This window comes from Spirosoma litoris (assembly GCF_054776755.1).
In genome coordinates, this window is record NZ_BAAHBI010000035.1 from 169470 (window position 1) to 227140 (window position 57671).

The window sequence follows — 57671 nt, forward strand, 5'->3', positions numbered from 1 at the left end:
TATCATAAGCTAGAGAACGAAAGCCTCGATAAATTTACTGGAGCGGGCGTTTACTACGGGGCGGCTACGACCGAAGCTTATGCGTTCAAAGGAAAACCCGTTTATGTTGTCGGGGGTGGCAATTCGGCAGGGCAGGGGGCTATGTATTTATCCCGAACGGCATCGGAAGTATTCATTTGTGTTCGTCGCCCTGATTTGTCCGAAACGATGTCGCAATACCTGATCGACCAGATTGGACGAACTCCCAATATTACCGTGCTGGGTTGTACAGAGGTTGTAGAAGGGCTAGGTAATGATTTGTTGGAATGTCTGGTGTTGGAAAACATGGACACCCACGAACGGCGGACCGTAAAAGCAGCCGGTCTGTTTATCTTCATCGGCACTAAACCCCTGACCGACTGGATCGAAATGAATATCATCAAAGATCCCAAAGGATTCATCGCGACTGGGCGAGATCTGGCTCGTTACGCCGACTTCAAGCAAGTCTGGAAACACGACCGGGAGCCGTACCTGCTCGAAACATGCAGCGCGGGCATTTTTGCCGCTGGCGATGTGCGAGCCGGGGCCATGAACCGGGTTGCCTCGGCCGTTGGCGAAGGTGCCATGGCCGTGAGTTTTGTACATAAATACCTGGCCGAAAACTGATTACTTGATGTATGATATAGGGAGTATGATGTATTGCTTTCGCGTCAGTTATAGCATATATCCTACACCCTATATCCTACACCTTACTCAAACTCAATACTATGATCAGATCAACTATTTGCGAACACCTGTCTGCTTTAACAGAAATCCGTACAGCTCGTGAGTACGTATGTGAAGAGTGCATTAAAACTGGCGACTCATGGGTGCATTTACGTACCTGCCAAACCTGCGGTACAACACTCTGCTGCGATTCTTCGCCCAATAAACATGCTACAAAGCATTTTCTGGCCAGTGAGCACCCTGTTGTGGTCTCATCCGAACCGGGCGAACGATGGTTGTGGTGTTTTGTAGATGAACAAATGGCAAATTATTAAACAAGGAGCTCACGATTCAGGTTAAGACTTTCACGATTAATATAGGCTTACTAATCCTATGCCGATCGCACACCCAAAACCGTACCTGAATGATTGCCGAACAAACATTTACTGACCAATATTTTCGGGTAAGAGCCCACTCCGAAACAATTTGTCAGGGGCTTGAAACCGAAGATTATGTAGTGCAACCCATTGTCGATGTTAGTCCGCCTAAATGGCATTTGGGGCACACAACCTGGTTCTGGGAAACCTTCGTTTTAATCCCTAACGCACCGAATTATCGACCCTTCCACGACGATTTTAGTTACGTATTTAATAGTTACTACGAGACAGTTGGCAAGCGTGTGTTGCGAACAGATCGTGGGAATCTGAGTCGCCCAACTGTGGAAGGCGTATACATGTACCGTGATTATGTGGATGAGCACATGAGCCGGTTCTTAAATAAGGCAGAGTTATCGCCTGAACTTCACGCGCTTATTGAATTGGGCCTGAATCATGAGCAGCAACACCAGGAATTGCTTATTACCGATATTAAGTACATTCTGGGTCACAATCCACTATTGCCGATTATTAAGATGCCTATCGTTGAGCACCAGCGACAGGAAAAAAAAGCGCCCGTTTCAATAAAGGAAGGCATCTATTTAGTTGGACATCCGTCTACCTCCCAATCGTTTCATTTCGACAACGAACTAGGCCAGCATAAGGTCTATCTGAACGATACAACACTCTATGGAAATCTGGTTACCAATGGCGAATACCTGGAGTTTATAGAAGCTGGTGGTTATACGAATTTCCGCCATTGGCTGTCGGATGGCTGGGCGTGGGTAAAAGCTAATGCTATAAAGGCTCCTTTGTATTGGCACCAGATTGATGGCGAGTGGTGGAATTATACATTCGACGGCCTAACGCCGATTGATTTGGCTGTTCCGGTTTGCCACGTGAGTCAATATGAAGCCGATGCCTATGCCCGCTGGAAAGGAACTCGTTTGCCTACTGAGTTTGAATGGGAAGTGGCCGCCGTGGACTCGGCCCCAGTACAGTCGACTAGTCGTCAACTTAACTGGGGGACTCGTTGGGAGTGGACCAATTCGGCCTATTTGCCTTACCCCGGTTTTATAACGGCAGAGGGGGCCGTAGGTGAATACAATGGTAAATTTATGAGTGGCCAAATCGTTCTGCGTGGGGCTTCGGTAGCTACTCCCGAAGGTCATTCGCGGCCGACTTATCGCAATTTTTTTCAACCAGACAAACGATGGCAGTACACGGGAATACGCTTGGTGGAATAAGCGAAGAGCATGGCGCAGGGGGCGCGGTGCTTGGAGTAGGGAGTACTGAGTTAGTTATAGATGATGTTAATGTCTTACTCCCTGCTCCTGTCTCCTTGCCACTTGCCGATGAAGTGCGGACGGGTTTGCAGAAAACCCCCAAGCGATTGTCGTCTCGGTTTTTCTATGATGCCGAGGGGAGCCGGCTGTTTCAGGAAATTATGCATGCGCCAGAGTATTACCTGACCCGTTCAGAGTATGAAATTCTGGATACGTATAAAGCTGATTTACTTCGCCAATTTGCAACTGATAACCGTCCATTTGAACTGGTTGAACTGGGTGCAGGCGACGGCCTGAAAACGAAAATTCTACTCGGATTCTTTGCCGATAAAAACGCCGACTTTACCTATGCTCCGGTCGATATTTCGGTTGATGCACTGGATGAGTTAGTGATTGATCTTCGCCAGAAATGGCCCGATCTTCGGCTTAACCCCCGCCATGATGACTATTTCAATGCCCTCGAGCAACTGTCGGAAGAATCAGACGCTCGTCGGGTTGTTTTATTTCTAGGCTCGAACATCGGCAACTTTGCACCACAAGATGCTATCGATTTTTACCAGCAGCTGCACGACCATCTCCAACCCGGTGATTTGGTGCTGACGGGCTTTGATCTACAGAAACATCCGGCTGTTATTCATGCTGCTTACAATGATAAGCAGGGGATAACACGAGCTTTCAATCTGAATCTGCTCCGACGAATCAATCGTGAACTAGATGCTAATTTCGACTTGAGCGCTTTTGATCATTACGAAGTATACAATCCCGAAACAGGCGAAGCGCGCTCGTATCTGGTGAGCCAGAAAGCGCAAACCGTTCAAATTGGCGCATTAGACATGACCGTGCCGTTCGACTACGGTGAAATCATTCATACCGAGATTTCCCGGAAATTTACACGGGCACAGATCGAAAACCTGGCTCACCAAACGGGCTTTTCGGTGACGGGCTGGTTTACCGATTGCAAAGGATATTTTGCCGATGTGGTGTTTGAGCGATAACAAACAAGCCCGACCAGTTACGGTCGGGCTTGCAGCACATAGTTTAGGTTAAGAAAAAGTAAGATTGGGTTATTGCTTGTCCCACCACACGTGGGTATCCAGATTATCAGGGCCTTGCCGAGTAACCGCTTCCTGGCGGTTAGCTGTATTGACAGATTGCTCAGAATCTGGATAAGATAAGCGGTAGATGAAATTCCCTTTTATTTCTTTACCCGGATAAGGGTTCGGTGTTAGCGCGGGAAATCCACTACGTCGGAAGTTAGCGAACAATTCAGGACCATTCAGGAACGAAACAATCCAATACTGGGTGTTAATCACTTCAAGCCCTTTTGCGGGATCATAGGGATTCTTTTGCAAATAAGCTGCGATGTTTGCATCCGAAACCAGCGATGTAGCGTCATAATCGCCCAACTGTTTCATGTGCGCTGTAACGCCGGCATTATAAAAGTCGGCAGCGTTTCCTGTTGTCCAGGTTCGCTGGGCCGCTTCAGCCAGCAGTAATTGTGTTTGCGCATACGTAACTAAGTAGCATGGGGCAAACTGACTCCCCATCCGGGTTCGATCCAACTGCGAATAATCGTAAAAACTGGCTAGTCCGTCGGCCGCGGCTTTGGCAGCAATCGTACCATTATCATAGCCCATTGGCATACCAATTTGTACCGACGGGTCACGATTGGCCTTCGCAGCGGTTTGTTCTGGGCCACTTTTAGCCCCTACGTAACGCACGGCAATAGACACCAGGCGAGGATCGGAAGTTGCTTTGAGGTAATTCACAAAGGCACCCGTGAGGTAATAGTTGGCCGCTTCGGTCGAATTGACAGTAGCGCCCACACCATTCGTATAGTTAGCATTATTGCGAATAACTGCATTATCGGCGTTTGAGGTCATCAGACCACCGGCAATAGCTTTCTGTACCGTCGATTGTGCCAGTGTAGGATTCACTTTCGAGAGCCGCATACCAACCCGCAACAACAGCGAATTGCCGAACTTTTTCCATTTTGCGATGTCGCCCCCGTAGGTAATCTCGCCCGCTTCTGTGGGTTTGGCTGCATCTAAAGCGGCCGTTGCTTCGGTTAGTTCTTTAATGAGGTCATTGTAAATGCTCTCCTGCGTATCATATTTCGGTATAACGTTTCCCGAAATATACCCGAGTCCAGCCTGGCTATAGGGAATATCGCCGTAGGTATCTGTTAGTACAGAAAAGACATAGGCTTTCCAGATACGGATCATATTATAGAGGTTAGTCCGATTGGCATCCGTTTTGGTTTGATTGGCTGCATCGACCAGATAGCGAACTACGTTCTGATAATATTGACGCCAGATACCGCCATTGTTGCCGGTGGGCCCTCTGTTGTCGATATTGAAATTACCCCCTGCATTGATACCAGAGTTCGGGGTGAATATCTGCTGAACGATAGGTTCCTCAAAAACCAGAATTGACCCCGGAAACGAGGTGCCAACCATGGCATTGTTAAACGTAAATACGGGATTAAGCGTTGTTGCCGCTGTCGGGTTGATGTTCAGTTCATCGAACCCTTTGTCACAACTGCTAGTGACCAGAAGTAGGGCAAGCAGTGGTAGTATAAAAAATATCTTTTTCATGAAATTCGTTTAAAATTTAACGTTCAGGTTGAAACCAACACTACGAGTGGTGGGTAAACCAGTCGATTCCAGACCAATCAGGTTATCGGAACTGAAGCCGAATTGTTCAGGATCAATGTTGGGCACCCATTTCTTCAGAATTGCTACATTGTTGGCTACTGCGCTCAGGCGTACTCCTTTGATGAACAAGGTTTTGGGTAATAGTTTAGTGAAATCATAGCCAAGACTAATCTGACGTAGTTTCCACAAACCTGCATCATAAACCACCTGCTCACCCAGGCTTTTCGAGCGCCCTACGGAATAGTAATCCTGCACAAATGCCCGAACGGCATTGACTTCGCCTTTCTCGTTTACGCCAGGGCCAACCATCTTGTTGTCTGGGTCACCTCGTCCTACTAAGGTTTCCTTTTGCAGTCCGTGCCGGAAGGCATTCAGGTTAGTGCCCGAAATCATTTTGCCACCCAGTTTAAAGTCGATCAGTACCGACAGGCTCACTCCTTTATAATTGAACCCGTTGGTAATACCACCTACGAAACGGGGTAGTGCAGACCCAAACGAAATCGGTGCATCGGTTCGTACAGGCAGACCGTCGGTTCCATTGATAAGCTGCCCATCTGCGGTGCGCTTATACCCATAGGTATACAACTGGCCCAATTGCTGGCCCACTAACTGCCGTAATTCACCGACGTAGATACCCGTGCCTACAACAATTTGCTCACCTGGTGTGTCGGTTATGAGCCGGAGTAACTTGGTTTGGTTATAAGACCCGTTGAAGGTTACATCCCAGAAGAAATTTTTCGTCCGTATCGGCGACAGGTTCAACAATACCTCGATGCCCTGATTGCGGCTTTGACCGCTGTTGATAAGCGAACTGGTATAACCCGACGCATCAGACGATTGCTTGGCAACGATCTGGTCGCTGGTGATTTTGCTGTAAACAGCCACATCTAAACCCACCCGGTTGTTGAATAACTTCAATTCCAAGCCTAACTCCGTTTCGGCTACGCGACTTGGTTTGAGCGTGGTGCTTGGAACCGTGTTAGAGGTAATGTACCCCAGCGGTTGACCATTGCCAGCTGGATTTGGGAAGAGGTTGGCATTGACGCCATAGAAGAGATTATTCGAGTAGGGGCCTACGTCGCCATCGCTACCCACTTCGGCATAAGCCGCTCGTAACTTACCGAAGTTCAACCAGGAAGGTAAGTTGTTGAAGGCTTGAGAAAAGACAAAGCTACCCGTTACCGACGGATACAGGATGCTGCGGTTGGCCGGAGACAGCGTTGAGAACCAGTCGTTCCGAACCGTTCCGTTCAGGTAAAGGAAGTCTTTGTACGAAAACTCGGCGGCTCCATATAACGAATTTACTTTCCGCTCACTCAAGCTGTACTGTGGGTCTTTTACCCGGCCATTCTGAGGTGTATAAAGCCCCCGAACAACAAAGTCAGTGGCTAGAACACTGTTCAGATCACTCCGGCGATACAGTTGGTTACCCCCTGCCGTAAGGTCAATACCAAAGACCCCGAATTTATGATTGGCACCAATCAGGAAGTCCGTATTCAACTCACGGAACCGACGAGCCTCCTGTACATACGCACCATTGACGAACCCGGCTGGAGCAGCGGCCAACGAGGCCTGACCCGTTGGGAAGTTATAATCCTGATCTCGCGACCAGTAATCCTGCCCAACCCGGCCCTGCACATATAACCAGTCCGTGACGTTATAGCGGGCAGAAACATTGCCAAACAAGCGGTCCCGTCGGATGTTCTCGAATTTATAATTCATGACGAAATAGGGGTTCGTCCGGTTCATAAACCGTGAATAGATAAACTCATTACCCGTTGCTGGATTGATTTGGTTCGCTTCCAGTAAATCAAGTGGCATGGAGTTGGCCAGCGTATAAATTACCGTAGGCGTGCTGTTATCCTGTTGAGCAATCTGAGGTGGGTTTTTGTTGTACTCATTGGAGTAGTTGAGCGTGCCCGTAACTGTGAGTCGGGGTGACAGATTATAGCTGAAACCCAGGTTGATCGTTTTACGGCTAAAGGTGTTATTTCGGGCAATACCTTTGTTATCCAGATTTGACAACGACAGGTTAAGACCACCTTTCTCATTACCTGTCGAAACGGCAATGGAGTTCGTCATTGTGGAGCCGTCGCGATAGAACGTATTGATCCGATTCCGAACCGGAGCATAAGGAACGGTTACGCCCCCAAACAAAACCTGCGTCTGACCGGCAAACTTTTCGCCAAAACTCCATACACCTGAGGTTGGGTTAGGAGCCGTAGGCCGAACACCATATTCCCCCTGGCCATACTCATACTGATAATCGGTGTAGTCTAATGGGTGATCGGATGTGAAGTTCATGTTGTAGGTAACCCCAATTCCCTGACCCGTTCCTTTGGTTTTGGTGGTAATCAGGATGGCACCGTCTTTGGCCCGTGAGCCGTAGAGAGCAGCAGCCGTGCCGCCTTTCAAAACGGTCATTCCTTCAATATCGTCGGGGTTGATTGAAGATAATCCGTCACCACCATCGGAGTAATTCCGATCGCGGTTACTAATGGAGTTGTCACTACCTGTATTCCCGTTGTTCTGGCCAAAATTGGTGTTATCGACGGGAACACCATTGATAACAATCAGGGGTGAGTTCTGCCCCGAAAATGACGATTGGCCCCGTATGCGAATTTTACTGGTACCAGCTGCGCCTGTACCGAGGCTGCTGATGTTTACGCCCGCAATTTTACCTTGAAGTGCATTGATAAAGTTAACCGAGCGGTTAGTAGTAACCTGTTCCGGGTTAACGATGGCTGTAGCATAGCCTAATCGTTTTGCTTCTTTTTTGATACCCAGCGCCGTTACAACTACTTCGCCCAAGCTCTGCTCGGCTTCTTTCAGAGTAATAGTTAATTGGGTCTGATTGCCAATAGCCACGGTCTGACCCTCAAAACCAATAGAGCTGAAAACGAGGGAAACGTTGGGCGCAACGTTCAGAGTAAAATTACCATTCCCATCGGTGGTCGTTCCGAGTTGTGTATCCTTGACCAGGATATTGACACCAGGAACGGGTTGTTGATCCTTGCTGGATATAACGCGGCCCGTGACTCGGCGATCCTGCGCCTGAGCCAGATTTGTGAGTAAGAAGGCGGCCCAAAGAAAAAAGCAACAGGCGCTCATCCTCATTCGTACATTGTGTTTCATTATAGGACAGATTGGTTGTTTTTTTTACTTATGTATCTAAATAAGACAAATTAATCTTATTTAGTTATTATGTAATAAAGTGTGAATTTGACACTATTTATATTCTGTTCCAAGATCAGATTAAAAAAAATTTGGAATACTGAAAAGTGATATCCACCTTTGTCCATAAACCTAGAAGGAAGGTGTTTTCAAGGGTTCGAAAACGAGTGTTCTTTTCGGGAAGAGGCTTAGTAACAGTGTGTTGCGCCGTTTTTCTCTTTGTTGAGTAAAACTGAAAACACCTTTGAGCATGACTTAATGCTGGACAAAACCACTTTTGTCGTTCATTAATCGGCCTTTAGAAGTGATTTTTTTAGTTTAATGACCTGATTTTTTCAGCAAACGACAGTTTGCTTTTCATTGACAGAATTACTATAGTAATTCTGTATACTAAATAGATTTATAGTAATTTTAACTTAATTGAACATCAATGGTACTCACTAAACACCCAGTTGCCATCCAGCCATTGGCAACTTTAACTGATGCCCAAGTAGCCTTTTTCAACAAAAACGGATTTCTACATATTAAAAACTTTGTTAATCGCGATACAGTACAGCTTTTTCTGGAGGAACTACAGCGCATAGAAGCGAACTGGCTTGCCGAGAAAGTGGATAAGATCAATGGAACGCCCCTGAAATTCGGTCGTGACGAAAACGGGCGGCCTATTGTACAGCGATTTGCGTTTGCCTCCCTGTTTAGCCCTGTATTGCGCGAGTTCCTGCACGATGAGCGTTTACAAGGGCTCACATCCTTACTACAACCCTACGACGGTCGTATTAGTGAGGAGGAGAAAGACGGTTTAGTGGTCAACCACTACGTTCGCACGCCTGAAAGCAATTTCTCGCGCATGGGCTGGCATACCGACAGTCCGCGTGATCTATTCCTGGGTCATCGTATTCGCCCAATGCTGAACGTGGGTTTGCATTTAGATGACTGCCCTAAGAGTAACGGTGGCCTCCGTGTGTTGCCTGGTACGCATAAGCAAAATACCCTGATGACCTTGTTCCGGAAGCGGCAGTTCATCGACCACCGTCCCGATCGGCGTGAGGTTGGGTTCGATATCGAAGCAGGCGATCTAACTATTCATAATGGCAGCTTATGGCATCGCGTCGAGCAGTCGCCTAAACTGGGCGCCGAAAGTCGCCGTCGGGTGATGTACATTCCCATTATTACAGGCGATTACCAGCCAAAAAGCGCTTCCAGTAAAACGCCGTTTTATCACCGTTTCGCGGCCAGAATCCAGAATTAAGCGTGGGAGTAAACTGGCGCGGGTATTTACCCGTGCCTTTTAGTGTAGCCAGTATTTACTGGGGCTCTCGCTCTGTCTATACTTTCGTCAGCGAATGCTGACTGAATTAAAAGGCACGGGTAAATACCCGCGCTAGCCTATATCAATACGATTTTACTCATGCATGTTAATTGGCTTGCGTTTGCTATTCCGCTCTTCCTATTTTTTATAGGGGTGGAATATCTTGTCGCGAAACGGCAGAAGAAGACCTATTTCCAGTTCAATAACTCAATCGCCAACCTGAACGTTGGTATTGCCGAACGATTGCTGGACAGTTTCACCGTTGGGGTATTTTATTTCTGGTATGATTACCTGCATCGGCACTACGCGTTTCTCGATATTCGGGCGAGTGCCTGGGGCTGGATCGGGGTGTTCATCGCAACAGACTTTGTCTGGTATTGGTACCACCGGTTGGCGCACGAAATCAACGTGTTTTGGGCTGTTCACATCGTGCATCATCAGAGCGATGATTTCAACTATACGGTTTCGGCCCGAATTACTGTTTTTCAGGCAATTCTTCGCACAGGATTCTGGTCTATTTTGCCTATTATTGGTTTTCCGCCAGCCATGATTACGACCATTCTGCTGCTTCATGGGCTGTACCCATTTTTTATCCACACGCGTACGATTGGCAAATTAGGTTGGCTCGAATATATTCTGGTGACGCCTTCGCATCATCGGGTTCATCATGCCAGTAACCCAGAATACCTGGACAAAAACTACGGTGATGTACTTATTATATGGGACAAGCTATTTGGCACATTTGTGGAAGAAAATGAAGAACCCGTTTATGGCTTAACCAAACCGCTCGACAGTCATAGTTTTTTATGGCAGCATTTTCATGGGTTGCTGGAAGTGTTAGTTGCCACCCGGCGGGCAAGCGGCTGGTCGGCGAAGTGGAAGGTTTTATTTGGGCGCCCCAACTCGGTCGACCCGCATATTCGGGAGGAACTGGAGGAGCGATTTTTATCGGGCGATGCTGCCAGTCGGACAGCTATTCATACAAAAAGTCGCCGGTTTAAAGGGTATGTTATTGGGCAGATGGCTGGTATACTGTTGATTCTGTTTACCTTCCTGCTGATGGAATCGTATGTACCGGGCTATCTCCAGTTTCTGACCGCCCTGTTTATACTTTTAACGTTGATTAACTGTGGTGCCCTACTCGAACAGCGACAGTGGGTACTATATCTTGAAATTGGGCGGGTCGCAGTGCTTTGGCTGGCCTTATATAGTGTGTTAGGTTACCCCATGATTATTGTGCTGGGCTACATTGGTGCCTTGTCGCTTTGGGCGTATTTCTCTGGTATTCAAAAACGATATTTTCAGTTGTTATACGGTTCCTCACTATGAAATACACGGATTCATCTATCAAGCCCCTGAACATCTATTCGGGTAGTTTTTTCGGTTTATGGTTGCTGGCTATGTTCGCGTCGGTTGGCTGGCGAACTACCGACGAACCGTCCTATAAAGCACAGATTGACGAATGGCATCAAAACCGCCTGAAGTCACTTAAAAGTGAATCCGGCTGGTTGAACATCGCGGGTTTATTCTGGCTGAAGGAGGGCGAAAATAAAGTGGGTGGCGATCCTGGTAATGATATCGCGTTTCCATCTGGCAAAGCACCCGCTCAATTAGGAACCTTTCAACTCACCAAAGGAGCGGTCTTATTTACTCCGGCGCCTGAAGCGACTGTCCTCGTTGACCGGTCGGCTATAGGTACGGAAAAGCCACAACCTGTGCTGACAACCGAAACGATTTTTTCGCCGGAAAGCAAAAAGGCCGTTGTGTTGCAACACGGATCACTCCGCTGGTTCATCATCAAACGGGGTGAAAAATACGGGGTTCGGTTGCGCGATCTGGAAAGCCCACTGTTGAGTGAGTTTCGTGGAATTAACCGCTATCCAGTGGATGAAAGCTGGAAGGTAAAAGCTCGTCTGGAAGTCCCATCAGAACCCAAAACCATTCCGATTATGGATGTACTTGGGCAGATTTCTCAGTATCCGTTGGCTGGTACACTCGTTTTTGAGCGAGGGGGCAAAACCTATCGCCTGGATGCGGCAGGCGAAGGGGAAAAATTGTTTATCCTATTCGGCGACCCAACCAACACCCAAGATACCTACGGCACTGGCCGATTCTTATACGCACCCAAAGCAGGCCCCGATGGCACAACCACGCTTGACTTCAATCAGGCGATCAATCCACCCTGTGCCTTCACAACCTTTGCCACCTGCCCCTTGCCGCCGAAGCAAAACAAGTTGGCACTGGCCATTACAGCGGGCGAAAAACGGTACAGTGAGCACTAGTTTTTATGATGGTAGATTCTATTGATTTTGTTGATTCTTTAGATTCCTAGAAAATGGGATAGTTAGCAATTAACACATGTCCATTGGTCATTCGGGTCTGGGTGCGTAGTTCTTTGCTAAGGATCAAGAGAATCTAAAGAATCAATAGGAGCAATAGAATCTAAATTCGTCCTTCCCTACATGAAGAGTAATCTCAACGCTAACGGAGCCGAGCACTTCCATAATCTGGCCTATCAGGATCAGTTGAACCTGATCTGGCAGCAGGGAATTCTGCTCGAAGCACGACGGATTCCCGGTTTCTGGCTGCATTTGTATGCCGTCAATACTTTTTTTGTGGAGATGTGGATTTGCCAGCGAAAGTATAGTGCTAATTTGGTGCGCGTTCTGACCGACACCAGCGAACTGGAACCCTATATCGACAAATTATCGCTGGGTGAATTATTTTCCGATGGCCATAATACGGCTTTGTAAGTACTAATGACGAATCATACATCGACACTGGCGAATCTGAAATCCAAATTACCTACCGTTGGCACAACGATTTTTACGGTTATGTCGAAACTGGCGACCGAAACCGGGGCTATCAATCTATCACAAGGTTTTCCGGGTTTCGATTGTTCGCCCGAATTGGTTTCGCTGGTTGAGAAATACTTGCGGGACGGGTTTAACCAGTATGCGCCCATGACGGGCGTTCCGACTTTACGAGAAGCGATTGCTCAGAAAACGGCCGATCAGTACGGCGTAAATTATAATCCCGAAGCTGAAATCACGGTTACCTCTGGTGCAACCGAAGCCATCTTTGCGGCCGTCTCAGCCGTCATTCGTCCGGGTGATGAAGTTGTAGTATTGGAACCCGCCTACGACAGTTACGTACCTGCCATCGATCTGAACGGTGGTGTACCGGTCTACGTAACACTGACGCCCCCCGATTATAGCATTAACTGGCAGGCAGTGCACGACAAAATCACGGATAAAACCCGGCTGATTATGGTCAACACCCCGCACAACCCCACAGGGCATGTCTGGACGGCGGATGACTTGGCGCAGTTGGCGAATCTGGTCCGTGATCGTAATATCTGGATTGTGAGCGACGAAGTGTACGAACATATTCTATTCGATGGACGCGTTCATCATTCACTCATGACGCACCCTGAACTGCGGGAGCGCACGTTTATTATCGGATCGTTTGGCAAGACGTTTCACATTACAGGCTGGAAAATTGGCTATTGTCTGGCGCCTGCTGCCTTAAGTATCGAGTTTCGAAAGATTCACCAATACCTGACATTCAGTACCGTTACGCCCATTCAATACGCCCTGGCCGATTACCTGAAAGAGCCTGAACATTACCAGGCATTACCGGATTTCTACCAGCGTAAGCGCGACCTGTTTCTGGCTGGCTTAGAAGGTTCCCGGTTCACCTGGAAACCAGCGGAGGGGAGTTTCTTCCAAACGGTTTCGTACACTGCCATTACCGATGAGCCGGACTATGATCTGGCCATTCGGCTAACGAAAGAAATTGGCGTGGCGTCGATTCCGGTTTCGGTCTTTTATCATCAGAAAAACGATTACAAAATCCTGCGATTCTGCTTTGCTAAAGATGACGCCGTTCTGGCCGAAGCCGCCGAGCGATTGCGTAACTTATAGGCCCAAACAGGCTTCGGCTGTTTGACGTTGATCATACGAATAAACAAACAGCCGGAGCCTGTTTGAGCCTTAGCTATGTCTCGCATCAAACCTCTTCCCTACGACGAAGCGACGCCCGATGTTCAGGCCGCTTTTGATGCACACGTTGCCGATTATGCCGGTAGCCGCATCACCAACATGAAAGCTACGTTGGGTCGCTCGTTGCTGTCGTTTCAGATCTACATGCAATGGTACCCATTGTATGAGCAGGTCAAAGGAATTTTAGGCGATCGACTGGCGTACCTGTATGCGCACGCGATTTCGGAGGGGTCGGATTGTCCGGTATGCACCACGTTTTTTCGGCGGATCATTATCGATCATGGTGAACGACCTGAAGATATAGAACTGACGGATCATGAACAGGAGATCGTTAATTTCGGCAGCGCTATTGCCCAGAATAAGGGGGAGGTTTCGGATGAACGTTATGCGCCCATTGCCGAACGCTATTCCGATGCCCAGATCGTTGTGCTGGTTGCGTTTGCCGGTCAGATGATTGCTACGAACGTATTTAATAATGTGCTGGAGGTAGACGTCGATGAATACCTCTATCCGTACCTTCCGTTGACTCAACCACAAACCAGTTCTGACAAATGAGTGATTTGCAAGGCAAGGTAGCGTTCATTACGGGCGCTGCTCACGGACAGGGGAGGGCGGTAGCACTGGCCTTAGCGAAAGCTGGAGCGCACATTGTCGCCTTCGATCTGGCAAAACCACTGACGTATCCGGGTTACACTCTCGGCTCTGAAAGTGAGCTGGAATCGCTACAACGGGAAGTCGAAGCCCTGGGCGTAACCTGCCTGACTGTACAGGGCGACGTTCGGCGGGATAGCGATATAAAACCGGCGGTTGATACGGCTGTTGCTGAATTGGGACGGATCGATATTCTGTTCAACAATGCGGGCATTTGCGCCTACGGACTGGCTCATGAATTACCCGAAGAGGAATGGGACGCTATGCTCGACATTAACCTGAAAGGCGCCTGGCTGGTGGCCAAACGGGTAATTCCGGTGATGATGGAGCAGAAATCGGGCGTTATTATCAATAACTCGTCTATTGCCGGACTTCGGGGCATGAATCGCCTGAGTCATTACGCTGCCTCGAAATGGGGCCTGGTTGGCCTGACCAAATCGTGGGCGATTGAACTGGCTCCGTATAACATTCGCGTCAACTCCATTCACCCAACTGGCGTCAATACGCCTATGAACGACGGTCTGGCCGAGCTGGAAGGCACTACAACACAGGAAATCGCCGAACGTTCGGCAGGAAATCTGCTCCCTGTTCCCTGGGTTGAACCCGAAGATGTTTCGGCTATGGTCTTATATCTGGTTTCGGATGGCGCTCGCTATATAACCGGATCGCAGTTTGTGCTGGACGCGGGTTTATTAACCCGGTGATTGGTAGCGAAGGCAGGATGTCCGCGCTATTTATCCATCTTCCCTTCATCGAAAAACCCCTGCAAAGGGGCTTTTTTTTGCTCAAAACTTCACGAATATGGCTTTAAAGGGGGCTTTTCTCTCTGAATCAAACTAGTAAGCATCCGTCATTTATCTTGCTTTTATTCGATTTTCAATAGTAAATTTGAGATTGGTTATGTTAAGAATATGTTAAATAATTATTAACAAATTGTTAAAAATATGAGAAAAATTCTCCATGAATTGCCACTCAAAAGGCTATCTCTCACCGTGATAGCCTTTTTGATTTCTGGATTCGTATGGGCGCAGACCACCATTCAGGGAACGGTTCTGGATGCCAAAAAGGAGCCACTGGTGGGTATCAACGTTTTGGTGAAAGGTACTACGCGCGGAACGGTTACCGATGTTTCTGGCAAATTTTCGGTCAATGCCGATCCTGCTTCTACTCTTATTTTTTCCGGCGTTGGCTTTGTTAAACAGGAAGTTACCATCGGAAATCAAACCGATATTTTAGTGACGCTTTCGGAAGATAATGCCGTTCTGAGCGAGGTTGTCGTAACGGCGTTGGGTATCAAACGTGATAAGCGATCGCTGGGCTATTCGATTCAGGAATTGAATGGGCAGGATATTGCCGCTGCCAAAGAAGCCAACGTAGCAACTACGCTGGCTGGGAAAATGGCAGGTGTTCAGGTTACGCGTTCGGCTAATGGCGCAGGTGGTTCGTCGCGGGTGATTATTCGCGGAGCTAACTCGCTGGTTGGGAATAGCCAGCCGCTGTACGTGATCGATGGGATTCCGATGGATAACCAGAATCCCAAAGCACCTGGTAGCTCAGGGGGTATTGACTATGGTGATGGTATCTCGAACATCAACCCAGAAGATATTGAAACGATTTCTGTGCTGAAAGGTCCTAATGCAGCGGCCTTGTATGGGCAACGGGGTAGTAATGGCGTTGTCCTGATTACAACCAAGTCGGGTAAAAATCGTAAGGGGATTGGGGTTAAATACGGCATTGACTATTCGATGGGTAATGCACTGGTTTTGCCTGATTTTCAGGACGAATACGGGCAAGGACTGGATGGTACATTCACCAATTTTCGGGGTAACGATGGCAAAGTTTATACCTGGGCTGCTGCGCAGGCTGCTGGTATTCAGGGCGTACCCAAAATGAGTGGCGGTCGTGATCGATTCACCCGCGCTAGCTGGGGTCCTCGGATGGAAGGGCAACAATACGAAGACCAATGGGGGAATTTGCTGAGCCTGACTCCACAGCCCAATACCTTCCAGACGTTTTTCAACACCGAAAAGCAGGCAGTCAATAACCTGAGTCTGGAAGGTGGCAATGAGGCCGTAAACTATCGGATTGCCTATTCCAATACGAACATCAACGGCTACGTGCCTACCAATACGCTCACTCGAAATAATATCAGCTTACGGACGGTGGCCAAAGTAACCTCAAAGTTAGAGGCCGATGTGAAAGTGAACTATATCGCGCAGGCGGGGGTGAACCGTCCGACAGTTTCGGATGCGGCCGATAACCCGGCTTATATCTTTATCAGCCAGCCCCGAAGCATGCCAATGGACATTCTGGCCAATTCCTCCTGGACGGCTGCTGATATAGCCAAGCAACTGGGGTATGGTACAACGCCCTTCGTTGGTCTGGAAAAAACATATGCCACCAACTCATCGACGGCTAACCCGTACTGGACTATGACGCGCACTCGTAACTCCGACGATCGTCGCCGGATTATCGGCTTGGTTAAATTGAGCTATCAGTTCAACGACTGGATTCGCCTGACAGCCCGGACGGGTACCGACTTTTACACCGATCAGCGGTTCCGCTACCGCGATAAGGGGACGTACGTAACGACCAACAAAAACGGCGATATTAACGAAGAGGTCACCCGCACGCGGGAAGATAACAGCGATGTACTGTTGTCCCTTACGCCCAAAATCTCGGAAGATTTTTCCCTTGCCCTGAATGTTGGAGCCAATCACCAGCGGTATTATTCCCGAACAACGGGTAATACGGGTAATGAATTTATTGCACCTAATCTGTTCATTATCAATAATACACTTACCAATTCGTACGTGTTTGGTCTGACCGAATCGTCGATCAATTCGGTGTATGGTTCGGGATCGGTTGGTTATAAGGAAATGGCGTTCATTGATTTCTCAGCCCGGAATGACTGGTCGTCGACGTTATCGCCCAAGAACAATTCATTCTTTTACCCAGCCATCAGCGGAAGTCTGATCCTGACCGATGCATTGCGTTTACAGAGTTCGACACTGAGCTTTTTGAAGGTGAGAGCTTCCTGGGCGCAAGCGGGTAGTTCGGGTAGCCCGTATCAGTTGAACGGGAATTACTCGCTGGATCAATACACTCAGGGTGGCATTCCGTTGGCGTCGTTTGCCTCTACCATCCCCGATCCGAACCTGAAAAACGAGTTGACGACCTCAAATGAATTTGGTCTGGAAGCACGTTTGTTCAAAAATCGGGTGGGGGTGACGTTTGCCTATTACAATGCAAGCACCAAAAACCAGATTCTGAACGTGCCACTGCCACCGTCGAGTACGTTTACATCGCGACTGATCAATGCGGGAGAAATTCAGAATCACGGTATCGAACTGTCTGTGAATGCAACGCCTGTGAAACTGGCGTCCGGTTTCTCCTGGGATGCAACGCTGAACTACTCGCACAACCGAAACGAAGTGGTATCGCTGGCTGAAGGCGTTTCAACCTACATTTTGGGCAGCGACCGAGGTGTACAGGTTATTGCCACACCGGGTAAACCATTCGGTACTATTCTCGGCAACGGATTCCAGTGGCTTCGGGATGGGAATGGGAACCGCATCATCGATCCATCAACGGGCCTGCCAGTGAAAACGAATGCCAAAATCCTCTACGAAATGGGTAATGCGCTACCGAAATGGATTGGTGGTTTCAACAACGTGTTCCGCTATAAAGGGCTGATGCTGTCAGGCCTGATCGACGTCAGCCAGGGTGGTAAAGTTTACTCGCAAAGCTTGCGGGAAGAGCTGATTTATGGCACCATTAAGAAGACCTTGCCCGGTCGGGATGGCAGTTATGTGGCTGAGGGTGTCGTTGGTTCGAAATCGGCCGATGGAACCTGGACCGGAACCGGACAGGTCAATACCAAAACCGTTCGCGCCCAGGATTACTGGAACGTAATTGCGCCTGATAAAGACAACGTCGTATCGGAAGAGATGCTGAATGACGCGAGCTACGTAATGCTTCGGGAGATGACGCTTAATTACAGTATTCCAAGCAAATGGGTGAGCAAAACGCCATTCCGCAACATTCGGGCGGGTGTTTATGGTCGGAACCTCTTCTATTTACAGCGGAAAACAGACGGATTTGCGCCCGAAGCGTCGTCGTTCAACGTCAATAACTCCTCGTTGGGTCTGGAATCGACCGCCTTGCCCTTGCTCCGGTATTTTGGATTTAGCCTTAACTGCGAACTGTAAATCATGCGTTGAATCAATGGGATTCAATCCGCCAAACTTGATTGATTAATGAAAAAGATACTAACACCCATTTGCATTGCCCTGGCTTTATTGATGTCGCAGGCTTGTACAGATGATTTTGAAAAAATAAATACACCGCCCACCTCCGTTACGGTTATCGATCCCGGTCTGGTGCTCTCGAAAGTGCAACGCGATGCGGCCTTTGCCGAAGGATTCGAATATCCTAATAACCAGTTTGGTTCGTGGGTACAGCACTGGGCGGGTGGTGTACTGATTTCGAGTTCGCGCTATATTCAGCAGGCCGACACCGATCTCTGGGCAAACCATTATGTTTATTTGCGGAACATTAGTCAGATCAGAAACCAACTCCTAAAAGGGTTGGAAAACGATCCTAAAGGCCGAACCAAACTAGCTATTGCCCGGATTGTCGAGATTTCGATCTGGCAGCGGTTAACGGATTTATTTGGCGATGTACCCTATTCGCAAAGTGCGCTGGGCGTCGAGAATGTGAGTAATCAGCCTGTGTTCGATACGCAGGAGTCGGTTTATAAATCGCTGATTACGAGTCTCGATGCAGCCATATCCCAGCTGAATGCGACAGACGAAAGCTACGGCAGCGCCGATTTTTATTACAAAGGCGATGTGGCGAAATGGAAAAAGTATGGTAACTCCCTGAAGCTTCGGCTAGGTATGCGAATTCGCTATGCCGATCCAGCGCTGGCGCAGAAAACCGTTACCGAAGCCATGGGTCAGCCGTTGCTGGAGTCGAATGCTGATAATGCCGTCATCCCAACCTACAACGATGCCACCAACGCCAACGTCCACCCCGTGTTGAATCACTGGCTGGCCGGAAGTCCTGACTTGAAATACCTGGCCGATACGTTTGTGAATCAACTGGTTAACACAAGCGATCCTCGTTTGCCACGGCTGGTTGAACCGACCGTTAATTCGGTGAAAGCCGGAAAGCCTGCTTATAAAGGTATTGGTGTAGCCCTGACGGACGCCCTGCTGAAAACCATCATTAAGGACGACTATTCGACCGCTTCGCAGACCACGTTTTTTAATAAAGCGTACTCGCCTGCCATTCCCTGCGCCCAGTTTACGTTTGCGGATGTAAGTTTCTATAAAGCGGAGGCCGCTCTGGAAGGATGGGGCTCAACAGCCGATCAGGCAGAGAAATTCTACCAGGATGGTGTTAAAGCGGCTATGTCGATGGCACCTTACAACGTAACGACGATTCCGGCTACGTACACGGAACTGTCGTTCACGGGTTTGACCAAAGAACAAAAACTCGAAAAAATTGGGACGCAGAAATGGATTCAGTTGTTTGGCCGTTCGTATGAAGCCTTCATCGAATGGCGGAGAATGGGCTATCCTAAGCTGACACCCGGACCAAATCTGGGCTCGACAAACGGGCAAATTCCCCGTCGGTCGGTGTATTCTACGCAGGAAGCCTTGCTCAATAAAACCAATTACGATGCCGCCGTCGCTCGATTCGCCAGTGGCGATTCGTACTTAAGCAAAGTGTGGTGGGATAAGCGGTAATTTAGTAGCGTGGACAGGATTGATGTTTACAAAATAACCGATCGATACATCCCGTAGGGATTAAACAGCGTAGCGTCGGTAGTAAATATAATCCCTACCTAGAACCATCGTGCCGTAGGTACGCAACAAATCAGTTCGTTGCGTACCTACGGCACGCTTAGTTAGTCTTGCAAATCGCTTCTTCTACCAACGCTGCGCTGTTAGGCCCCTAAGGGGGCAGAAATATGCCAGATTTACTATGAACAATGATTTCCGTGTTATATTACACCATCGGCAACAACGGAAACTGGCCCATCAATACCGTCTGAATATCATTGGATGGCAGATTGAGCCACTGTTGTAAAACCGTTGCGTAAACCGACCGGAAGTCGTGTTGCATCGCTACGTTGTCGTTGACGGTGACATTGGTTGGCAATTGCGGATTTGTTCCGATTACGCCCCCTTTAACCGTATTGCCAAAATAGAAAACCGGCGCAGCCGCGCCGTGATCGGTGCCACCGCTGGCATTTGATTTGATGCGTCGGCCAAATTCAGAAAACGTCATGCCCATTACCCGATCGGTGGCATTCAACCCTTTTAAATCATCCATAAACGCACCAACAGCTTCGGATACCCGGCGCAGTAACTGAGCCTGCGCACCCGTCGTTGTGTCGTCGGCTTCGACCTGTTTTGCGTGCGTATCGAAACCGCTTAGACTCACCAGATACACTTTGGTTCGTAACCCTCCACCAATGAGCCGGGCTACGATTTTTAGCTGATCGGCAAGGGGGTTTTTACCCGGTGCGGGGTACTTATCCGACTGTTTGGTAATGCTCTGAGCCGCCTTCTTGATCACGCCCGCATATTGATCTGTCTTCTGCGAAACTTTCTCCAGATAGGCCAACTGATTACCCCAACGGGTATTCGGCGTTGTTTCGGTTTTGTCTTCAACCAGATCATAAAACGAAGATGGATTGCTGATTGCGAGGCCCATCGGGAACGCTGGTCCCTGAAACGCCGACGCAACAACCGACCCTATTTGAATCGCCAATGGATCAGGCATGGATTCGGTCGGATATTTTTCGGGAAACCCCGGAAAGGTGTCGTTCAGATATCGGCCCGCCCAACCGGTGTTCAGGATTTTGTCGGAGTCGGAACCTGTCATCCAGATATCGGTTGCCCGAAAATGGGAGAAGTTTGGTTTGGGGTAACTAACAGCCTGAACGATTCCTGCTTTTCCTTCATTAAAAAGCTGCTGAATTTCGGTCAGTGCAGGGTGTAGTGCTACCGTATCGGCTCCGTTCAGTTTCAGGATTTTGTTTTGTGGGAGTGCAATATTCGGGCGGGCGGCTTGATACGCGCCGTACTGATCGACTGGAATCACTGTATTCAGCCCATCGTTGCCGCCAACCAGTTGAATCAATACCAGCACCCGGTCATTCGGCAAATCTTGCCCAATAGCAGGCATCAGCGACGTTTGCGCCATTGCCCGAACTGAATAGCCGCTCAGGAACTGGGGCAACACAACCCCAGCGAGCGCAGTCTGTTTTATGAAGTCTCGACGTTGCATAGATAAAGAGTGAAAGAGCGAATAAGCGAAAGAGCGAATAAGGCTTGTCAGCAATTTTCGCTCTTTCACTCATTCATTCTTTCGCCATTAAGTGAGTTGATACTGAGGCAAATTCATCAGGTACTTGTACAGGCTTTTTAGCTTTTTTGTTACGTTGGTTTTGTTGGCTACATCGTCGGGCGTGGCGGTTAGGTTTTGCCAGGCTTGTGTCCAGTAATGATCCGACATACCGCCCTGTAAACCCGACAGCAAGATGCTCGTCTTGATGTACTGTTTGTCTTTGTCGGGCAGTTCGATGGCATATAAACGCCGAACGGCGTCGTCAATCAGCGCAACAGGATCGCCGGGATTGGGTAGCGATTGGGTGAAGGCTACAACATCGATCATCAGTTTTTTGCCATTTCGGCTAATGTTGCCGTTAGTCATGCCATCCGAAAATACATTGCGTTTGGGCAGCGTATCGGAATTTACCCAAAGACGATCAAACATCGGCTCCTGATAATAGGCAGGCCAACCCGCTACATTCGGCGGATCGCCGATATTCTGCTGCATGTTTGCCGTCTGATTCTGAATAGCAAACCAAAGACCGTATTGATCGACGTAGGCAGTGGCATCAGGAAACGCAATATCATATTCCCGACAAAGCCCTACGGTATAATCGAGGGGGCTTTTGATAAGCGCTCCCCGATTATTCGCGTCAAAAAAGTGCTGGCTCCCAAACAGTTCACGCAATACCGGTTTGATCTCGTATTTATTCGCCCGAAATACAGCCGCCAGGGGCGTGATCACATTGGCTTCGGTATTGGCATCGATCTCATGATAAACGAAATACCGATAGAGCTTTCGGCAGATAAAGCGAGCTACCTCGTCCTGGGCGAAAATCATCGTCAGCAGATCATCCAGTTCCTGTTCACCTTCTGGCCCCCGTCGACCTTTGATGATCGTATTCTGGTAAAAGTCCGAAAACGTTTTGTCGTTGCTGTCGTGCCGACCAGGATCAAAAATGCTGACGAACGTGGTGGTGTCGTTTCGAAAGCCGGTCAGCACTTTCGCAGCGGCTTTGACATCAGCTTCGGTGTAGTGTGAGCCGGGGCCTTTCCCTACGGTGAACAGTTCCTGCAATTCACGACCGTAATTTTCATCCGGCGCTTTTTTGTTGTTCGAATTACCATTAAGGTATTTCAACATGGCCGGATCTTTCGTCACGGCTTTTACCAACTCTTTAAAATTTCCTAATGCGTGGGTCCGCATCAATGCATTGTTCCGATAACACATCAGCGCATTGTCGACCATGTTGCTTTCCGTAACGAAATGGTTGTGCCAGAAGACCACCATTTTCTCGCGTAACGTCCGGTTTTGATTGAGCATCAGGCCCAGCCACCACGCTTTGAGTGAATTTTTCCGGCGGTAGTTATTCATGCCATCATAGTTGATGGACGTTATCCAGGTTTCGCCGGGGTTGATTTCGTCGTCGGTGAATTTATCGTCGTTGTAGTTATTGATGGGTGGGAGTGGGGCGGGCTCATCGGCCAGCAGTTCATTCAGCGCTTTTTTGAGCGAGAGCGTTTGCAGATGCGCCACGTCGGCGGGTTTCGCGCCAAACATCGTGCGTCGGAGCAAATGCTGCACATCGGTAGCCGTCCATTTAGCGCGGAATGGCTCAAGTTGAGCCTGGGTTTCTGTGTTTGCCATGCGTTGATTCGTGTGGTTGACTATCCCTCAGGTAAGCTATTAACACGAAATAGAACGCATTGGCCCACTTTTAACAGAAGTTTAACTGAAATAAAGCGCTCCCGTTTGCTCAACCGTCCTTGGTTTCCTGCCACTCATCAAGTCCGGCAACCGTTCCGGTAGTTTGTAATGCATAGTACCATCTTAAGCCTATATCTTTGACTCAACAATCGGGAACAACCCCGCTAAACAGTAGACAACAACAAAAAACATAACGAACATGAAAACGCTCATCAAATCACTCGCATTAGCTCTTACTTTAGGTGTTGCTACCTCTGCCGCTACCTTTGCCGAAGTTAATCCTGGAACAACGGCAGTCTCTTATCAGTCAGCTGTTTACACAACCGTTGCTGGTAAACTGAGCATTGCCCTTGACAAGCAAAAAGGAGGTACCGTGGATGTTAGCCTGAAAGATGCCGAAGGCAAAATCGTTTACTCGCGTCATCTTGGCAAAAATGAAAGCCAATACCGCACTCGCCTGAATCTGAGTGATTTGCCCGATGGCGTTTATCAGGTCGAGATTACCAACGGTGTCGAAACCACTTCGCACAAAATAACGATTGCCACCCAACAACCTGTAACCCCAAGCCGCGTTATCGCGCTGAATTAGTAATCACATCTAGTAATATAACAAAGCCGCTCCTGATTATCGGGAGCGGCTTTTTACATGGCGCGAGTATTTACTCGTGCCTTCTTACTTAGTCAGCATTCGCTGACGGGACAACATAGCCAGTGCGCCAGTAAATACTGGCAATATTAATAGGCACGAGTAAACACTCGCGCCAGTTTAATCCCTAAAATACCCCCGGTCTGCCTACAAGTAACCGGCTAATAGGCCGGTAGTCGGTGAATTCAATGTCGGGGGCTACGTACCCTGGCTTGATGGGTTCTTCCTTGACTAAATCGGTGCTGAGGTATTTTTTGTTGCTGTCGCAAAGGATCGTTACAACGCGGGCTTCGGGGCCTAATTCGCGCACGAGATTGATGGCTCCAATCAGGTTCGCCCCCGACGAAATCCCGACGGCAACGCCTAATTGAAGCGCCAGTTTCTGCGCGACCAGAATAGAGTCACCATCGTTGGCTTGAACTACTTTGTCCAGTTCGTTTAGTTTCAGAATATCCGGGATGAACTCATCGAAAAAGCCCTGAATGCGGTGCGTACCTGTTTTGTAGCCCACTGATAACGTTGGCGACTCGGCAGGTTCGAGTGGGTGAATGTGAATATCAGGCTTCCGCGATTTGAGGTAGCGTCCTACGCCCATTACGGTGCCGCCCGTACCCACTCCGGCCACAAAAGCATCGGGCGTAATATCTACTCCCTGGAGTTGCAGCCAGATTTCCTTGCCCGTTGTCAGGCGATGGGCTTCGGCATTATATTGATTGGCAAACTGACGCGGTAAAAACACATTTGGATCGCTGGCTGCCAGTTCTTCCGACCGACGAATAGCCCCCATAAAGCCACCTTCTTCTTTAGTAAACAGCACGATATCGGCTCCCAAACTACGGATAATATCGATCCGTTCCTGACTGATGCCAGCGGGCATAATAATCGTAACGGGGTGCCCTAATGCCCTGCCCACTGCCGAAAACGCAATGCCCGAACTGCCGCTGGTGGCTTCCACAATACGATCGCCAGGTTTGATATGTCCTTGCCGATACGCCTGATGCAATACATGAAGCGCCATTCGGTCTTTCATGCTGCCCGTCAGATTATAGTGTTCGCATTTAACATAGAGCGAACGCGGTCGCCCCTGATCGGTATAAAAAAGCTCGAGCATGGGCGTATTGCCCACCAGATGCCACAGGTGTTCAAATTTCTCCTGAATGGCCGGTTTGATGCTGGTTTCGGTAGATGAAGTCATAGGTATTGATAAAAAATGACCCGCAAAGGTGGACACACTTTGCGGGTAAAAAAAGATAATCAGCTTGACGATGGGCAAGAACGAAATCAGGGCTTGGCTACCAGAAACTCGTTTAATTTCTTGCCTAACTCTTCACCCCGAACATTTTTGGCCACAATCTTGCCATCAGGACCAATCAGAAAGTTCTGGGGAATCGACCGAATGCCGTATTGTTTGGCTACTTCGTTATCCCAGAATTTCAGATCCGATACCTGTGTCCAGTCTAAACCGTCTTTATGAATGGCTTTCAACCAGGCTTCTTTGGCATTGGGTCGATCCAGCGAAACGCCCAATACGGTGAAGTTTTTGTCTTTATACTGGTGGAAGTTTTTCACCACGTTCGGGTTTTCGGCCCGGCAAGGACCGCACCAACTCGCCCAGAAATCGACCAGTACATATTTTCCCCGGAATGAACTCAGCGCGACGGCTTTACCAGCCGTGTCAGCCTGAGTAAATTCGGGAGCCATCGCACCAATCGAAGTTGCTTTGACGCTGGCCAATTGTTTGGCGTATTCTTTTCCGTCTTTACTGTTTTTTAAAGCATCAGATAAGCCGTCGAACATTGGCCCTACCTCAGCATATTCGGGCGTATAATCGTAGCGTTGCAGCGTATTCAAACTAACCAGACTCTTCGGGTTTTCTTTGATATACTGAGCCTTAACTTTCTTCTGATCCGCTTCAATGGCTTCGTATCGTTTGTCCAGGCTCTCTTCAATTTCCTTGTTTTTACGCTGCTCAGGGGTTAAAGCCCGGTACTCTTTCATCAACTGGCTCATCTTGTCAGACGTAGGCTTGAGCATGATGGTCAGTTTTTGATAATCGGCATTTAATGGAGTTCCACTAACAACGGCATTCTCCAGCGAGTCGGGGCTAATTACGCTAATTGTGCCCGGTTCCAGATAGACGATAGTAGTTGCTATGGGTCGATTTCGGCTGAAACCCGTCCCCAGTTTATCAACAAATAAGGTCGCCTGCGTCGGATTTTCAACGGTTCCTTTGAATGAAAATACCCCGTTTTGAAGTTGTGCAGAGTCCATTTTTGCGGTGCTACCTTCCATGTAGCGGAGGTACGCTTTAGCAGGAACTTTGGCACCGGCCAGTTTTGCCTTGAGGGTATATGAGCCGGTTTGCGCCCAGAGTATCGACGGGCTAGCGAGTAGGACGGCCACAAAAAAACGTGTCATAGTTCGGTTCGTTTGCTGATTGTGAGGTTAAAAATAAAGAATAGATTTCAATATTAAGGCTTTAAAACCTTCAGATTCCCCTGTAAGACGAATTCAGGCAGTGTTGGCAATTAAGTGAGAGTGATAACTAAAGAACCTGTTTAAACTTTTTCTAATCCAGCCATAATTAGTGCGTTTTGTCATCCCGACCGGTCCGCCGGTGCGGCAGGAGGGATCTTCGGGTGAATCCATTGGCTAATCTGTCCCCGAAGGTCTCTCCTGCCGCACCGGCGGACCGGTCGGGATGACAAAAAAGCCATTGAAAGAAAAGTTTAAACAGCCTCATAGAGAAAACAAAGCCCCCAACTATAATTTGCAATAGCTAGGGGCTTTGTTTACTGATAATCACAATAACTTACGGCTTCGGCTCACCTTTCGAATCACTACCACTAGCTGGTGCCATCGAGTTGATCCAGGCTGCAATCTTCAGCGCGTCGGCTTTGGGGACTTGCGGCATGGGGGGCATTTCGGTAGCGTAGTCGGGCCAGTTGTGTGGTTTAGGGCTATAAATCAACTCCACAATCTGGTCGTTGGTGTATTTGCGTTTGGCTACATCTGCAAACGCTGGGCCAACCTGACGTTTATTGGCCTGATGACAGGCGGCACAAGTGTGGCGGGTTAGCAAACCTTTTACTTCTTCGTAGGTTGGCGCTTTCGCCATCGTTACCGCCTGACCTTCCACCAATTTTGGTTTGCCACCGGTGGTTGTTTTCGCGCCAGCTTTGGCTGGAGTCGCTTTTTTGCCCGGCATGGATGTGCCAGTTTCGGTAGCTGCTGGTGCGGCAGCAGGAGTTGCTGGAGCAGCCGCCGAATTCTTCGTGCTTACTTCGCTCATAGCTAATTTTGCGCCATCGGGAATGTTGTTGAGCGTGTAATACGCAATGGGGTGAACCAGTGAATACGAACCCGTAGCTCCCCGAACGCCATCCAGCGTTAGCTGGTGGATGTAGTATTTACGTAGGTCGCCTACAATCAGTCGGGCTTTCAGACCATCCGACGAAACTTTTACACCTTTAATTGGCAGAGCTTCCTTGTTGATCGTCGGGCTACCGTACACCGAATGGTATTTGTACAGAAAGCTCTCAACCCGGTACGACGCCAGGTCTTCGGCCGATTTGCGATCAACAGGGCTGGTAAATTCAACTTCGAAACCGTCGGGCATCGCTTTTACGGTGCGCATTTCAAAAGGCACCGCATTGTTCCAGACCAGACGTTGTAAACCTTCATTGGCATCCCCCGCCGAGCCCCAACCGCGGTTGGTTTCACCTACGAACAGCGAACCGTCTTTGGCAAAGGCCATCCGCAACACGCCCGATTTGAAGCCGTTACGGAATTCAATAGCACCACCCTGATACTCGCCGTTTACTTTTTCCATGAACACCCGCGAGATCTTACTCATGCCCTGATCGCCAACCAGCAATTGGCCTGCAAATGGACCAAAGGCACCTTGTGGAATCTCCAGAATTTCGGAGTTCGAAATACCCAGAATTCCGTGTGGCAACCAGACCGCAGGCGTTTGAATATCGGCATTCGGGAACTGCTCTTTCATCGCGTAGAGCAGATTCGGCGTTTCGTTAACGATGTTTTCGGGTTTGATGGCGCGACCATTTTCATCCCGGCGCCGGCGTTCATCAATCTTGGCGTTGAACTGCTCGGCGGTTAGTTTAACGGGTGAGTTAGCCATGCCCGTCCAGCGTAAACCGGCTGGGTGACCAACGAAAGCACCTTTCTTAACGTGTACAACGCCACCCGAACCCATCCAGTCGCCTTGGTTATCGGCGTAGAATAATTCACCATCGAAAATACCCAGACCACAAGGCGAGCGCATACCCGTTGCCCAAGGCTGCATGGTACCATTCTCGCTGATTTTCATAGTCCAACCGCGCCAGGGGACACGGCTTTCACCCCGCCACCATTCTTCATCACCGAAGGCTACGTTGCCCGTTACAAAGAACTGCCCATCAGGTGCGATTTTAGGCCCAAAGCTATATTCGTGGTAGTGCCCCGACAGCGGCCAGGCGTAAACCGTTTCGAATATGTCGGCTTTGCCATCCTGATTGGAGTCAATCATTTTAGTCAATTCGCCCCGTTGCGCGCAATAGAGCGCACCGTCTTTGTAGGTCAGGCCCAGAATCTCGTGCAAACCCGATGCGAACTTGCGGAAGAAAGGCTTGCGGCTGGTTGGGTTTTCGACAATCCAGACATCACCCCGGCGAGTCGCCACACCCAGATTTCCATTGGGCAACACGGTTAAACCACCTACTTCGAGCAGGGTGCCCTCGGGTGCGGTTACTTTTAGAATCTTGAAAAAATCTTCCTCCTTCGGCGATTCCTGGGCCATAACCCCCGTGAGGCTGGCCATTGTAAGGAGGGTTGTTAGTATCTTTTTCATAATGATATATGGCACGCTGATGCTGCTGATTTAGTAAGATTCACGCAGATCTTTTTAATTTCTATCCACGTAAATCAGCCTTATCATAGTAATCTGCGTGCTATGTTTAAAACAAGATCGAGTAGGTTAACTTGCCTTTTACGGGTACGATCAACTCCTGTTTCCCATTAGCTTCCCGGATGGTTGGTTTGGCTCCGGCAACGTCGTCGATACGAACGTATTCCTGGCCATCGACGAGGTACATACCGTTTTCCATTGCGCTAATGTTAGCACCGCTAATGAGTCGGGCGTAGAGATCGCTGGTTGGGTTGGTAACAGTCACTTCGCGTTGAATACCTTTTCCTTCGTTCAGGACCCGGATTTTATCTTCAACCGATGCGCCGTAGCTCTGATAACGGAATGTCGGGCGATCGCTGTCGTCCAGTACATAACCTTTCGGATGGTAACTCGAGCCGGTTGTATCAGCAATCCAGTTGGCTTGTGGTGATGCTAGTTTGCTCAGGAACAGGACAGGAGCACCCAAGCGCTGTACCATACCCCTTGGTCGGGAAGAACCATCGCCCCGCTCGTGCCACATAGGCGTAGTATCCAGAAACTCACCTCGCCAGACTTGTACCAAAGCGCCTTTGTCCAGATCGTAGGTATAATGAACTTGCTCTGGGCTACCTACCGAAATAGCGTGAGTTACACGAAGCGTGCGACCCTGTGTGTTTTTCTCGCCCGGCATATCCATAAAGCTGCGCAGGATCGTATTGGTGGGTGCATCCACGATAATAGGATCAACTTCTTCGCCGGTTCCGCCAGCGCCATCACTGATAACGTATTCGCGAATACCAGGACCAGCCACAGTCAGCCCCAGCGATGGTTGTGCCCAATCGACAAATTTGGCGTAGAGCAATTCGAAGGGTAGGTCGCCTTTAGGAAGCGTTGCTTTGCCTTTGGCATTCCACTCGCCGGGAGCAATGACCGACTGATTGTTGATTTTCATCAACCCACCACCGCCTGGAACGCCCAGATTGAAGCTGTATTCACCGGGTTCCGAAACCCGTAATGTGCCCGTAAAGCGAATCAGGAACTCGTTCGGAATGCGACTAACCGAAGCCGACAATATGGTTGTGGCCCCTTCCGATTCTGGAGCGGTTTTGTCGTACTCGGGTTCTTTCTGAAACTTGCCTTTATACACGGCGTATTTCAGATTCATCAGTTCAGGACGAGGCTTGTCGTAGGTGACATAACGGATGTTGCGAAGCGCTACGGCACCATGATCGCCCTGAATACGGAGGGGGCCGAGCGCTTTTTCGTCGGCAAAGGCAGAGCCACGCGTTGGGCCAGTCAGTTCAACATCTTCCTGGATGACGACACCGTTCAACTCAACCCGAATCACACGTCCATTTTCGGTTTTCTGTCCGTTGGCATTAAACCGGGGGGCCTGAAACGAGATTTTCATGTGCTGCCATAAGCCAGGCGCACGGCTGGCATTCTGACGGGCAGCGTGACCTTCGTAGCCTTTATGACCTTCGGGCCGTTTTTCATCCCAGCGTTCATAAACGCCACCATTGTCGTGTACATTGGGCGTACGAATTTCCCAGCTATCGCGAAGCTGAATTTCGTAGCGACCTTGCAAATACACCCCCGAATTCGACTTTGAGGCCATCATATAATCTAATTCCAGATCGACATCCCCGTGCTGGAGCGTTGTGAACAGATCATATTTGTACGGATTTTTGGGATCAGCTTTAGGATGATCCAGCGGAATGTTAACTAGCACGCCCGTTCCTTTTTCGGTTATGAGCGTATTTTCTTTGTTAAGATCGGCCCGAACGCCACCAGCGATACGCCAGTTGGAGGTGGGAGATACAAAAGCACTCAAGTCGTTGAGCGGGAGCGCGATACCCGGCGCAGGGGTTGGCTGGGCGGTTGCCAGGCCAATACCCACAATCCAGCCAACAGCCAGCAGTCCGCTGAGACGAGCTGAAATGGATAGGTTTACCATACGTTTATCATGTAGTTTTAAGGCCGAAAGTTACATTTTTTCCCTTTAAAAGACTGCCAATTGACAGTTAGACTTATCTTTGAGCGTTTTACCTGAGAATCCATTAACCCGAGTAAATTTCTTTATAATTTTCTATGAAAAACGTACACCTATCGCTTGCTGTCTGTGTCGGCCTAGCGAGCTTAGCCATCACCAATCAGGCTGTAGCCCAAACTGAACCTAGCAAACAAACGCCCCAGTCGACCGAGATTTGGGAGCCTGTTCCTCCCGTTGTTACACCTGGTGTTGTTTCGGCGAATACAAGCGGTACAACTCCTCCATCTGACGCCATTGTCCTTTTCGACGGTAAAAACACCGACGAATGGGTGGCTATCAAAGGTTACTCGCCTGCTAACTGGGAAAAAACCAACGAAGGGCCGCTGAAATGGCCGGTAACCGATGGCGTGTTGTATTCGACCAAAGGCTTCTCGGCTCGCTCGAAAAAGGAATTCAATGATTTCCAGCTTCACCTGGAATTCAAAACCCCTGAGAAAGTAGAAGGTAACAGCCAGGGCCGTGGTAACAGCGGTGTCTTTTTACAAGGTCGTTATGAGTTGCAGGTTCTTGACAACTACAACAACCCAACGTACGTAGATGGTATGGTGGGTTCGATCTACAAACAGGCGATTCCATTGGCTAACCCAAGCCGTAAACCCGGCGAGTGGCAAACCTACGATGTCATTTATCAGGCCCCTAAATTCAACAAAGCGGGTATGATGACCGACTACGCGTATGTGACTGTATTACTAAACGGTATTCTGGTACAAAATCACGCAACTATTCGCGGTACAACCGAATACATTGGTTATCCAAAAGTACAGCCTCACGGCGCTGGTCCAATTTTGCTTCAGGATCACGGCAACCCAGTTGGTTTCCGGAATATCTGGATTCGGGAGCTGTAGAAGTTGACCGTTTACGAAGAACAAAAAAGCCCCCGGCCAATTGCCGGGGGCTTTTTTGTAACATTGTCAGCCAGACTTGATTCTGGGATTCTATTGATTCTTTAGATGCTATTGCGTCAATAGAACCAATAGAATCCCAGAATCAAAAATTTCCCCAATTACTTATGCGCTTATTTACACTTTTTGCTTTTCTGATTATTGTTTCCACTGCCTGCTCCACAACCACCGTCTATATCGTTCGGCATGGAGAGAAAGTGAACGAAACCGATACTACGAATCTGAGTCCGGCGGGCTATGCACGGGCAGCTGCGTTGGCCGAACGTTTAGGTAGTCAACACATTGATTCCATTTTCTCAACGCCTTACCGGCGTACCCGTCAAACGGTTCAACCACTGGCCCAGCGACTGGGGATTCAGGTGGTTGATTACCCCGCGAAACCTACTGAGGCTATTGTTAATCGAGTCAGTGGTATCAAGGGCAAAACCGTATTGATTGCGGGGCATAGCAATACAATTCTGGAAATCGCCAAAGGGCTGGGCGCACAACCGACGATGACTAAAATTGAGTCAGGCGATTTTGATAATCTGTTGCAGGTAAAGCTCCACCGTGGATTGTTTCGCAAATCCGTTACGTTTTCGCAGACGACTTATGGCCAGATAACCCCGCCGTAAGTGACTCATCAAGGTTATATGTCGTCTCATACGCTGTTTTCCACAAGTCATACTAATGCACTAGTAACGAGGCTGGTAAGTCACAATACCTTTGTTTCGCTATCCTGTCGATTTCTAACTTATCCAATGAAACACCTATCGCTAACTCTATTTTCTTTTCTGACTGTATCGAACCTGCTTTATGCCCAGGAGGGTATCCGTGCCGCTGGCGATAAGATGCCGGAAGTTCGCAAAACCGCTACTGCTGTTACACCCGCTACCTACAAACAACGCCAGATTATGGTGGGCAGTGGGGGAGGCATTACGGGAGCCTCAACGACGTATTATCTGCTGGAAAACGGGAAATTGTTTGGCCGTCGTGGGCGCGATACGGATTTTACGTACATCGGTCAGCAGACGGCCCTAAACACAAAACGGGTATTTAGTTCGGTTGAAGTGAGCGCCAAAATCAAAACGACCAAGTTCGATAACCCTGGCAATATATATAAGTTCGTCCAGTGGCGAAAAGGCAAACTGAACTACAAAGTGGCCTGGGGCACTGCGGATAAAACCGTACCTGCCAATTATCCGAAAATTTACGATTCGTTTATGGCCATGATTCCGGCTTCGTTGCGCTTGAAATAAGAGTACTAGTCCTAAAGCTTATACATTATGAAAACTCATCTCCTAATTCTGACACTTCTAACGACGACTTCGGCCTGGGGACAGCAACCCAATCCTGGCTTTGGTCGTAAGCTGAAAACCACAACGCCAACGATTGGTCTGGCCGAACGGTTGAATGTTCAGGCGATTCCACTACCCAAAAACCGAACTGGGAATCAGACATTAACGGGCGGGGCACAGCTTAATCCAGAACCACTTCGGTTGCGGATTGTGCGGAATGCAGAGACGGGTTTGCCTATATTCATTGAACGAAAAATCAACCCCAGTTCAACCAGTAGTCAGGCTAAAGCGAAGGGAGCGCGACTTTCAGCAACGGCTGCGGCATCGGCAGCTTATCAGTTTATGGGGCAGGTGCGTGGACTGCTGAAACTTGATAATCCTGAAGCCAGTTTTACGGTTTCCCGCACCGAAACTGATGATCTGGGCCAGATGCACATTCGCCTAACACAAACGCATCGGGGCGTGCCTGTGCTGGGTTCTGAACTTGTTGCACACCTGGCGGATAATGAAGTAACGTTGCTAAATGGCCATTATCAGCCTGTGTCAGCCGATTTGGTAACAACGCCTAAACTGACGATTTCAGATGCTTCAGAACAAGCACTCCGGGACGTTCGCAAAACGTCAATAGTCCGATCGTTTGGTGATAATTTGTTGAAAATGAAATCGACGGAAGGCGAACTATGTGTGTTCACCATGCCAGCTGGTGCCGCAAAACTAGCCTATGCCTTGACCGTCCGGCCCAACATGCTTGAACGCTGGGAATATGTGATTGATGCCCAAACTGGCGAAGTGCTCGACAAGTACAATCATACCTGTTCGTTCGTGGGACCGATTAAGGCAACCGGTAAGGATTTGAATGGGGTAACGCGTACATTCCAAACCTACCAGCAAACGAACACAGGCTATTACCTGATCGATGCATCGCGGTCGATGTTTAATAGCTCAACATCTAAAATGCCCGATAATCCGGTTGGCGCTCTCTGGACAGTAGATGCGCGCAATACGTTTGGCGATAATCAGAAAATCTATCAGATTACCTCCACCAACAATACCGATTGGACGCCAACGGCCGTTTCGGCGCATTACAACGCAGGAATCGCCTACGATTATTATAAAAATACCCACAATCGAAACGGGCTGAGTGGCACCGGCGAAACGATGGTATCTATTGTGAACATGCCCGACGATGACGGGAAAGCCATGGACAATGCCTATTGGAATGGAAAAGTGATGGCCTACGGAAATGGAAAACTCCTGAAACCATTAGCGGGTGGGTTAGATGTTGCCGGACACGAAATGACACACGGGGTTATCCAGAACACGGCCAATCTTCAATACAAAAGCCAGTCAGGGGCCATCAATGAATCGTTAGCCGATGTATTCGGCGCTATGATTGATCGGGATAACTGGACCATTGGTGAGACGATTGCTACCCCTGCTGTGTTGCCATCAGGAGCATTGCGGAACCTATCGAACCCCAATCAGGGTGGCAAGAGCAAAGACCCCAACGGCTATCAGCCTGCTACTATGTCGCAGTATGAAACGACTAGTGATGATAACGGCGGAGTACACATCAACAGTGGCATCCCAAACTTTGCGTTCTATAAATTCGCAACTGCTGTAGGGAAAGAAAAAGCCGAAAAAGTTTACTATCGTGCCCTAACGACCTATCTGGTCCGGACATCCCAATTCCTGGATTTGCGCCTGGCTGTTATCAAAGCCGCTAGCGATTTGTATGGGGCCACTGGCGCTGAAGTGTCGGCAGCTAAGAGTGCGTTTGACGCTGTCGGAATTACGGAAGGAACTTCAACTACACCCAAAACACCTGACGTACCGGTGGCTTCGGGTCAGGATTTACTCTTATTGGCCGATGCGACTACATCGAAGTTGTATTCAACAACAGTAGGTGCAGGATCGAAGTTTGACCAGAAATCGGCCTTGGGTTTAGTCCATCGTCCCAGCGTGACCGACGATGGAAAATACGCGTATTACGTAACGACGGATAAACGTATTCGCTCAGTGAATCTGACAGGCACTCCAACCGAAACGATTATTTCAAATGATCCTATTTGGGATAACGTAGCCATTTCGAAAGATGGTACCAAACTAGCTGCGCTTACTGCCGATAAAGATGCTTCCATTTATGTGTATAGCTATGATAAGAAACAAGGGGTAACATTTAAGCTCTATAATCCAACTTATACGCAGGGAGTTCAGACCGGCGACGTTCAATATGCCGATTCGTTTGAGTGGGATTTCACGGGCGAAAACATTGTCTACGATGCTTACAACGCTCTTAAAAACAGCTCTGGTGATGATATTGACTATTGGGATGTGGGCTTTATCAATGTCTGGAGTAATACGACTAAAGACTTTGCCAAAGGCGAGATTGAAAAATTATTTTCTAATCTGGACGAAGGCGAAAGTATTGGAAATCCATCCTTTTCTAAAAATTCGCCCGACGTAATCGCCTTCGATTACCTGAACGAAACTGACGATACGTACGAGGTAGTTGCTGTTGACTTGAATGCGGGTAAGGTGAATATTGTGTATGAAAACAATACGTTAGGCTTCCCAAGCTACTCGCGTCTCGATAACAGACTTGTGTTCAGTACCGAATCTAATTCGAGCGAAAATGTAGCAGTAATTAATTTGGGCGCCGATAAAATTACCCCATCAGGCTCGGCTACAGTATTGTACACTGATGCGAAGTGGCCCGTTTGGTACACACAAGGTACCCGCGCGGCTAAAACAGCCCAAACGATTACGTTCGATGCCATTGCTGACCGCTATTCCAATCAGGGTGACCTGACGCTAAAAGCAACCTGCTCATCGAATCTGACGGTTGGTTTTCTGGTGAAAAGTGGCCCGGCTACGTTGAGTGGCACAACCCTTAAATTTACGGGCGTTGGTGCCGTTACGGTGCAGGCGTTCCAGAATGGTAACGATCAGTTTGCGGCAGCAACAGCTGTGGAGCGAACCTTCAACGTATTGACCGTTACGGGGATCGAACCCACCTGGGCTGATGCATTGTCCGTTTATCCGAATCCAGCGGGAAGTACGTTAACCGTCGAATTGCCTGGAACGGAAACCGTTGAGAAATTATCACTTCAAACCCTTACGGGAACCACGATCCTACAACCCGTTCTTCGCGGTCGCCAGCGCACAGCCAACCTGGAAATTGGCCACTTGCCTAAAGGGCTGTACTTCCTGCAAATTCAAACGGCAAACGGAACGGCGACTAAGAAAGTAATAAAGGAGTAGAGAATGACGTTTGCCATTTTTTACGTCCTAGTACTTGAATCAAATAAAACTGTATATTTGAGTATGTATCTGGAAGAACGCGTAGAGCAATTAGAACACCTTTCTGTTGACCAGGGGCGGCAGATTGAAACCATTGCCAGAGGCTTGGCTGACTTGACCGTAACTGTAAACCAACGGTTTGATGAGGTAAACCAGCGATTTGAAGAGGTAAACCAGCGATTTGAAGAAGTAAACCAACGGTTTGAAGAAGTAAATCAGCGGTTTGAAGAAGTAAATCAGCGGTTTGACGCTGTCGATAAACGGTTTGATAAAGTAGAAGCGGATATCGCTGAGTTGAAAACAGATGTATCAGAGCTGAAAAGTGGTCAGGCTCGCTTAGAAACAACCGTCGCTGATATTCAACAGACGCAGCACCTGATTTTAACTATTCTACAGGATAAGTTAAAATAGACTGAAAAAAGCGTTCTAATCTAAATTAAAAACTTAAAAACTGGGGCTGTTCGTTAATCTACTGGCAGATTAACGAACAGCCCCAGTTTTTAACCATAGTCTGCTACTACAAAACCCTATTTCGTTGTGATCTCAATCGTTTTGGTATCCTTCATGACATTCATTTTGGCAATCTTATCGGCTGGGAGCGCGGCTATTACCTCCCTTGTCGTTGCCTTACCATTAAGGATAAAATAGTCTATCTGGCTGAATGTGGTTCCTTCCTTATTTGGTACCGGAGGAGGGGGTGGTGGCATCTTGTTTGTGGTTTCCTGCTCACTTTTATCCTCTAGCGTGAAATTAATGGGCAGGTTGTATCGAACATTCACCACTTTGCCATTCTGAGTGGCTGGTTGCCAACGAGGCATGTTTTGTACAACGCGGACGGCTTCCTCGCCAGTGCCAAAACCAACGTCTTTTAATATCTTAACATCAGTAACCTCGCCGGTTTTTGTTACAATGAAATTGACAAATACGCGGCCTTCTGCTTTTACTTTCTGTGCAGCAGCTGGGTATTTCAGATTGTTAGCCAAATAAGCACCTAGTTCTTTCATACCGCCCGGGAACTCAGGTTGATTTTGAACCACAGTAAACACCTTCCCATCCACCTTCACTGCTTTACGGGCAGATTCGCTAGCGGGTACAATCGCACTCTGAGATTGATCCTGACCCGATTGCGTGCACATAACCAGGGCGGCCGCTATGGGCAGAATTAGGGCATAACCGAGCAAGGCTCGGCGATGGGATGCGGGTTTTTGTAACATAATAATCCGTTGTTTAAGGGTTGATTTAGAGACAAAAGGAGTCGTTAGGGCCGTAACGGGCATATTGAGCGCGTAGGCCACTAACTGACGAGGATAATCGGGTCGAGGTGTTTTCAGGACAGTCCGGTCGGCCAGAAACTCGTGGACTTCCTGCAAGGCGTGTTTGTAGAGCAACAGCACTGGATTGAACCATAAAGCAGCCTGTACAATTTCTACAAACAGTACATCGACCGTGTGGCGCTGGCGGATGTGGGCTTCTTCATGACGCAGCAATGCGTCGGGCTCGGTAAGCGAGTCGGTATGATTCAGCACCAGATAACGTCCGAATGAAAACGAAGGCGTCGAATCGTCGGGAAGCCGGACGAGGATATAATCTGGAGTGCGGGCTAAGCTACCTCGCTTAATGAGTTTAAACACCGAGGCCAGATTCAATCCCAATCGCAGCAGCATCACGACTACGCCAAGACCGTATAAAAGCCAGAGCCATTGCGTTGTCGTCAGGCTATCCGATTGGCTGGAAGCTCCAACGGTAAAAGCGGGTAATGTCAGCGTGCCAATCGGTAACGACTCCGCCGTGCCAATCGGCAGTTCGACCAGCGGAAAGGCAAACGACAGCCCAACCGTTGCCAGCAAATACCAGCGGTTCAGGTTGAAAAACGTGTTTCGGCGAAGGACCAACCAGTAGCAGCTATAGAATAATAGCAGGTATAGGCTGGCTATTAAGAGATAGGGGAGTGTGTTCATTTCTTTGGCTCAATTCGGGTTTCAAGTTGACATTTTGACTGGACGTATCTACCTGATTGATTATCTAATAATTAATTTTATTGAGTTAAATTACTGATTATCAATATATTTATCGCCCATGAATTGAAGCCTGAGTTGGGACTTCTTTTTCGAGGTTATCTGAACGACGCCATATATTGCTTTTGCTCCGTATTGGACTCTTGAAGCTGGATTTTTCAGTACGGTTATGCTCTCAATATCTTCAGGATTCAGGTTAGAAATAGTTGGTACTTCAATACCATCAAGAATATAGAGCGGAGTGCCTCTCAACGAATTATGCCCGCGAATTGTAATGAATGGCCCTGAGTTTCTTAAGGAATCAGGCAGACGCATGCTATATCGCTCGTTGCTGCCAGACGTGGGATCATCGAGTGAGAACTGAGAGTTTTTATCTTTGTCGAGAACAAAGCCAGTCTTTTGCCCAGAGCCTGTTTTAGGCATTGGTTCAACCTGGCCAGTGCGCCTGTCTTCCCCTTTTTCCAGGGTAAACTGAATAGGAAGATTATACTGTACAGCCACTGGTTTGCCATTTTGCTTGCCTGGTCGCCATTTGGGCATTTGGCTCACGACGCGTACAGCTTCTTCATTACAACCAAAACCGATACCTTTCAGGATTCTTAACTGCTGAATATCGCCCGTTTCTGTTACGACAAATTGTATAAACACTTGGCCATCAACATGAGCTTTTCGTGCGTCAGCCGGGTAGCGCAGATTTTTCATTAAGTATTTTCCTAACTCACTCATTCCTCCTGGAAATTCAGGAACCTCTTCAACAACTGTGAAGACCTCTCCATTACCTGCAAGAGAATGGGTTGATGAAACAGGTGGGGCGGCTTTTTCTGATGGTTCATAGGCAGTTACAACTACTTTATCCAGCACAACGGCACGAGCCATCATTACGTTGATAACATTCCTGCCTTTAACGGCTACTCGCTGAGAGTCAAACCCGATAAAACTGACGACCAATGATGCGTTTTTAGGAACATTAGGTAGCGTATAATAGCCTTTGGCGTTCGTTTCTGCACCAGTTGTTGTGCCTTCAAGTATTACGTGCGCTCCTGGTAGTGGCTTTCCATCAGCAGCCGTTACCCGACCTGCAACTGTAATGGTATCATCGGTCGCCTGCCCAACCACAGCGGCAATCTCCTCTCGTGCTGTAGTCATAGCCAGTAAACCAAATGCCAGTGGGAGCACCAGCATATACTTGCTCAAAGCCCAGCGGGTGGTGGCTTTCTGTTGGAGCATCATAATCCGTTGTTTCAGGAGCGATGGATTGAAAAAACTATTCGTCAACGTGTCGGGGTCGCTTAGGCCAAGCTGCGTACCAAAGGAATAAGCCACTAAGAACCGGGCATATTCAGTGGGCTGACTGGCTGGCTTATCGGCCAGGAATTCATGCACCTGGCGTAAAAGCCGATCGATGAGCCAGATCGTTGGACAGGCCCAGCAAAATGCCTGTAATAAGCCCATGCCCAGCACATCGGCACTATGGTATTGTCGGACGTGAACCAATTCGTGCTGAAGAATCAGTTCGTTACGTGTATCGACTGGGTTAAGAATAATGTATTGAAAAAATGAAAAGGTGGGGAGCGTTGGGTCGTTAGGCTGAACGAGTATAAAATTCTCGTGGACTTGGCGAGGTGAACGCCGGATCAACCAGACCAACCGACCGACGCGTATTGCCAACCGGATAAGCAACACCAACGCGACCAGCGCGTAGGCCCAAATGCCTACTTGCTCCCAATCGGGACCTGTTTCGATCGGGGCAGCTATAACTGTTGAAACAGGTAGCGCAATGACACCAACAGGCATGGTGGCCGGAAGCGTTTCGACGGTTTTCGTCGGTAAGATCACCAGCGGAAGTACCAGCGACAGAATAACCGAAGCCAGCAAATATGCTCGGTTAAGACTGAAAAACGTGTGCCGACGAAGGAGCAGCCAATAACAACCTGCAAATAGCAAGCCGTAGAGGTTAGCTTTCAGAAGGTAGTCAAGGGCGTTCATTGATCTTTCTGTTTGTTTAGGAGTTTGATAATCTCGTCAGCTTCGGTGAGGCTGATGTTCTTGTCTTTCACGAAAAACGACACCAGTTTTTTGAGCGAATTATCGAAGTAGTTTGCCATGAGTTGCTCCGTCTGGAAACGACGATATTCCTCTTCGGTGATGAGCGGATAGTACTCATGCGTTTTACCGTAAGCTGTGTAGCCAACCAATTCCTTTTTCTCCAGAATACGGATAATCGTCGAGACGGTATTGTAGGCGGGTTTCGGCTCAGGCAATTCGGCTAGCACATCTTTTACGAAGCCCTTTTTTAGCTGCCAAAGAACCCGCATTATCTCTTCTTCGGCTTTCGTTAGTTCGCGTATCTGCATGATTCACAGGAGACTGGTGATTATGTTCGAAATGTATGACTAATATATTAGTTTTACAACTAATATATTAGTTATTTGTTTGTAAAAAATAGAAACCCCCTTTTCTGACTCAGAAAAGGGGGTTTCTATTTTTTGTCATCCTGACGAAAGATCTTAAGGCATACTCATTTGATTGTTGGGACAGTTTAAGATCCTTCTTTTTGTCAGGATGACAAAGCGTTCTAAGCAACTGAGTGGTTAATAGCGGGATTACGCTTTTGAATCATTCGTAATTCACTTTGTTAACGTAGGCCCTAAATTCGTCCAACCGACGGGTACATTGGACAAGAACCAGCTTTGGCCTTTGTCATTGTTCCCCTGGTAGAATAGATAGGTTTTCCCGTTCGTATCAGTGAAAATGTGCGGATGGCCCGATTCGCTGGAATTCCAGGTGCCAGGGGCGCCATTTTTGAGGAATGGCTCAGATTGAACCCGTTCCCAATGAATACCATCTGTGCTTCGAGCAACTCCAATTTGCTGCGGCCAGTTGTTGTACGCACCAGCATAAAACATATAGAGCTGACCGTTCCGCTCAATAACCGAAGCGCCTTCAATGCATTCGCCTTCCCAGGGTAATTCTGGTTTTAGAATTGGGCCATTGGTAGCTACCTGTTTCCAGTCTTCCCGATTGAAGTTCGTATTGGCGGGCGCTGTAGCTACTCCCAATTGCTGAATTTTATACGCTGGATCGCGGGTTGCGAAGTACAAAAAATACTGGTCTTTGAACTTGATAACTTCGGCGTCGATGGCTCGCCCGCATGACCAGTCACTGATGGCTGGGTGAAAAATTGGGTTAGTTGGATTCCGCTCGAAATGAATACCATCGCTCGAAACCGCGTGGCAAATCGCATCGTTGCGTCCGTTTCCATAGGTCTGGTAAAACAGATGCACCTTCCCATCACGAACAAGCGCGCCGGGAGCACATAAGCCCTTTTTCTCATAATCCGTAACGGGCGTAATCTCACCCACCTTTGCCCAATTAGTCAGATCGGTACTGCGCGCAATACCAATACCCCAGTGATCGGTTCCACTCGAATCTTTGTAAAGTGGTACCGAATAATACATCAGGTAGGCCTTGCCAAAGCGAACCACGTGTGGGTCTTTGGCAAAGCCCGGTTTCCGGTGCGTAGTATCGCCAAACATCATGGCTGGCTTCAACGACTGTGCAGTTGCAAACGTCGTGAGTAACCCAATCAGTGTAGCGAATAGGAGAAAGCCCCTGATATTCTTCATGATTAATTTGGAACTGCAAAACTGGCGCGAGTATCAGACTGGCGCGAGTATTTACTCGTGCCTATACATAAACGCCAGTATTTACTGGTACATCGGCCAACTATTCAGACGCCAGCGAATGCTGGCTATATAAAAAGGCGCGGATGAATACCCGCGCCAACACGAAACTATTTTTACTTAAACAACGGCGCGTGAATTTTCTGTAACGTTTCAACGGGAATCTTGATCACTTCCCGATCATAGGTCAATAAGCCATTCACTTCGCCTTCTACGTCTGTCGTTTGAGTATAGACTGCTGCTGACAAAGCCTGTTTCTTATAATACTCGACGATTTTGGCGTATTTCTTTTCATACGCTTTCTGCACCACATCTGCCGATTGATAGGTCTGGTAGCCCCAATTGCGCATTTCTGGGTTCCAGAGATGACCCTGGACCGGCCAGCCGATGCCCCCAAATTCACCGATCACCACCACCCGATTCGTTTTAGGCGTCGGAGACTTAGGTTCTTCTTCGTAGGTGTGAATGTCGTAGAAATCGCCCGCACCGACGTCATTCCAACCGCTGGATGCGTTGATCGTTCGGCTTGGGTCGAGTGCTTTTACCCAGTCGGCCAGCCGTTTGTTCTCATATTGTCCCCAGCCTTCGTTATGCACCACCCAGGTTACAATGCTCGGGTGATTGTGCAGCCGATTCATCATCCGACGCAATTCCAGTTCAAACTGCTCTTTTCCTTTCGACCGACGAATTGGCTCCGATTGATCGCCGGGATGTTCATTCTGACCTTCCAGAAATCCCGATGGCATATCCTGCCACACCAGTATGCCTAGTTTATCGCAGAGATAATAGTAGCGGTCTGGCTCAACTTTGATGTGCTTCCGGAGCATGTTGAACCCCGATTTTTTGAGGAAATCAATTTCAAACGCCATGCCTTCATCAGACGGAGGAGTCAGTAAGCCGCCGGGCCACCATCCCTGATCGAGTGGGCCGTTTTGAAACACGAACTTATTGTTCAATAACAGCACGGGTTGATTGGCCACTGGACCAGCACCGACCGAAATTTTACGCATAGCGAAATAGCCCGTCACCACATCGACTGGGTTTCCGACAACGGTTGCATTCGCAAAGGCAGCGATTATAGGTGCATCCTGACGTGTGCGTTTGTTACGGGGCGTATCGCCGAAGGGGTCAGTTACAGTAACCAACTCCACTTTTATAGTGTAGAGGAACGGGCTATCCGGCGACCATAGTTTGGGCGTTTTGATGTTCAGCCAACCCGTTCTTCCCGCCCGAACGAGCGTTGTGGCAACAGATTGATTGCCATCCATAGCCGTCAGACGAATCGCTGTGGTGAAATTGTCGGCCGGTTTATCCAGCAACACATCGACCCGAAGGCGGCTGGAATCCAGCTCTGGCGTTAGTTTCACTTCCTCAATGTACGTCTGCTTCGGAACAGGTTCCATCCAAACCGTTTGCCAGATTCCCGAAACCGGCGTGTACCAGATACCATGAGGATTCATCAACTGTTTTCCGCGAGGCTGCTCACCGGTGGAGGTTGGGTCGGTTACGCCCAATACCAGTTGATTCTGCCCGTCTTTCAGGTAATCCGTAATGTCGAAGCTAAACGAATCGGAACCGCCCGTGTGTGAACCAACCAGACCGCCATTGACCCACAAATTGCATTCGTAATCAACTGCACCGAAGTGAAGCAATATCCGCTGGCCTGCCCAGTCTTTCGGTAAACTAACTTCCCGGCGATACCACAACCGCTGATCGGCGGTGAGTGATTTGTTCACTTTTGATACCGTTGATTCCAGACAGAACGGAACCAGAATCTGGCCGTCGTAGCGAGTGGGTTGTGGAGCTGTTTTAGGGGTTATAGCATATTCCCACATGCCGTTCAGGTTTTGCCATTGTTGACGAACCATTTGCGGGCGAGGGTACTCGCGCCAGGCATTTTCGGGCGTTATCTGTTTTTCCCATCGGCTCATAATCGGAGCCGTACGGGGTTGGTTCGAAACGGGCGTTTGGGCAGTCACCATTCCTGCCCCTAGCAGCGTAAGGCTAAGCGCAGCGGAAAGGATTCGGGTGGAAAACATGAATGTATAGAGTTGGAATGACAAAAAAGCAGAAAACTTACTTGCTCAATTTCCCTTCGAGCATTTTGATGAAATAGCCGCCCACTACCGAACGGGCCTGAAAACCAACCTGTTTGGCGTTGGTCGTTTCATGCCAGTCACATAGGGGAACACGCGTTGGTGTTTCGTTGACGTATTTCCAGACGGGCTTGATAAATGCTTCAAAATCGCGGTCTGATTTAGCGAGCGTAGCCGTCCACATGATCCAGTCGGACTTGGTGTAGGTTTTTCGGCTATCTAAAGGGAGTCCGTATGTCTTTTGCTTGGTCAGGTAATAGGCAATTTCGGTTTGCGGAATCTCCTTTGGAAAGACGTTCATGTTCAGTAGCTTATCCCAAACCAGATTGTATTTCTGGCTCCAGGTATCGGATTGGTTCTCGAATGTCAGGTCGTAATGTGGTAGTTGCGACGCCGTTTTGTCGAGAGCGAGTTGCTGCCATTTAGCCGCCATTTCCCGTGCTGTTTTCAGGTAACTTTCTGAGGTTGCTTTGTCGCCCAGTTGAGCCGCCATCTGTCCGTAGGCAGCAATGCCCAGAATAGCCTTGACCGACAGGTTAGCGTTCCGGGCAATGTGTCCGGCAAAGTCGTCGGTGCAGAGTTGGTTGGCAGGGTCAAAGCCATCTTTCTTGAGGTATTCAACCCAGGTCGTCAGGGTTTTCCAGTGTTGTTTGGCATAATTGGCGTTGCCTTCGGCTCCGGTAATAGCGCCAGCGAGCAGGAGCATATTACCACATTCTTCTACAGGCATATCTTCGCCGTAGGTCTGACCGTTGGCTAGTGGGTACGTTCCTACATCGTGAGCAGCAAACGGCTTTTTCCATTGGCCACTTTCCGAGTAATAGAAAATAGGCTCCATCATACCCTTTAGCAAGGTTGGGTTGTAAAGTAGAAAGAGTGGGGCCGATGGATACGTTACGTCAACCGTACCAATAGAGCCGTTGGAGAAGTTTTCCTTCGACAAGAAAAGCGTTTCACCTTTGGGCCCTGCTACAATCTTATGGGCAGCAATAGCCTGACGATAAGCTAGTACGCATAAATCAGCGTAATCGGTACCGCCAGCTTTGCGGGCGTCGGAACGAAGTTTGCTATCGAATTTGGTGCATTTTTCCCGGAGTCGGTTATAGTCTTTCTCAGCTACCTGGAGCAGTGCAGGCATGGTTACTTTCCCCGTCCGATTCCACCAGGGGCGCAGATTTTGCTTAAAATACTGTACCGAGTACAAGTCATCATAGCCCAGCATCAGGTGCTTTTCGGTGGCTTTCGTTACGTTGCCAAAATCGAGAACACTGGCAACGGCTACATCGACGGCGGCCCGAGGTTTGTTGGCTGGTACAGACGCCTTGTTATCGGTAGGGAGTTGCCCCGTTGTCAAAAATGCGTGTTTCAGGCCTGGTGCCATGCCATTGCCGGTCTGGTTACCTTTTTCCTGTGGAGTGGCCAGATACGCATAGCCCCAGTCGATCCGCACGTTGTCGCCTTTCTTGGCGAGAACGGATTGTGCCTGGGTGCCAACGGTTTGATAAATGAGGCCGGGAGCCTGCCCAGCTTTCAGTACGACTTCCTGCCCGATTGTGTTCGTGGCCAGTGTACCTGACTCACCCAGATAAACCTGCACCGCATGCGACTTCCGATCTGCCGAGCGAACCTCGAACGTTACGTAGGTGATTGGTCGGGCGGCTACGTCCACTTCATCCAGCAATAAAGGCGACAGAAACGTAAGAGCCAGATTTACGGGACCGGCGGTAAACTCGTAGTTGGTTTGTGTCGCCGATATCGTTACGCCTGTTTGCGTAGCAGTCTCCATCGTTGATGACTTGATCGGATTTACAATGCCAATGTCGATAAACGAACCACCCCGAGGGCTTACGCAATGTACGGCCAATACGTTTTTGCCCTTTTGCAACGCTTTCTGACCCGCTTCTGGGAAGGGCAAAAGGATATATTCATTGGTATAATCAGGCTTATCCAGAATCTTGGTGCCGTTCAGATAAACAACTACGTCATCATCGTGGCTGATGGAGAGCAGGAATTTCGACGGATCGGCTTTGCCATCGTAGGTAAATTCACGACGGTAATAAATTCCGTCTTTCATGCCGGCATTGTCACTATTGGTCCATTTTGTTTTAGCCTCGGGCGTATCGCCAAATGGCCCCTGTCCCGATTTCCAGCCACTGGCATTGAAGTCTGCTTTTTCCCAACCCGCACTGGGTTTGGTCATTGTGTATTGGGCGGCATAAGCCTGTACCTCACCACTTGGTAAAATGGGTTCGTAAGTGGTTGGAACAGCGCCCAAAAACTGATACGCTTTTCCATCGACGCGTATAATTCCCTCCAACGACTGCGGCTTGCCGGTCCAGTGGCGCGTTGGCGAATCGGTGAGCTTATCGGTCATACTCCAGACACTAAAATAAGGGTCGTGCGTAATTAGCGGATAAGCTGGTGGACGTAGCGTCTGGGCATGTGTTTGCCCGATTGACAGAGCAAAGAGGAGTAAAAGTGAAATGTGGGAAATGGGATTTTTGCGCATTAAGGACGTTTGTTTAGCGAGCTTCCATTGCAGACACTATAAACCAACAGAATAGACTCCTTTACTTATTCGATATGGATTTAGCCGTTTACCCAGATTTGAGGTGGGTAATTTTTTTAGCTAAAAATAAGGCGAAAAAATGGCTTGTTGCATAAATAGGTGCTTCCAGAGCTCAGCAGAGGGGTAAGTTTTATGCAACAAACAGACTAGTTGCATAAAGACTCTTTCATTACAAGAATTCCATGTGTTTGGTCGGGTAGAACTGCTAATTGGGCTCCTTATCAGCCGTATACTAAACCTTTTAATTTCTTTTCACTAACCATGAAACAGGTATTTGTACTGGCGATTGGGCTGTTGATGACCGGGCTGACTTCGGTATCGGTTGCACAACAGATTTCTAAAGAAGAACTGATCTTTCTGACACCCGACTGGAAAGGCGAACGCTTCCCCGATGGACGCCCAAAAGTACCAGATGCGATTCTGAAACGCATGAAGCTGGTGACGCACGAAGAAGCCTGGGCCGTTATGAAGGGCGAAAAATACCGATACCAGTTCGCGGGGGATTGGCAAACAATCAATCCGGATAGCGTATTGGTGGGCCGGGCACTCACGGCTACCTTTATGCCCGGTCGGCCGGATGTACACCGGGTTACGGATGAAAAAGGGCACACGAAAGATGGTCGCGTAAAATCGCAGAATGCCTGGCCAATTGACATGCTTGTCAAAGGAGACGTGTACGTGGTTGATCAGTTTGGAATGCATGAAGATGGCCCAACCATCGGCGACAATCTGGGTAATTCTATTTATGCCAAAACGGGTAATGGAATTGTCTACGAAGGGGCTGTTCGGGATGTAGCTGGGTTGAAAGAAATCGGTGGATTTACGTCTTATTTCAGAAGTTATCACCCATCGCACCACAATCCCGAAGGTGATCTGAATACAACATTGGTAGGTATCAACCGCCCAACGCGCATCGGTAAGGTAATGGTTATGCCAGGCGATGTCGTGCTCGGTCGCGATGGGGGCGTTGCGTTTATTCCGCCCCATCTGGCCGAGAAAGTGGTGAAAACGTCAGAGATCATTCGGTTACGCGACATGTTCGGTCACCTGCGCCTGCGCGAACAGAAATACACGCCGGGCCAGATTGATTCGCGCTGGTCGGATGAAATTGAAAAGGATTTCTCGAAATGGCTCAACGATCACGTGAGCGAACTCCCTGTTCCGAAAGAGCAAATTCAGGATTATCTCAAAACCCGTACCTGGTAAAATAGTATTCGGTTTATGGTTTACGGTTGACTGGCTCAGAAATACGCTGGTGTGTCAGCCAACTGTAAACCATAAACCATAAACCTTTTCCTCCTCATGACAACATCTCGTCGTTCTTTTCTGACTAAAAGTGCTTTAGCCAGTGTATTTAGCGCCAGCGCTCTGGCCAGCTTCGGCGAAGGGCTGGAAACGGCTGTTCATAATGCCCCTTTATCTTCAGCTCCTTCCGACCTGAAAATTACCGATATCAAATGCGGTTATACCCGCAATGGCCATAGTCTGTTCGTCAAGATTCACACGAATCAGGGCATCTGGGGCTGTGGCGAAGCGGTCGATGCATCCGTTGGGACGTACCATCTGGTGAAGATGATGGGCCAGCGGATCAAAGGTAAGAGCCCGCTCAATGTAAACCGATTGTTTGAGGACATTCGGAAATCAGGCTTTTTTGAAGGTGCCCAGGCGGGGATTTACATATCCGTATTGTCGGCTATCGAAACGGCGCTTTGGGACTTGACGGGGAAAGCGCTGGGGATGCCTGTTTATCAGTTGCTGGGCGGAAAATTTCGGGATAAAATCCGGGTTTACTGCGATACCGGAGCCTATCGCGAAACCGACACCAGCCCCGATGCGTTTGGCGCAAGTGCAAAAAAAGCCGTCGATATGGGTTTTACGGCCGTAAAGTATGACATCGACGAACGCAATGACCCAAACAAATACGATGCCTACAACTGGACTGCCAGTCAGGGCGAACTGGAGCGGATGTACAATCAGATTGCCGGTGTTCGAAAAGCGGTTGGCCCTAAGATTGACATCTGTGTTGATATGCACGGCCGGTACGATGTCACAACGGGGCGTCGGGTGGCCAAGATGATGGAGCCACTGAACCTATTGTTTTTGGAAGAACCCATCCCGGCCGAAAACCCCGAAGCGTACAGGCAAATTCGGGAAGCGTCGAATACACCCATTTGCGCCGGAGAAAACCATTATTTGGCGCACGGATTCCGGAAACTTCTCGAAATTGGCGCTGTCGACATCATCATGCCTGATCTACAGAAAGCGGGTGGACTGGGTGAAGCTCAGCGTATTGCGAACCTGGCCAATTTGTATTACGTGCCGTTTGCGCCCCACATGGTAGCGTCGTATCTGGGAGCGATGGCGTCGAGCCACGTTTGTGCATCCGTGCCAAATTTCCTGATTCTGGAGTGGCAGATTTACTTCCATGAGGAGCCGATGTTCAAGGAAATCGTCACATTCGACGGACCTATGGTGGAAAAGGGATTCATCCCGCTATCCAACAAACCCGGTATTGGCGTCGAAATCAACGAAGAAGGTATGCGGAAATACGCTCCGAAAGACGTGCCGTTTTTTGTGTAGTTGAGTGGTGTCAGGTGCTCAAATCTGACACTGTGAGTTTACTGATAGCGCGAACGTTGACGCCCGCGCCATCCCCCTGAATTTGCTATGAAAAACAGCACGTATGTACTTCTGTTTTGCCAATTAGTGGCCATCCAATACGGTAACGCTCAAGCCCCTAATCTCCAGAAAATGACGCCGGAGGAGCGGACGGCTTATATGAATAAAATGCGGGCCGCGAGTCAGGAAGATTGGCAGAAGATGATGGACAAGCTCAATCTGAAACTACCCACGTTACCGCCACCTGCCGACGATCCCAAACGGCCTTCGTATCTCAAAGTCAAAGAAGGCACAAACAACTGGTACGATGAAGCCGGTAACAACCACGTTCGGTCAGGGTGGGGGAATTGGACAAATTATGAGGAGGCTAAAGCAAATGATTACACACTACCAGATCCGCTGAAGCTGAGAAACGGTAAACCCGTAAAAGATGCTACTACCTGGTGGAAGCAGCGCAGGCCCGAAATTCTGAACGATTACCTAATGGAGATTTACGGAAAAATACCCGCCAATACGCCTAGGGTAACGTTTGCGCCTACCGGAATCGACAGTACAGTACTGAACGGGAAAGCTATCCGAAAAATGATCGTCGGCAACGTCGACAATTCCCGTTACCCGGCTGTTACGCCGAGTATTCCGGTTACGTACTATCGACCCGTGAATGCATCGGGTAAGATTCCGCTCATGGTGATTGTGTGGGGTGCCTTCCCGCAACCGATAGCAAACATTGAGAAACTCATTGATGCTGGTTGGGCCGTAGCCTTAGTGAATACCGGGGCTATTCAGGCTGATAATGGAGGAGGTTTGCATGAAGGAATCATCGGTCTGATGAACGGTGGCAAAGATCGTCAACCCGATGAGTGGGGCGTGTTAGCTGCCTGGAGTTGGGGCCTGAGTCGTGTTCTCGATCACTTTGAAAAAGATAATACGATTAATGCCAAACAAATTGGTGTTCAGGGACATTCGCGTTGGGGTAAGACCGCTCTACTCGCTGGCGCCCTGGACCCGCGTTGGGCCATTGTTTTTGCGAGCTGTTCTGGCTCTTTGGGGGCATCTCTGGAAAAGCGTAACGTGGGCGAAACGATTGACAACGTAGCCGGGCCAGGTGAATACCACTGGATGGCAGGTAACTTCCTGAAGTATGGCGGAAACTGGACTGCCATGCCAGTTGATGCCCACGAGTTAATGGCGCTCATTGCTCCTCGTCCACTGTTCATTACGGGTGGCACCAAAGATACCTGGGCCGACCCCAAAGGTGAGTTCCTGGCTTGCGTCGGGGCTAGTCCGGTTTATGAATTGCTGGGCAAAAAAGGCGTAGGGACCACCATAATGCCCGCACCCGATGTTGCGCTGATTGATGGCGAACTGGCTTTCCGGAATCACGAAGGAGGTCACGTCGATTCGCCCGACTGGCCTGTTTTTCTGGAGTTTGCTAAACGCGAATTTTCTAAAAAGTAGTAGCCTGGACGGCCACGTCCGGGTTTTATATTAATGTTTTTATCTCACCTGGACGTGGCCGTCCAGGCTACGTCAAGTAAAATGGGAATGTTACAAACCATGCGGTGGTTCGGTCCGAATGACCCGGTTTCACTGATGGATATTCGGCAGGCGGGGTGCACGGGCATTGTTACGGCGCTTCACCAGATTCCAGTGGGCGACCTCTGGACAATTGAGGCCATTAATGAGCGTAAGCAACTTGTTGAAGCAGCCAATCAACAGTATTCGACCTTGCATTGGGCGGTCGTTGAAAGTCTGCCTGTTCATGAAGACATTAAAAAGGGGAGACCATCGCGTGCTGGTTATATCGAGAATTACAGGCAGTCGATTCGGAATCTGGCAGCTTGTGGTATCAAAACCGTCTGCTACAATTTTATGCCGGTGCTTGATTGGTCGCGTACCAACCTAAATTACGAAATGCCCGATGGATCGCGGGCACTTCGATTTGTTTGGGAAGACTTTGCCGTTTTCGATTTATATATTCTCAAACGCCCCGGTGCCGAAGTTGATTACGAACCCGAAATCATCGAGTCGGCCCAACAGAAGTTCAGCCGCATGACAACTGAGCAAGTAACCGAGCTATCAAACATCGTGCTGTTGGGATTGCCCGGTTCCGAAGAAGCCTTTACGCTCGATACATTTCAAGGATTACTAAACGAATACGCGACCATTGGCGACGCTGAACTTCGCCAGAATCTGTATTATTTCATTCAACAGGTTGCTCCAGTGGCGCAGGAAGTGGGTGTTAACCTCTGTATCCACCCCGATGATCCGCCACGCCCATTGTTAGGGCTTCCCCGCGTTGTCAGCACTGAATCTGATTTAGCGCAGTTGATGGAGGCTAGTGATGTAACAGCCAACGGTATTACGTTCTGTACGGGTTCATTAGGTATTCGGCCCGATAATGATTTGCCTGGCATGATTCGTCGTTTCGGCGAACGAATTCATTTCATTCACCTACGAACAACCAAGCGAGAAGAGGACCCACGCAATTTTCACGAAGCGGATCATCTGGCGGGCGATGTTGATATGTATGCGGTTGTGAAAGAAATTGTGCTGGAACAGAAACGTCGTGAAAAATTGGGTGTGGGTGTAATCAACATTCCTATGCGTCCCGATCACGGCCACCAGATGCTCGACGATTTGCATAAGAAAACTTACCCCGGCTATTCGGCCGTTGGTCGCCTGCGCGGATTGGCAGAGTTACGGGGTTTAGAAATGGGGATTGAACGGAGTTTGTGAAACTGGCGCGGGTTTGAAACCGTGCTTACTAATATAGCCAGTATTCACTGGCGTTTAAAAGCTATTGATGCGTCAGCGAATGCTGACGACATAAAAAGACACGGGTTCAAACCCGGGCCAGAAATCGACAATCTGATAGAATGAAATACTTAGTACTTTGTCTGACACTCATCAGTACGTTTGCTCACGCTGACGATGGCTATCGCCTTTGGCTGAAATACGACCTGATTAAAGACGTAGCCAAACGGGAAGAATATGCTCGCTCGGTGCAGTTTATTGCCGTTAATGGCAGCAGTCCGATTTTGAAATCAGCTGCCGATGAGTTGCAAATAGGTTTGCGGGGATTATTGGGTAAATCTGTTCCTATTGTCGCTAGTGCTGGAAATAGAATAGGAGGGATTATTTTGACAATTGTTCCAGAGGCTACTACTCAGGCGCTAGCTAAGGAAGGCTACTTACTGACCAGTGGTAAACAACGTAATATTACCATTTCAGGTAAAACAGATTCTGGGGTGTTGTATGGCGTTTTTGCCTTACTTCGGCAACTACAAACGAGCCAGTCGATAGCCAGTCTTTCGCTAGTCAGCATCCCCAAAATCCGCTACCGGCTGCTTAATCATTGGGATAATACGAACGGTACGATCGAACGCGGGTATGCGGGCGAGTCGCTCTGGAAATGGTACGAACTGCCCGCAACAGTTGATCCGCGCTATCGCGATTATGCCCGTGCCAACGCGTCGATTGGTATTAACGGCACTGTGGTCAATAATGTAAACGCCAGCGCTCGATTTCTGACCGATGAGTACATTCAGAAAGTGGCTGCGTTGGCGAATGTCTTTCGGGATTACGGGATTCGGGTGTATTTGTCGGTTTATTTCCCCGCTCCAAAGGTTATTGGTGGCCTGAAAACAGCCGATCCGCTTGATCCCAATGTTCGGAAATGGTGGGCCGATAAGACCAAGGACATTTACAAACTCATCCCTGATTTCGGCGGATTTCTGGTTAAAGCTAACTCCGAGGGCGAACCGGGGCCGCAGGATTATGGGCGTACACATGCCGATGGGGCAAATATGCTGGCCGAAGCACTGGCCCCTTACGATGGTATTGTGATGTGGCGGGCCTTTGTTTACAAAGCTGATCCTAAAGCCGACCGATTCAAAGCGGCCTACGAAGAATTTACGCCTTTGGATGGTAAATTCGACAAGAAGGTGATTGTGCAGGTGAAGAACGGCCCGATTGATTTTCAGCCGCGTGAGCCGTTTTCGCCGTTGTTCGGGAACATGCCCAAAACGCCCCTGTCGATGGAATTTCAGATTACGCAGGAGTACACCGGTTTTGCAACGCATTGGGTCTATGAAGCTCCGATTTTTAAAGAATGTCTGGAATCGGATACATATGTAAAAGGGCAAGGGTCGACTGTCGCAAAAGTGGTTGATGGAAGTTTGCATGGTTATGGATTAACGGCCATTGCGGGCGTGGCCAACACCGGTTCCGATCGCAACTGGACCGGTAACCCAATGGCGCAAGCCAACTGGTATGCGTACGGGCGGCTGGCCTGGGATCATACCTTATCATCGGAAGGTATTGCCGATGAGTGGGTAAAGATGACCCTCACTCAGGAGCCGAAGGCCGTCAATACCATTAAGGATTTGATGCTAAAATCGCGAGAGATTTATGTCGACTACAACACACCTATTGGCTTATCACGCCCCTGGGCGGGTGTGCACTTTGCTCCTGAACCCTGGCAGGAAAAAAGTGCCCGACCCGACTGGACAGCCATTTATTATCACCGGGCTGATTCCATTGGTCTCGGCTTCGACCGGACTGCATCGGGTAGTAATGCCCTGGCACAATACCGGCCCGAAGTGCAGAAACAGTGGAATAACCCCGAAACTTGCCCACTGCCGTATTTGCTCTGGTTTCATCATGTGCCGTGGACTAAAAAACTAAGCTCTGGGCGAACGCTTTGGGATGAACTTTGTACCCGTTTTTACACTGGTGCCGATTCTGTCAAATGGATGCAACAGCAATGGGCGCAGGTCAAACCTGCCGTTGATCCGGAAATTTTTGCTGACATAACCGGTCGCCTGACCACCCAGCATACCGAAGCCATCTGGTGGCGCGATTCCTGGGTTCTGTACCTCCAGACGTACTCAAAACAACCCATTCCGTCTCCTTTTCAGAAACCCACCCGCACCTTGGAAGATGTGAAACAATTAACTGAAATTTATAAATTACGCTAGTGGAACAAGTACAAAATGCTGAGACGAATACCCAACAGTCATCCAATTATTCCGTTTTTTCGCTAGAAGGAAAACTGGCCCTGATCACCGGAGGTGGTAGTGGTATCGGTCTTGATATTGCCCGTTGTATGGTGAAGGCAGGCGGGCAAGTTGTTATAACGGGTCGGCGGGAGCAACCGTTGCAGGAAGCTGTTGCTACCTTGGGCGAACGGGCGCATTACGTGGTCAACGACGTGACGAATCGGGCCTCACTAGATGGCTTGGTAGAGCAAATCGAAGCGACCTATGGCCCGATCGATACGTTGGTAAACAATGCTGGGATTAATATGAAAAAGCCCGCGTTGGAGGTTTCCGACGAGGATTTTGATCGGATCGTGCATACCAATCTGAATTCGGTTTTTAGCCTGACTCGTGCCTGTGCCCAACGGATGATGGCGCGCCAACGAGGCTCTATCATCATGATTTCGTCCATGGCTGCCTACTACGGTATCGACCGGGTTGCTGCTTATGCAGCGTCTAAATCCGGGGTAGAAGGTATGGTGAAAGTGCTGGCGTCGGAGTTTTCTGGCAATGGCGTTCGGGTTAATGCTATTGCGCCTGGTTTTATTGAGACTGCGATGAGTAAAACGGCGATGGGTGGCGACCCCGACCGTTTCGCTCGTGCCATGCGCCGGACGCCTATGGGCAAATTTGGTCAGCCTGAAGACATTGGCTGGGCCGCTGTTTTCCTGGCTTCTGAAGCCGCCAAATACATCACGGGGGCTTCTTTGCCGGTTGATGGGGGCAATTCGATTGGGTTTTAAAATTTCCTTGTTGGTGGTAGTGGTGTCGGGTTGAAGAACTCGACACCAACGACAAATTAGCTCGCAGTTATGACTCAACGATTCATCTACTCCTCGCTCTTAGGCTCTGCGCTCCTCCTCGGTTCAGCCTTAAAACCAGAGGTCGCCGAACCGACTCTCAAATCCGCTTATAAAGATTATTTTCCAATTGGCGTTGCTGTTGGTCCACGTAACCTGACTGGCCCTGAAGCCGAGTTGATAATTCGGCAGTTCAATAGCCTGACGGCGGAGAACGCCATGAAAATGGGGCCGATTCATCCAGAAGAAAATACGTACAACTGGAAAGATGCGGATGCCATTGTCGATTTTGCGCAGAAACACGGCATGAAAGTTCGGGGACATAACCTTTGCTGGCATCAGCAAACGCCGAAATGGCTATTTACAGATGCGGAAGGTAAAACGGTATCGAAAGAGGTCTTGCTGAAACGGCTGAAAGACCACATTATCGAAGTGGTGACCCGTTACAAAGGCAAGATTTATCAGTGGGATGTGGTCAATGAAGCGATTGACGATAACGCGCAGAAGTTCCTTCGGGATTCCCCCTGGTCGCAGATATGCGGAGAAGAATTCATTGCGAAAGCCTTTGAATACGCCCACGAAGCCGATCCTAATGCGCAACTTGTGTATAATGACTACAATACCGAGCGCCCAAGCAAGCGCGATCGAATTTATCAACTGCTGAAGAAGTTAGTCGATGCAAAAGTGCCCATTAATGGCGTGGGTTTACAGGGGCACTGGTCGATCTATGAACCGGGCGAATTAGCGCTAGAGGCTGCAATTGACAAATTTTCGTCGCTGGGATTGAAGGTACAAATAACAGAACTGGATGTATCGGTATATCCGTCGGAGCAGGGCAAGCGTGAAAAACGACCCGATGAGTCGGATGCGTTTACGCCGGAGATGGCGCAGAAACAAGAGGAACAGTATCGGAATGTATTTCGGATTTTTCGCGAAAAGAAAAAAGCAATCACGGGCGTAACCTTCTGGAATGTATCAGACAAACGTTCCTGGCTGGATACCCATCCTGTAGCAGGTCGAAAGAACTACCCGCTATTGTTCGACACGAATCTGAAACCCAAGAAGGCGTATTATGAAGTTGTGAAATTTTGAGCCGTTTCGCGTTGATATTACGACAAGCTCTATTTTTGACAGGATTACCAGGATAAAACAGGATTTAAAAAGTGATATGGATATCCTGTTAATCCTGTCAAAAATTTACACTATGAAACGAACATCGACATTACGACTTTTAATGAGTGGGTTGCTACTCTTTACTCACTACAGTTGGGGGCAAACGAAACCGAAAAAAGCCCTGTTCGTGATTGTCGATGGGATTTCGGCGGATGTTATTGAAAAACAACCCACGCCAAATCTCAAAGCCATTGCCAAAGAAGGAGGTTACGTTCGTGCTTATGTGGGTGGTCAGAAAAACACGTATTCGCAAACGCCAACCATTTCGGCAGTAGGTTATAACAGTCTGCTCACGGGTACCTGGGTCAATAAACACAATGTCTGGGACAATAGCATTAAAGCGCCCAATTATCAGTATTGGACCATCTTTCGCTTTTTTGAAAGCCAGTATCCCTTCAAAAAAAGTGCCGTTTTCTCTACCTGGCTCGATAATCGAACCAAGTTAATCGGTGAAGATTTACCCCAAACGGGCCATCTTCGAATCGATTATTCATTCGATGGCCTGGAGCATGATACCCTGCTATATCGGCATGATAAAGAGTCGGAGTATATTCATCAGATTGATGAGAAAGTCGTCAACGAAGCCGCTCAGTATATTCAGAACGAAAGCCCCGATTTATCGTGGGTGTACCTTGAATATACCGATGACATGGGGCACAAGTATGGCGATAGTGAGCAGTTTTACAAAGCCGTTAACATTATGGATGACCAAATGGGGAGGCTCTGGAAGGCCATCCAATATCGTCAGAAAACCTATGGCGAAGACTGGCAACTGTTCGTCACCACCGATCACGGCCGAACGGTTGAAACGGGTAAAAACCACGGTGGGCAGTCGGATCGGGAGCGAGCCACCTGGATCGTGACCAACGCCAAAGACCTTAACAGTCAGTTTAAAAAGAACACACCCGGCATTGTCGATATTATGCCAACAATGGCGCGGCATCTGCAACTGACAATTCCGAAAGAACAGGCTTTTGAAGTAGATGGCATCCCACTAACGGGCAGACTGTCGATTGTGGAGCCAACTGTTAAAAAAGAAGGCAGCAAGATTGCGCTGAACTGGAAAGCTGTAGAGTCAGAAGGAACCGTAAAAGTCTGGGTTTCGACCACCAATCACTTCGAAGAAGGCAAGCGCGACGATTACAGGTTTCTTGGTGAGTTTCCCGTAAAAGCCGAAGCCGCTACGATCGATGTATCGACTTTCCCTAAAGGATTCTTTAAGATCGTACTGGAAGGACGGTATAATCACCTCTCGCGCTGGATTGTTGAGTAGAAGCTCTTCTGGAAAGTCATGTTGTGTGATTATTTTTTGTCATCTCGACGCAAGGAGAGATCTCAAGGTGGAGATTTTAAGCTCTCTCCTTGCGTCGAGATGACAAAAAATAAGGCCGATAAGATTCTAAATCCAAAAT

General features: G+C 48.8%; 41 protein-coding genes (1 of these 41 only partly in view). 27 read left to right on the forward strand and 14 right to left on the reverse strand.

Features of this window, described 5'->3' with window-relative positions:
- The 4 genes from ACYVGR_RS19970 to egtD all read left to right on the forward strand — a co-directional run.
- A protein-coding gene (locus tag ACYVGR_RS19970; RefSeq protein WP_460959900.1) for an NAD(P)/FAD-dependent oxidoreductase crosses the window boundary here: on the forward strand, window positions 1–645 show its end. 1017 nt of this gene lie to the left of the window's left edge; only the last 645 of its 1662 coding nucleotides appear in the window; the start codon falls outside the window, past its left edge; its stop codon occupies window positions 643–645.
- 101 nt (window positions 646–746) lie between these two features.
- On the forward strand, window positions 747–1019 hold the full coding sequence (locus tag ACYVGR_RS19975) for a UBP-type zinc finger domain-containing protein (RefSeq protein ID WP_460959902.1): 273 nt from the start codon (window positions 747–749) through the stop codon (window positions 1017–1019).
- 89 nt (window positions 1020–1108) lie between these two features.
- Window positions 1109–2305, forward strand: a complete 1197-nt coding sequence (egtB, locus tag ACYVGR_RS19980) for an ergothioneine biosynthesis protein EgtB (protein WP_460959904.1) — start codon at window positions 1109–1111, stop codon at window positions 2303–2305.
- On the forward strand, window positions 2272–3339 hold the full coding sequence (gene egtD / locus ACYVGR_RS19985) for an L-histidine N(alpha)-methyltransferase (protein WP_460959906.1): 1068 nt from the start codon (window positions 2272–2274) through the stop codon (window positions 3337–3339). The genes egtB and egtD overlap by 34 nt, the downstream gene beginning before the upstream one ends.
- Before the next feature lie 69 nt (window positions 3340–3408).
- Here the strand turns inward: egtD and ACYVGR_RS19990 are convergent, their stop codons facing one another.
- Together ACYVGR_RS19990 and ACYVGR_RS19995 are read right to left on the reverse strand one after the other, a co-directional pair.
- The gene (locus ACYVGR_RS19990) at window positions 3409–4941 is read right to left on the reverse strand and encodes a SusD/RagB family nutrient-binding outer membrane lipoprotein (protein WP_460959908.1); all 1533 of its coding nucleotides are present in this window, start codon (window positions 4939–4941) and stop codon (window positions 3409–3411) included.
- Between the two features lie 9 nt (window positions 4942–4950).
- Window positions 4951–8136 (reverse strand): SusC/RagA family TonB-linked outer membrane protein, encoded by a 3186-nt coding sequence (locus tag ACYVGR_RS19995; protein WP_460959910.1) that lies wholly within the window; start codon window positions 8134–8136, stop codon window positions 4951–4953.
- Window positions 8137–8605: 469 nt separating this feature from the next.
- Here ACYVGR_RS19995 and ACYVGR_RS20000 point away from each other — a divergent pair, with 469 nt between their 5' ends.
- From ACYVGR_RS20000 to ACYVGR_RS20040, 9 genes are all read left to right on the forward strand, one after another.
- A complete protein-coding gene (locus ACYVGR_RS20000; protein WP_460959912.1) occupies window positions 8606–9424 on the forward strand; it encodes a phytanoyl-CoA dioxygenase family protein in 819 nt (272 codons plus the stop codon).
- Between the two features lie 159 nt (window positions 9425–9583).
- A complete protein-coding gene (locus ACYVGR_RS20005; RefSeq protein ID WP_460959914.1) occupies window positions 9584–10813 on the forward strand; it encodes a sterol desaturase family protein in 1230 nt (409 codons plus the stop codon).
- Entirely contained in the window at window positions 10810–11766 is a 957-nt protein-coding gene (locus tag ACYVGR_RS20010; RefSeq protein ID WP_460959916.1) for a DUF1684 domain-containing protein, read from the forward strand. The genes ACYVGR_RS20005 and ACYVGR_RS20010 overlap by 4 nt, the downstream gene beginning before the upstream one ends.
- 180 nt (window positions 11767–11946) lie before the next feature.
- On the forward strand, window positions 11947–12237 hold the full coding sequence (locus tag ACYVGR_RS20015) for a hypothetical protein (protein ID WP_460959918.1): 291 nt from the start codon (window positions 11947–11949) through the stop codon (window positions 12235–12237).
- A 6-nt stretch (window positions 12238–12243) separates the two neighbouring features.
- Window positions 12244–13410, forward strand: a complete 1167-nt coding sequence (locus ACYVGR_RS20020) for a methionine aminotransferase (protein WP_460959920.1) — start codon at window positions 12244–12246, stop codon at window positions 13408–13410.
- Between the two features lie 75 nt (window positions 13411–13485).
- The gene (locus tag ACYVGR_RS20025) at window positions 13486–14043 is read left to right on the forward strand and encodes a carboxymuconolactone decarboxylase family protein (RefSeq protein WP_460959922.1); all 558 of its coding nucleotides are present in this window, start codon (window positions 13486–13488) and stop codon (window positions 14041–14043) included.
- The gene (locus ACYVGR_RS20030; protein ID WP_460959924.1) at window positions 14040–14843 is read left to right on the forward strand and encodes a mycofactocin-coupled SDR family oxidoreductase; all 804 of its coding nucleotides are present in this window, start codon (window positions 14040–14042) and stop codon (window positions 14841–14843) included. Before ACYVGR_RS20025 ends, ACYVGR_RS20030 begins: the two co-directional genes overlap by 4 nt.
- Before the next feature lie 240 nt (window positions 14844–15083).
- Complete coding sequence (locus ACYVGR_RS20035; protein ID WP_460959926.1) at window positions 15084–18350, forward strand: SusC/RagA family TonB-linked outer membrane protein; 3267 nt, start codon at window positions 15084–15086, stop codon at window positions 18348–18350.
- Between the two features lie 48 nt (window positions 18351–18398).
- Window positions 18399–19895 carry a SusD/RagB family nutrient-binding outer membrane lipoprotein gene (locus ACYVGR_RS20040; protein WP_460959928.1) on the forward strand — a complete coding sequence of 499 codons (1497 nt, stop codon included), beginning with the start codon at window positions 18399–18401 and terminating at the stop codon, window positions 19893–19895.
- Between the two features lie 262 nt (window positions 19896–20157).
- Here the strand turns inward: ACYVGR_RS20040 and ACYVGR_RS20045 are convergent, their stop codons facing one another.
- Entirely contained in the window at window positions 20158–21444 is a 1287-nt protein-coding gene (locus ACYVGR_RS20045; protein WP_460959930.1) for a DUF1501 domain-containing protein, read from the reverse strand.
- An 87-nt stretch (window positions 21445–21531) separates the two neighbouring features.
- The gene (locus ACYVGR_RS20050) at window positions 21532–23136 is read right to left on the reverse strand and encodes a DUF1800 domain-containing protein (RefSeq protein ID WP_460959932.1); all 1605 of its coding nucleotides are present in this window, start codon (window positions 23134–23136) and stop codon (window positions 21532–21534) included.
- Window positions 23137–23395: 259 nt separating this feature from the next.
- Between ACYVGR_RS20050 and ACYVGR_RS20055 the strand changes: the two genes are divergently transcribed.
- A complete protein-coding gene (locus tag ACYVGR_RS20055) occupies window positions 23396–23785 on the forward strand; it encodes a T9SS type A sorting domain-containing protein (protein ID WP_460959934.1) in 390 nt (129 codons plus the stop codon).
- Window positions 23786–23969: 184 nt separating this feature from the next.
- Here ACYVGR_RS20055 and ACYVGR_RS20060 read toward each other — a convergent pair whose 3' ends face one another.
- The 4 genes from ACYVGR_RS20060 to ACYVGR_RS20075 all read right to left on the reverse strand — a co-directional run bounded on the left by ACYVGR_RS20060 (window position 23970) and on the right by ACYVGR_RS20075 (window position 30684).
- The gene (locus tag ACYVGR_RS20060; RefSeq protein WP_460959936.1) at window positions 23970–25037 is read right to left on the reverse strand and encodes a PLP-dependent cysteine synthase family protein; all 1068 of its coding nucleotides are present in this window, start codon (window positions 25035–25037) and stop codon (window positions 23970–23972) included.
- Between the two features lie 86 nt (window positions 25038–25123).
- Window positions 25124–26260, reverse strand: coding sequence for a redoxin domain-containing protein (locus tag ACYVGR_RS20065; RefSeq protein WP_460959938.1), 1137 nt, complete (start codon window positions 26258–26260; stop codon window positions 25124–25126).
- 394 nt (window positions 26261–26654) lie between these two features.
- Complete coding sequence (locus ACYVGR_RS20070; protein WP_460959940.1) at window positions 26655–28691, reverse strand: c-type cytochrome; 2037 nt, start codon at window positions 28689–28691, stop codon at window positions 26655–26657.
- Window positions 28692–28797: 106 nt separating this feature from the next.
- The gene (locus ACYVGR_RS20075; RefSeq protein WP_460959942.1) at window positions 28798–30684 is read right to left on the reverse strand and encodes a family 16 glycoside hydrolase; all 1887 of its coding nucleotides are present in this window, start codon (window positions 30682–30684) and stop codon (window positions 28798–28800) included.
- Window positions 30685–30818: 134 nt separating this feature from the next.
- On the opposite strand from ACYVGR_RS20075, the gene ACYVGR_RS20080 reads away from it, so the two are divergent.
- From ACYVGR_RS20080 to ACYVGR_RS20100, 5 genes are all read left to right on the forward strand, one after another.
- Window positions 30819–31625 carry a 3-keto-disaccharide hydrolase gene (locus ACYVGR_RS20080; RefSeq protein WP_460959944.1) on the forward strand — a complete coding sequence of 269 codons (807 nt, stop codon included), beginning with the start codon at window positions 30819–30821 and terminating at the stop codon, window positions 31623–31625.
- 164 nt (window positions 31626–31789) lie between these two features.
- Window positions 31790–32296 carry a histidine phosphatase family protein gene (locus ACYVGR_RS20085; RefSeq protein ID WP_460959946.1) on the forward strand — a complete coding sequence of 169 codons (507 nt, stop codon included), beginning with the start codon at window positions 31790–31792 and terminating at the stop codon, window positions 32294–32296.
- A gap of 126 nt (window positions 32297–32422) precedes the next feature.
- Window positions 32423–32920: an FAD-binding oxidoreductase gene (locus ACYVGR_RS20090; protein WP_460959948.1), complete on the forward strand. Its 498-nt coding sequence runs from the start codon at window positions 32423–32425 to the stop codon at window positions 32918–32920.
- Window positions 32921–32947: 27 nt separating this feature from the next.
- Window positions 32948–36223, forward strand: a complete 3276-nt coding sequence (locus ACYVGR_RS20095; RefSeq protein ID WP_460959950.1) for a M4 family metallopeptidase — start codon at window positions 32948–32950, stop codon at window positions 36221–36223.
- A 63-nt stretch (window positions 36224–36286) separates the two neighbouring features.
- On the forward strand, window positions 36287–36673 hold the full coding sequence (locus ACYVGR_RS20100) for a hypothetical protein (RefSeq protein WP_460959952.1): 387 nt from the start codon (window positions 36287–36289) through the stop codon (window positions 36671–36673).
- Window positions 36674–36789: 116 nt separating this feature from the next.
- On the opposite strand, the gene ACYVGR_RS20105 is transcribed toward ACYVGR_RS20100, so the two are convergent.
- From ACYVGR_RS20105 to ACYVGR_RS20130, 6 genes are all read right to left on the reverse strand, one after another.
- Window positions 36790–38220 carry a M56 family metallopeptidase gene (locus ACYVGR_RS20105; protein ID WP_460959954.1) on the reverse strand — a complete coding sequence of 477 codons (1431 nt, stop codon included), beginning with the start codon at window positions 38218–38220 and terminating at the stop codon, window positions 36790–36792.
- 90 nt (window positions 38221–38310) lie between these two features.
- Window positions 38311–40263 (reverse strand): M56 family metallopeptidase, encoded by a 1953-nt coding sequence (locus tag ACYVGR_RS20110; RefSeq protein WP_460959956.1) that lies wholly within the window; start codon window positions 40261–40263, stop codon window positions 38311–38313.
- Window positions 40260–40631 carry a BlaI/MecI/CopY family transcriptional regulator gene (locus ACYVGR_RS20115; RefSeq protein WP_460959958.1) on the reverse strand — a complete coding sequence of 124 codons (372 nt, stop codon included), beginning with the start codon at window positions 40629–40631 and terminating at the stop codon, window positions 40260–40262. Before ACYVGR_RS20115 ends, ACYVGR_RS20110 begins: the two co-directional genes overlap by 4 nt.
- Before the next feature lie 273 nt (window positions 40632–40904).
- Complete coding sequence (locus ACYVGR_RS20120; protein ID WP_460959960.1) at window positions 40905–41903, reverse strand: family 43 glycosylhydrolase; 999 nt, start codon at window positions 41901–41903, stop codon at window positions 40905–40907.
- 173 nt (window positions 41904–42076) lie between these two features.
- Window positions 42077–43999 carry a glycoside hydrolase family 2 protein gene (locus ACYVGR_RS20125; RefSeq protein WP_460959962.1) on the reverse strand — a complete coding sequence of 641 codons (1923 nt, stop codon included), beginning with the start codon at window positions 43997–43999 and terminating at the stop codon, window positions 42077–42079.
- Between the two features lie 37 nt (window positions 44000–44036).
- The gene (locus ACYVGR_RS20130; RefSeq protein WP_460959964.1) at window positions 44037–46565 is read right to left on the reverse strand and encodes a glutaminase family protein; all 2529 of its coding nucleotides are present in this window, start codon (window positions 46563–46565) and stop codon (window positions 44037–44039) included.
- Window positions 46566–46886: 321 nt separating this feature from the next.
- Here ACYVGR_RS20130 and ACYVGR_RS20135 point away from each other — a divergent pair, with 321 nt between their 5' ends.
- From ACYVGR_RS20135 to ACYVGR_RS20170, 8 genes are all read left to right on the forward strand, one after another.
- Entirely contained in the window at window positions 46887–47831 is a 945-nt protein-coding gene (locus ACYVGR_RS20135; protein WP_460959966.1) for an RraA family protein, read from the forward strand.
- Window positions 47832–47927: 96 nt separating this feature from the next.
- Window positions 47928–49205, forward strand: coding sequence for a mandelate racemase/muconate lactonizing enzyme family protein (locus ACYVGR_RS20140; RefSeq protein ID WP_460959968.1), 1278 nt, complete (start codon window positions 47928–47930; stop codon window positions 49203–49205).
- A gap of 87 nt (window positions 49206–49292) precedes the next feature.
- Window positions 49293–50702, forward strand: a complete 1410-nt coding sequence (locus ACYVGR_RS20145) for an alpha/beta hydrolase family protein (RefSeq protein WP_460959970.1) — start codon at window positions 49293–49295, stop codon at window positions 50700–50702.
- 81 nt (window positions 50703–50783) lie between these two features.
- A complete protein-coding gene (gene uxuA, locus ACYVGR_RS20150) occupies window positions 50784–51983 on the forward strand; it encodes a mannonate dehydratase (RefSeq protein WP_460960806.1) in 1200 nt (399 codons plus the stop codon).
- A gap of 140 nt (window positions 51984–52123) precedes the next feature.
- On the forward strand, window positions 52124–54226 hold the full coding sequence (locus ACYVGR_RS20155) for an alpha-glucuronidase family glycosyl hydrolase (RefSeq protein ID WP_460959972.1): 2103 nt from the start codon (window positions 52124–52126) through the stop codon (window positions 54224–54226).
- On the forward strand, window positions 54226–55029 hold the full coding sequence (locus ACYVGR_RS20160) for an SDR family NAD(P)-dependent oxidoreductase (protein WP_460959974.1): 804 nt from the start codon (window positions 54226–54228) through the stop codon (window positions 55027–55029). The genes ACYVGR_RS20155 and ACYVGR_RS20160 overlap by 1 nt, the downstream gene beginning before the upstream one ends.
- A gap of 69 nt (window positions 55030–55098) precedes the next feature.
- Complete coding sequence (locus tag ACYVGR_RS20165; RefSeq protein ID WP_460959976.1) at window positions 55099–56178, forward strand: endo-1,4-beta-xylanase; 1080 nt, start codon at window positions 55099–55101, stop codon at window positions 56176–56178.
- Between the two features lie 112 nt (window positions 56179–56290).
- Entirely contained in the window at window positions 56291–57532 is a 1242-nt protein-coding gene (locus tag ACYVGR_RS20170) for an alkaline phosphatase family protein (protein WP_460959978.1), read from the forward strand.
- The last annotated feature ends 139 nt before the right edge of the window (window positions 57533–57671 follow it).

Coding starts and splice junctions, on each gene's coding strand:
- ACYVGR_RS20025 (WP_460959922.1), top strand. CDS start 13,486: ATGTCTCGCATCAAACCTCTTCCCTACGACGAAGCGACGCCCGATGTT.
- ACYVGR_RS20090 (WP_460959948.1), top strand. CDS start 32,423: ATGAAACACCTATCGCTAACTCTATTTTCTTTTCTGACTGTATCGAAC.
- ACYVGR_RS20045 (WP_460959930.1), bottom strand. CDS start 21,444: ATGCAACGTCGAGACTTCATAAAACAGACTGCGCTCGCTGGGGTTGTG.
- ACYVGR_RS20105 (WP_460959954.1), bottom strand. CDS start 38,220: ATGAACACACTCCCCTATCTCTTAATAGCCAGCCTATACCTGCTATTA.
- ACYVGR_RS20100 (WP_460959952.1), top strand. CDS start 36,287: ATGTATCTGGAAGAACGCGTAGAGCAATTAGAACACCTTTCTGTTGAC.
- ACYVGR_RS20110 (WP_460959956.1), bottom strand. CDS start 40,263: ATGAACGCCCTTGACTACCTTCTGAAAGCTAACCTCTACGGCTTGCTA.
- ACYVGR_RS20010 (WP_460959916.1), top strand. CDS start 10,810: ATGAAATACACGGATTCATCTATCAAGCCCCTGAACATCTATTCGGGT.
- egtD (WP_460959906.1), top strand. CDS start 2,272: ATGGCAGTACACGGGAATACGCTTGGTGGAATAAGCGAAGAGCATGGC.
- ACYVGR_RS20000 (WP_460959912.1), top strand. CDS start 8,606: ATGGTACTCACTAAACACCCAGTTGCCATCCAGCCATTGGCAACTTTA.
- ACYVGR_RS19990 (WP_460959908.1), bottom strand. CDS start 4,941: ATGAAAAAGATATTTTTTATACTACCACTGCTTGCCCTACTTCTGGTC.
- ACYVGR_RS20095 (WP_460959950.1), top strand. CDS start 32,948: ATGAAAACTCATCTCCTAATTCTGACACTTCTAACGACGACTTCGGCC.
- ACYVGR_RS20030 (WP_460959924.1), top strand. CDS start 14,040: ATGAGTGATTTGCAAGGCAAGGTAGCGTTCATTACGGGCGCTGCTCAC.
- ACYVGR_RS20145 (WP_460959970.1), top strand. CDS start 49,293: ATGAAAAACAGCACGTATGTACTTCTGTTTTGCCAATTAGTGGCCATC.
- ACYVGR_RS19995 (WP_460959910.1), bottom strand. CDS start 8,136: ATGAAACACAATGTACGAATGAGGATGAGCGCCTGTTGCTTTTTTCTT.
- ACYVGR_RS20070 (WP_460959940.1), bottom strand. CDS start 28,691: ATGAAAAAGATACTAACAACCCTCCTTACAATGGCCAGCCTCACGGGG.
- ACYVGR_RS20060 (WP_460959936.1), bottom strand. CDS start 25,037: ATGACTTCATCTACCGAAACCAGCATCAAACCGGCCATTCAGGAGAAA.
- ACYVGR_RS20065 (WP_460959938.1), bottom strand. CDS start 26,260: ATGACACGTTTTTTTGTGGCCGTCCTACTCGCTAGCCCGTCGATACTC.
- ACYVGR_RS20015 (WP_460959918.1), top strand. CDS start 11,947: ATGAAGAGTAATCTCAACGCTAACGGAGCCGAGCACTTCCATAATCTG.
- ACYVGR_RS20020 (WP_460959920.1), top strand. CDS start 12,244: ATGACGAATCATACATCGACACTGGCGAATCTGAAATCCAAATTACCT.
- ACYVGR_RS20165 (WP_460959976.1), top strand. CDS start 55,099: ATGACTCAACGATTCATCTACTCCTCGCTCTTAGGCTCTGCGCTCCTC.
- ACYVGR_RS20075 (WP_460959942.1), bottom strand. CDS start 30,684: ATGGTAAACCTATCCATTTCAGCTCGTCTCAGCGGACTGCTGGCTGTT.
- ACYVGR_RS20130 (WP_460959964.1), bottom strand. CDS start 46,565: ATGCGCAAAAATCCCATTTCCCACATTTCACTTTTACTCCTCTTTGCT.
- ACYVGR_RS20005 (WP_460959914.1), top strand. CDS start 9,584: ATGCATGTTAATTGGCTTGCGTTTGCTATTCCGCTCTTCCTATTTTTT.
- ACYVGR_RS20140 (WP_460959968.1), top strand. CDS start 47,928: ATGACAACATCTCGTCGTTCTTTTCTGACTAAAAGTGCTTTAGCCAGT.
- ACYVGR_RS20170 (WP_460959978.1), top strand. CDS start 56,291: ATGAAACGAACATCGACATTACGACTTTTAATGAGTGGGTTGCTACTC.
- ACYVGR_RS20050 (WP_460959932.1), bottom strand. CDS start 23,136: ATGGCAAACACAGAAACCCAGGCTCAACTTGAGCCATTCCGCGCTAAA.
- ACYVGR_RS20040 (WP_460959928.1), top strand. CDS start 18,399: ATGAAAAAGATACTAACACCCATTTGCATTGCCCTGGCTTTATTGATG.
- ACYVGR_RS20115 (WP_460959958.1), bottom strand. CDS start 40,631: ATGCAGATACGCGAACTAACGAAAGCCGAAGAAGAGATAATGCGGGTT.
- ACYVGR_RS20080 (WP_460959944.1), top strand. CDS start 30,819: ATGAAAAACGTACACCTATCGCTTGCTGTCTGTGTCGGCCTAGCGAGC.
- egtB (WP_460959904.1), top strand. CDS start 1,109: ATGATTGCCGAACAAACATTTACTGACCAATATTTTCGGGTAAGAGCC.
- ACYVGR_RS20120 (WP_460959960.1), bottom strand. CDS start 41,903: ATGAAGAATATCAGGGGCTTTCTCCTATTCGCTACACTGATTGGGTTA.
- ACYVGR_RS20055 (WP_460959934.1), top strand. CDS start 23,396: ATGAAAACGCTCATCAAATCACTCGCATTAGCTCTTACTTTAGGTGTT.
- ACYVGR_RS20155 (WP_460959972.1), top strand. CDS start 52,124: ATGAAATACTTAGTACTTTGTCTGACACTCATCAGTACGTTTGCTCAC.
- ACYVGR_RS20085 (WP_460959946.1), top strand. CDS start 31,790: ATGCGCTTATTTACACTTTTTGCTTTTCTGATTATTGTTTCCACTGCC.
- ACYVGR_RS20035 (WP_460959926.1), top strand. CDS start 15,084: ATGAGAAAAATTCTCCATGAATTGCCACTCAAAAGGCTATCTCTCACC.
- ACYVGR_RS20125 (WP_460959962.1), bottom strand. CDS start 43,999: ATGTTTTCCACCCGAATCCTTTCCGCTGCGCTTAGCCTTACGCTGCTA.
- uxuA (WP_460960806.1), top strand. CDS start 50,784: ATGGGAATGTTACAAACCATGCGGTGGTTCGGTCCGAATGACCCGGTT.
- ACYVGR_RS19975 (WP_460959902.1), top strand. CDS start 747: ATGATCAGATCAACTATTTGCGAACACCTGTCTGCTTTAACAGAAATC.
- ACYVGR_RS20135 (WP_460959966.1), top strand. CDS start 46,887: ATGAAACAGGTATTTGTACTGGCGATTGGGCTGTTGATGACCGGGCTG.